The organism is Pontibacter toksunensis (genome assembly GCF_042686245.1).
Lineage (GTDB): Bacteria > Bacteroidota > Bacteroidia > Cytophagales > Hymenobacteraceae > Pontibacter > Pontibacter toksunensis.
This window is the reverse complement of record NZ_JBHUOX010000015.1, coordinates 1-57,671: the sequence shown is the minus strand read 5'-3', so window position 1 is coordinate 57,671 and position 57,671 is coordinate 1. Positions and strand designations below refer to the sequence as shown.

The 57,671-nt window shown below is 48.1% G+C and carries 43 protein-coding genes and 1 tRNA gene (1 of these 44 running past the window's edge); 31 read left to right on the top strand and 13 right to left on the bottom strand.

Features of this window, described 5'->3' with window-relative positions; genetic code table 11:
* The 3 genes from ACFS7Z_RS18260 to ACFS7Z_RS18250 form a co-directional block, all read left to right on the top strand.
* Nucleotides 1–2,929: the 3' end of a PKD-like domain-containing protein gene (locus tag ACFS7Z_RS18260; protein WP_377487624.1), read on the top strand. 4,553 nt of this gene lie to the left of the window's left edge; the window shows 2,929 of its 7,482 coding nt (coding positions 4,554–7,482); its start codon lies off the left edge, out of view; the stop codon is at nt 2,927–2,929.
* 345 nt (nt 2,930–3,274) lie between these two features.
* Complete coding sequence (locus ACFS7Z_RS18255; protein ID WP_377487622.1) at nt 3,275–4,222, top strand: NAD(P)-dependent alcohol dehydrogenase; 948 nt, start codon at nt 3,275–3,277, stop codon at nt 4,220–4,222.
* Nucleotides 4,223–4,283: 61 nt separating this feature from the next.
* Nucleotides 4,284–5,093 carry a tellurite resistance TerB family protein gene (locus ACFS7Z_RS18250; protein WP_377487620.1) on the top strand — a complete coding sequence of 270 codons (810 nt, stop codon included), beginning with the start codon at nt 4,284–4,286 and terminating at the stop codon, nt 5,091–5,093.
* A gap of 222 nt (nt 5,094–5,315) precedes the next feature.
* On the opposite strand, the gene ACFS7Z_RS18245 is transcribed toward ACFS7Z_RS18250, so the two are convergent.
* A complete protein-coding gene (locus ACFS7Z_RS18245) occupies nt 5,316–5,912 on the bottom strand; it encodes a DsbA family oxidoreductase (RefSeq protein WP_377487618.1) in 597 nt (198 codons plus the stop codon).
* 243 nt (nt 5,913–6,155) lie between these two features.
* Here ACFS7Z_RS18245 and ACFS7Z_RS18240 point away from each other — a divergent pair, with 243 nt between their 5' ends.
* Nucleotides 6,156–7,346: a serine hydrolase domain-containing protein gene (locus tag ACFS7Z_RS18240; protein ID WP_377487616.1), complete on the top strand. Its 1,191-nt coding sequence runs from the start codon at nt 6,156–6,158 to the stop codon at nt 7,344–7,346.
* 153 nt (nt 7,347–7,499) lie between these two features.
* Nucleotides 7,500–8,660, top strand: coding sequence for an MFS transporter (locus tag ACFS7Z_RS18235; protein WP_377487614.1), 1,161 nt, complete (start codon nt 7,500–7,502; stop codon nt 8,658–8,660).
* A 232-nt stretch (nt 8,661–8,892) separates the two neighbouring features.
* Here ACFS7Z_RS18235 and ACFS7Z_RS18230 read toward each other — a convergent pair whose 3' ends face one another.
* The 7 genes from ACFS7Z_RS18230 to rpsF form a co-directional block, all read right to left on the bottom strand.
* A complete protein-coding gene (locus ACFS7Z_RS18230) occupies nt 8,893–12,189 on the bottom strand; it encodes an amidohydrolase family protein (RefSeq protein WP_377487612.1) in 3,297 nt (1,098 codons plus the stop codon).
* Nucleotides 12,190–12,442: 253 nt separating this feature from the next.
* Entirely contained in the window at nt 12,443–14,506 is a 2,064-nt protein-coding gene (locus ACFS7Z_RS18225) for a thioredoxin domain-containing protein (protein WP_377487610.1), read from the bottom strand.
* 102 nt (nt 14,507–14,608) lie between these two features.
* Nucleotides 14,609–14,959, bottom strand: coding sequence for a hypothetical protein (locus tag ACFS7Z_RS18220; RefSeq protein WP_377487608.1), 351 nt, complete (start codon nt 14,957–14,959; stop codon nt 14,609–14,611).
* A 72-nt stretch (nt 14,960–15,031) separates the two neighbouring features.
* Nucleotides 15,032–16,012, bottom strand: coding sequence for a GSCFA domain-containing protein (locus ACFS7Z_RS18215; protein WP_377487606.1), 981 nt, complete (start codon nt 16,010–16,012; stop codon nt 15,032–15,034).
* 200 nt (nt 16,013–16,212) lie between these two features.
* The gene (rplI, locus tag ACFS7Z_RS18210) at nt 16,213–16,656 is read right to left on the bottom strand and encodes a 50S ribosomal protein L9 (protein ID WP_377487604.1); all 444 of its coding nucleotides are present in this window, start codon (nt 16,654–16,656) and stop codon (nt 16,213–16,215) included.
* Between the two features lie 12 nt (nt 16,657–16,668).
* Nucleotides 16,669–16,920 (bottom strand): 30S ribosomal protein S18, encoded by a 252-nt coding sequence (rpsR, locus tag ACFS7Z_RS18205; RefSeq protein ID WP_377487602.1) that lies wholly within the window; start codon nt 16,918–16,920, stop codon nt 16,669–16,671.
* Nucleotides 16,920–17,288 carry a 30S ribosomal protein S6 gene (gene rpsF / locus ACFS7Z_RS18200; protein WP_377487600.1) on the bottom strand — a complete coding sequence of 123 codons (369 nt, stop codon included), beginning with the start codon at nt 17,286–17,288 and terminating at the stop codon, nt 16,920–16,922. Before rpsF ends, rpsR begins: the two co-directional genes overlap by 1 nt.
* Before the next feature lie 573 nt (nt 17,289–17,861).
* Between rpsF and ACFS7Z_RS18195 the strand changes: the two genes are divergently transcribed.
* From ACFS7Z_RS18195 to ACFS7Z_RS18110, 18 genes are all read left to right on the top strand, one after another.
* Entirely contained in the window at nt 17,862–19,199 is a 1,338-nt protein-coding gene (locus tag ACFS7Z_RS18195; RefSeq protein WP_377487598.1) for a c-type cytochrome, read from the top strand.
* Between the two features lie 42 nt (nt 19,200–19,241).
* Nucleotides 19,242–22,241, top strand: coding sequence for a TAT-variant-translocated molybdopterin oxidoreductase (locus ACFS7Z_RS18190; RefSeq protein ID WP_377487596.1), 3,000 nt, complete (start codon nt 19,242–19,244; stop codon nt 22,239–22,241).
* A gap of 17 nt (nt 22,242–22,258) precedes the next feature.
* Nucleotides 22,259–23,686 (top strand): NrfD/PsrC family molybdoenzyme membrane anchor subunit, encoded by a 1,428-nt coding sequence (nrfD, locus tag ACFS7Z_RS18185; protein ID WP_377487594.1) that lies wholly within the window; start codon nt 22,259–22,261, stop codon nt 23,684–23,686.
* On the top strand, nt 23,679–24,203 hold the full coding sequence (locus ACFS7Z_RS18180; RefSeq protein WP_377487592.1) for a DUF3341 domain-containing protein: 525 nt from the start codon (nt 23,679–23,681) through the stop codon (nt 24,201–24,203). The genes nrfD and ACFS7Z_RS18180 overlap by 8 nt, the downstream gene beginning before the upstream one ends.
* Complete coding sequence (locus tag ACFS7Z_RS18175) at nt 24,203–24,895, top strand: c-type cytochrome (RefSeq protein ID WP_377487590.1); 693 nt, start codon at nt 24,203–24,205, stop codon at nt 24,893–24,895. Before ACFS7Z_RS18180 ends, ACFS7Z_RS18175 begins: the two co-directional genes overlap by 1 nt.
* 25 nt (nt 24,896–24,920) lie before the next feature.
* Nucleotides 24,921–26,189, top strand: coding sequence for a quinol:cytochrome C oxidoreductase (locus ACFS7Z_RS18170; RefSeq protein WP_377487588.1), 1,269 nt, complete (start codon nt 24,921–24,923; stop codon nt 26,187–26,189).
* 24 nt (nt 26,190–26,213) lie between these two features.
* A complete protein-coding gene (locus ACFS7Z_RS18165; RefSeq protein WP_377487586.1) occupies nt 26,214–27,284 on the top strand; it encodes a cytochrome c oxidase subunit II in 1,071 nt (356 codons plus the stop codon).
* 17 nt (nt 27,285–27,301) lie between these two features.
* Nucleotides 27,302–29,128, top strand: a complete 1,827-nt coding sequence (locus ACFS7Z_RS18160; protein ID WP_377487584.1) for a cytochrome c oxidase subunit I — start codon at nt 27,302–27,304, stop codon at nt 29,126–29,128.
* A gap of 8 nt (nt 29,129–29,136) precedes the next feature.
* A complete protein-coding gene (locus tag ACFS7Z_RS18155) occupies nt 29,137–30,213 on the top strand; it encodes a COX15/CtaA family protein (RefSeq protein WP_377487582.1) in 1,077 nt (358 codons plus the stop codon).
* Between the two features lie 41 nt (nt 30,214–30,254).
* Complete coding sequence (gene cyoE / locus ACFS7Z_RS18150) at nt 30,255–31,109, top strand: heme o synthase (RefSeq protein ID WP_377487580.1); 855 nt, start codon at nt 30,255–30,257, stop codon at nt 31,107–31,109.
* 9 nt (nt 31,110–31,118) lie between these two features.
* Entirely contained in the window at nt 31,119–31,703 is a 585-nt protein-coding gene (locus ACFS7Z_RS18145; RefSeq protein ID WP_377487578.1) for a cytochrome c oxidase subunit 3, read from the top strand.
* A 23-nt stretch (nt 31,704–31,726) separates the two neighbouring features.
* Nucleotides 31,727–32,476, top strand: a complete 750-nt coding sequence (locus ACFS7Z_RS18140; RefSeq protein ID WP_377487576.1) for a cytochrome c oxidase subunit 3 — start codon at nt 31,727–31,729, stop codon at nt 32,474–32,476.
* 84 nt (nt 32,477–32,560) lie between these two features.
* Entirely contained in the window at nt 32,561–32,902 is a 342-nt protein-coding gene (locus tag ACFS7Z_RS18135; RefSeq protein ID WP_377487574.1) for a cytochrome C oxidase subunit IV family protein, read from the top strand.
* Between the two features lie 15 nt (nt 32,903–32,917).
* Complete coding sequence (locus ACFS7Z_RS18130) at nt 32,918–33,583, top strand: SCO family protein (protein ID WP_377487572.1); 666 nt, start codon at nt 32,918–32,920, stop codon at nt 33,581–33,583.
* On the top strand, nt 33,561–34,121 hold the full coding sequence (locus ACFS7Z_RS18125; protein ID WP_377487570.1) for a DUF420 domain-containing protein: 561 nt from the start codon (nt 33,561–33,563) through the stop codon (nt 34,119–34,121). The genes ACFS7Z_RS18130 and ACFS7Z_RS18125 overlap by 23 nt, the downstream gene beginning before the upstream one ends.
* 32 nt (nt 34,122–34,153) lie before the next feature.
* On the top strand, nt 34,154–34,420 hold the full coding sequence (locus ACFS7Z_RS18120) for a hypothetical protein (RefSeq protein ID WP_377487568.1): 267 nt from the start codon (nt 34,154–34,156) through the stop codon (nt 34,418–34,420).
* A gap of 446 nt (nt 34,421–34,866) precedes the next feature.
* Nucleotides 34,867–38,565, top strand: a complete 3,699-nt coding sequence (locus tag ACFS7Z_RS18115) for a sensor histidine kinase (RefSeq protein ID WP_377487566.1) — start codon at nt 34,867–34,869, stop codon at nt 38,563–38,565.
* A gap of 1 nt (nt 38,566) precedes the next feature.
* Nucleotides 38,567–42,055 (top strand): hypothetical protein, encoded by a 3,489-nt coding sequence (locus ACFS7Z_RS18110; protein ID WP_377487564.1) that lies wholly within the window; start codon nt 38,567–38,569, stop codon nt 42,053–42,055.
* 503 nt (nt 42,056–42,558) lie between these two features.
* Here the strand turns inward: ACFS7Z_RS18110 and rfaD are convergent.
* On the bottom strand, nt 42,559–43,524 hold the full coding sequence (rfaD, locus tag ACFS7Z_RS18105) for an ADP-glyceromanno-heptose 6-epimerase (protein ID WP_377487562.1): 966 nt from the start codon (nt 43,522–43,524) through the stop codon (nt 42,559–42,561).
* 96 nt (nt 43,525–43,620) lie between these two features.
* On the opposite strand from rfaD, the gene ACFS7Z_RS18100 reads away from it, so the two are divergent.
* From ACFS7Z_RS18100 to lpxB, 4 genes are all read left to right on the top strand, one after another.
* A complete protein-coding gene (locus ACFS7Z_RS18100) occupies nt 43,621–44,526 on the top strand; it encodes an ABC transporter substrate-binding protein (protein WP_377487560.1) in 906 nt (301 codons plus the stop codon).
* Complete coding sequence (locus ACFS7Z_RS18095) at nt 44,523–45,530, top strand: FecCD family ABC transporter permease (protein WP_377487558.1); 1,008 nt, start codon at nt 44,523–44,525, stop codon at nt 45,528–45,530. Before ACFS7Z_RS18100 ends, ACFS7Z_RS18095 begins: the two co-directional genes overlap by 4 nt.
* Complete coding sequence (locus ACFS7Z_RS18090) at nt 45,531–45,953, top strand: 6-pyruvoyl trahydropterin synthase family protein (protein WP_377487556.1); 423 nt, start codon at nt 45,531–45,533, stop codon at nt 45,951–45,953. It begins immediately after the preceding gene.
* A gap of 83 nt (nt 45,954–46,036) precedes the next feature.
* Nucleotides 46,037–47,167: a lipid-A-disaccharide synthase gene (lpxB, locus tag ACFS7Z_RS18085; RefSeq protein ID WP_377487554.1), complete on the top strand. Its 1,131-nt coding sequence runs from the start codon at nt 46,037–46,039 to the stop codon at nt 47,165–47,167.
* 807 nt (nt 47,168–47,974) lie between these two features.
* Here lpxB and clpX read toward each other — a convergent pair.
* The 4 genes from clpX to ACFS7Z_RS18065 all read right to left on the bottom strand — a co-directional run bounded on the left by clpX (nt 47,975) and on the right by ACFS7Z_RS18065 (nt 51,819).
* On the bottom strand, nt 47,975–49,198 hold the full coding sequence (clpX, locus tag ACFS7Z_RS18080) for an ATP-dependent Clp protease ATP-binding subunit ClpX (RefSeq protein ID WP_377487552.1): 1,224 nt from the start codon (nt 49,196–49,198) through the stop codon (nt 47,975–47,977).
* Nucleotides 49,199–49,550: 352 nt separating this feature from the next.
* The gene (locus ACFS7Z_RS18075; protein ID WP_377487550.1) at nt 49,551–50,249 is read right to left on the bottom strand and encodes a ClpP family protease; all 699 of its coding nucleotides are present in this window, start codon (nt 50,247–50,249) and stop codon (nt 49,551–49,553) included.
* A gap of 86 nt (nt 50,250–50,335) precedes the next feature.
* Nucleotides 50,336–51,661 carry a trigger factor gene (gene tig, locus ACFS7Z_RS18070; RefSeq protein ID WP_377487548.1) on the bottom strand — a complete coding sequence of 442 codons (1,326 nt, stop codon included), beginning with the start codon at nt 51,659–51,661 and terminating at the stop codon, nt 50,336–50,338.
* Between the two features lie 76 nt (nt 51,662–51,737).
* Nucleotides 51,738–51,819: transfer RNA gene (locus ACFS7Z_RS18065), tRNA-Leu, on the bottom strand.
* A 257-nt stretch (nt 51,820–52,076) separates the two neighbouring features.
* Here ACFS7Z_RS18065 and ACFS7Z_RS18060 point away from each other — a divergent pair.
* From ACFS7Z_RS18060 to ACFS7Z_RS18045, 4 genes are all read left to right on the top strand, one after another.
* Nucleotides 52,077–54,278: a RelA/SpoT family protein gene (locus ACFS7Z_RS18060; protein ID WP_377487729.1), complete on the top strand. Its 2,202-nt coding sequence runs from the start codon at nt 52,077–52,079 to the stop codon at nt 54,276–54,278.
* 23 nt (nt 54,279–54,301) lie between these two features.
* Nucleotides 54,302–54,796, top strand: a complete 495-nt coding sequence (locus ACFS7Z_RS18055; RefSeq protein WP_377487546.1) for a Fur family transcriptional regulator — start codon at nt 54,302–54,304, stop codon at nt 54,794–54,796.
* Nucleotides 54,774–55,124, top strand: coding sequence for an STAS domain-containing protein (locus ACFS7Z_RS18050; RefSeq protein ID WP_377487544.1), 351 nt, complete (start codon nt 54,774–54,776; stop codon nt 55,122–55,124). Before ACFS7Z_RS18055 ends, ACFS7Z_RS18050 begins: the two co-directional genes overlap by 23 nt.
* A 687-nt stretch (nt 55,125–55,811) precedes the next feature.
* The gene (locus tag ACFS7Z_RS18045) at nt 55,812–57,095 is read left to right on the top strand and encodes an adenylosuccinate synthase (RefSeq protein WP_377487542.1); all 1,284 of its coding nucleotides are present in this window, start codon (nt 55,812–55,814) and stop codon (nt 57,093–57,095) included.
* The last annotated feature ends 576 nt before the right edge of the window (nt 57,096–57,671 follow it).

The window sequence follows — 57,671 nt, the reverse complement described above, 5'->3', positions numbered from 1 at the left end:
CTGGTCACGCGCCGCAGTAACAGGCATCAGCAATGCAGCCGTGTCAAATGTAGCGGGTAGCCTGATAAATGAGACGCTGGTAAACACTACAGCGAACGCAATCAATGTAGTGTATGCTATTACCATGACAGCCAATGGTTGCCCTAGTAATACACAAAATGTAACAGTAAGTGTTAGTCCTAATTTGCCTGTTGCCTTTACTGGTACAATAGCTAATACTAACACCTTCTATACAGGGCAGAGTGCTGTTGCCCTTTCAGCCGAACCAACAGGAGGTGTTTTCTCATCTCCAACTGCAGGTGCTGTTACTTTAAGTAATGGTGTGTATTATTTCAATCCATGTGCCGCAAAAGCAGGTACTCATACTATCACCTACACCCGTAAAACTGGAAGCTGTACCAGTACTGTTTCAAAAACAGTTACTGTTATTCAGTCAACTTACAGGGTTATTATCACCGCAAAGCCACATCCATTCTGCCAGGGTGAAAATGTTGACTATGAGGCATTCGTATACAGAGATGCCAGCATAGTTTACCCCTATCGTGTAAATGATAAAGGAGAACCAGTGGATGCGAGTGGTGCTCTGATACCGAAGGGCTCTGGTAATTTACCTGTGTGGAATCCTGACTATCCATATCCTGCTGAGGCATCACAACTCGTAAAGGAACAAGGATACAGGTATTTCAAGCCTATTATTACTGGTGGAGAAAGAATAGACACAAGCAAGTTTACATATCAATGGCAAAAGAATGAAACACAAAACAGAAAGAATGATAAGTATACTACAAGTGATGCCGGCCTTTCATCTCAGGATTATTATAATGTTAAGGTAACATCTAAAAGTGACGCACTTTGCGATGCAGTACTGACTGACCAGGTTTCTTACAGAATGTACAGTGCTGATTTGCCTGATTATGAGGTGAGTCTTGCAGTGTCTCCAAACCCGATGTGTACAAGTGGACCAGTAACACTAACCGCTACGCTTGATGGAGATTTCAAATTTTGGGCTGGAATCGGATTAAAGTTGGAATTCATTCTGACAAGAGGAAGTACCACCTACTCACTTGGCACGCTTCCTTATAATGCATCATCTGAAAATCCAAACATCATAAAGCTTAATTATGATCCAGCAGGTAAAGCTATCGGAAGCTTTTTAGATGGAGATAAGATTCATGTAAACTTTACATCTGATGTTGACAAATATGTAGGAGGCAAGTGTGCTGGTAAAACGGTTTCTAATACTGTTGAGATTAAAGTACATCAGCCTGCAGTCATCACTTCCACTCTTCCAACACCGGTGGAAAAATGTGAAGCAGGTAGCGCAACCTTTACTATAACTGCAACGGGTACAGATTTACGCTATGCCTGGTACAAAGTTGGTAGCACAGCACAGTTAGTGGATGGAGGTAAGATAAGCGGTGCTACGACGAGGTCCATTACTATCTCTAACTTAGCCTTAACTGATAGAGGTAATTACTATGTGGTTGTTAGCAATGGTACAAATTCTGTCTGCACTGCGTCAGTCACATCAACCTCAGCGGATCTTATAGTTAATCCATTAACAAGGATAACAGCCCAGCCACAACCTCAGACTGTTTGTGTAGGTCAGCCTGCATCCTTCAGCGTTACAGCCACAGGAACAAATATAGGCTACCAGTGGTTGAAAAATGGAGCTGAAATACCTGGTGCAATATCAAGTACCTACTCCATACCAGCAGTGACGACAGCGGATGCTGGAAACTACAGTGTTAGAGTTGCCGGTACATGTGGTACTTTAACTTCTAGTGCAGTAGCACTTACAGTAGACACGCCACCTACTATTTCTGCACAGCCACAGCCTCAGACTGTTTGCGTCGGCACAGGAGCGACGTTCAATGTAACAGCATCTGGTACAAATATAGGCTACCAGTGGTTGAAAAATGGTGCTGAAATACCTGGTGCAATTGCTAGCAGCTACTCCATACCTTCTACAACGGAGGCTGATGCAGGAAACTACAGTGTGAGAGTAACCGGCACCTGCGGTACGCTAACCTCAAATACAGTAGCACTTACCGTGAACTCAATGCAAACAATTATACCTACACTGGAATCCAATCCAGATCCTTTGATGATAGACGAACCAGCTGTTTTTACAGTTAGAACCAATATACCATCGGGAGTTGAAGTAGAATATACTTGGTATGTTGGGAATGACGAAACAGGTGTATGGAGACAAACAACGTCTCACTTGACTAATTTACCAACTGATACATTTAAAATCAACTCGGTACAACCAGGAACATTTGATGTAAGAGTAGACATTAAACCAACAAATGATGGTGCCAACTGTTACAATCCAACAAGTTATATAACTGAGAAACCAATCAGTCCTCTCCCAGTAGAGATCCTCTACCTGAGAGCCAACAAGAGAGCCAACGACGTGCTGCTGGAGTGGGCGACGGCCTCTGAGCAGGATAACAAGGGCTTTGAAGTGCAGGTGTCGGAAGATGGGCTGAGCTACAGAAAGCTGGACTTCGTTGAGAGCAGAAACGGCAACTCCAATACCAAGCAGGTGTATGCCTACTCAGACAAGGAGAAAGGCAAGAGCGGCACCCGCTACTACCGCCTGAAGCAGATAGACCACGCCGGAACCTTCGAGTTCTTCGGACCGAAAGTGGTGACGTTTGACAAGGTGGCCAGCAAGGTGATAGCCTTCCCGAACCCGTTCCATGATGAGGTGACGCTCGACATTGCCTCTGAGACAGACGGTGAGATGCTGATAGTAGTGACAGACGCGGTAGGCAAGCAACTGCTGCAGCGTAAGGTGCAGGTAGAGAGCGGCTTCACAACAGAGAAGCTGAAGCTGGATGCCGGCTTGCCGAGAGGCCTCTACATTATCAAGACGCAAATTGGTGGCTACACCCAGTTCATCAAAATGATTAAAGAATAACGCGTAAAAGAAACTAATAGGGTTTAAAGCTGAAAGAGCCGGGTATTTTACCCGGCTCTTTTGCGTTTATAAAAGCTGCTGACTTTATCCTCTTCTGTCATCCTGAAAGGATTTTGTTGATTACCTGCAAGTAACTCACAAGTTCCTTTCAGGATGACAAGGAATCGAGGCTGTTCTTTTTATGGAAAAGGAGTTTGTTCTTCTGTGAGTTAAGCCAGGTACCTTCAGCTATTCTAGTTAATGGTTTTTCTCTATTTTGTACTTCCACCTTGACTATGGTAAAACATCCAGAACACACAAGTCTGCTGACCGTAAAGCAGAGTTTGAACAGACACCCGAGAACGTATGAAAGCAGTTTATTATGAAAAGTATGGCGACGCTGAGGTTTTGCAGTATGGAGAACAGCCGAAACCGGAGGTAAAGGATGACCACCTGCTGGTGCGGGTACATGCCTCCAGTGTAAATCCTGTAGACTGGAAAGTCCGCTCTGGGCATCTGCTGCCGGTGTCCGGTTTAACTTTTCCGAAGATACCAGGGCACGACATAGCTGGCGAGGTAGTAGCGGTAGGGCAAAACATAACCAACTTCAAGCCCGGAGACCGCGTGTTTGGAATGCTGGATACGGGGCTGGGAGGTGCAGCTGCAGAATATGCCGTTATTTCAAGCAAAGCGGCCGTGCTGATGCCGGAGAACCTGAATTACGTACAGGCGGCTGCGGTGCCGCTTACTGCCCTCACCGCTCTGCAGGCGCTGCGCGACAAAGGGGAATTGGCACCGGGAGAGAAGGTGCTGATAAACGGCGCCTCCAGTGGTGTCGGGTCTTTTGCAGTGCAGATTGCTAAAGCGTTGGGAGCAGGCGAGGTAACAGGTGTTTGCAGCACCGATCACATCGAACTGGTGAAGAGCCTTGGCGCAGATCGGGTGGTAGATTATACAGAGATGGACTTTACGGAAGTTAAAAACTGCTACAACATCATCTTCGATGCCGTGGCCAAGAGCACGTACATGAGCAGCAAAGACAGCCTCTGCAGTGGTGGCCGCTATGTTACCACGGTGCCCAACCCGACAGATTTAGCCATTGGATTTGCTTTGTCAGTTTTCTCTGATAAGAAGCTAAGAACATTAGTTGCGGATGAGAAAGGAGAGGACCTGGAGCTGATCCGAGCCTGGATTGAGGCCGGAAAAGTGAAACCAGTGATCGATATGGAGTTTCCGTTGCGTGAGGCAGCAGAGGCGCACCGCTATAGCGAAGAAGGACATGCCGCCGGTAAAATTGTGCTGGTGGTGGAGTAGGAGCAATCCTGGGAAAAATAATTAGAAGAACGCATACACTATATAAAACCTAAAACTACAGATGGAACAGACTAAATTGTTAAAAGATTATACGATGGAGGAAAAAGGCGCTTACTTCGGTGCTTTGGCCACCATGGCGTCGGCAGACGGGAATACAACAGACGAGGAACTGGAGTTTTTAAGCCTGATGAGCGAGGCAGCCGAGCTTCCGGAGAATGTACAGCAGGAGGTAGTACAAATAGCTCAAAACCCGTCGCAGATTAATGTGCAGCGGTGCCTAGATGTGCTGAAGGGCAGTCAGTTGCGCTTTTCCTTCATCACCGATATCATCAGCTTTGCCAAGGCCGACGGACATTATTCCCCGGAAGAGCAAAAGGAGATACAGCGGATGGCCGATTACCTTGATGTGAACCAGAAGCAGTACAGCATTCTGGAACAATATGTAAACAAGGCCGACGAGGCACAGAAGCACGGAGAAGACCCTACGTCACAGTCGTTCCTGAACAAAAACGGCTTTGGCGATATGTTCAAGAATGCAGGTATCTCACCGCAAATGGTGCAGGGCATTATAGGTATAGCCGCGCCGTTGGTTATAGCAAAACTCCTGAGCGGAGGCCGCCGCAGCCGTTATGGCGGGGGTATGATGGGCGGAATGGGCGGTGGCCTGCTCGGCGGGCTCTTAGGTGGCGGTATGATGGGCGGTGGAATGGGAGGGGGCATGTACCGCAGCGGAGGCGGACTTGGCTCTATCATCTCCATTCTGGGAGGGCTGAATGGCCGGAGAGGCTACGGCAACATGAGAAGGTCCAGTGGTTTAGGAGGCCTGCTTGGAGGTATACTCGGTGGCAGACGCGGTGGCTCAGGCTGGTAAGCATCAGTATAGGATATGATGTCTTTGGAAAGAGTATTATTGCTGAAGGAATAAATAGCTTTACAGTCAGTGCTATTTTGCTATTACCAAAGTGTCATTCCGAAGGCAGTGAAAAATCTGTAGTATTTAATAACCCCGCAATGTATCAGATTTCTCACTGCCTTCGAAATGACAAAAAATGCTTCATTAGGACGCATTGCCTCTTGTAAAAGGAGTTGCAGTTTATTCCAACTCCTGTTGTATTAACCGGCGAAGATCTTTTTCGCGCAGCAGCCCGCGTACTTTTTTGTTTCCGATAATAAAAGTAGGGACCGCTGATACGCCCACCTCTTCGTAGGCATGGCGCAGCGCCATCAGGTGCGCCTCCTTATACTTACCTGATTCTACTGCTGATTTAAACTCACTGGCATCCAGGCCTACTTCTTCCGCCAGGTTTGCCAGTACATCTAAGTCACCTAAATCCTGCTCTTCCTGAAAAAATGCAGTGAACATACGGTGGCTGTAAGCATTGCCGAGGCCTTTCTCCCTGGCGTACTGGTAACCTTCAAAAGCATGGTGTGTGTAAGGCTGGGGCGACACCTTGGGCAGCACCATGGGAATATCCAGTTGCTCGGCCATAGGATAAACGGAATTTTTCCAGGTTGTTTGCAGGTAGTTTTCTTCCGGTTTAAGTGTGGGTGTAGGGTATGGCCGAAGTTCAAATGGCATCCATTCTATCTCCACTTTGTTCTCTATCCCCTGGAGCGCCCGTTCCAGCACCACTTCTCCGAAGAAGCAGTAGGGGCAAACGTAGTCGGAGTATACTTTTATCTGAAGCATGTTACAAGTCTTATAGGTTGTTATTCATACAGGATATAGTGAGGTGAACAGAATGGTTCTGATGACAATATTCTAAGTAGCTACGCCTCATTATATAGAACACCAATGCCATGTGTCTTGTGTTGCGATTCGTATGTCGCTCCATTTTGTACTGCTCAGTTAAGAAATTGTTTTCCTATGTTTGTACAAAGAAAACGTACACTACTTTTTAAACAGAACAAGAATATTAAATTTCACCTAACTATGTTTCGGAATTCTATCCTGTCGCTGTTTTTGGCAGCAAGCGTTTTATCGTGCCAGCAGCCACAACAGGCAAATAGTACGAATACCACGGCACAACCAACTCCAAAAGCTACAGCAGACTTCTATTACCCCGGAGACGGCGACGATTGGGAGCACCGTGACCCGGAAGAGGTAGGCTTGGATGCGGCGAAGCTGCAGGCTGCTGTGGAGTGGGCTAAGACGCAGGAAACAGAGCAGATGCCAAAGGACTTTTCCACTCAGGAGGAAATATTTGGAAAGATGCTTGGGCCACTGCCAGCTGACAGAGCTGAAACAAATGGTATCGTCCTGAAGGATGGTTACATTGTGGCAGAATGGGGCGATACCAAACAACCCGACCCGACCTATAGCGTAGCAAAAAGCTTTCTCTCTACTATACTCGGCATTACCATAGATAAAGGTATGATAGAAAGTATATACGACCCTGTAGCGAAGTATGTGAAGGACGGTGGCTATGAGTCGGAGCAGAACCGGAGAGTAACCTGGGAGCAGCATGCCCGCCAGACCACCGAGTGGGAAGGAGAACTCTGGGGTAAGAACAGCGACTTTGTAGGAACTGCAGAGTATGGCAGGGGAGAGCGCAAGCCGCGTGAGTTGCAGGAGCCGGGCACCTTCTACGAATACAACGATGTGCGCATCAACCGTTTTGCGCTATCACTCCTGCGCGTGTGGGAGAAGCCCCTGCCTGAGGTATTGGAGGACGAGATTATGGACCCCATTGATGCCTCTGATACCTGGCGCTGGGTACCTTACCATAATTCTAAGGTGATGATAAATGGCAAGGAGATGCCTTCAGTAAGCGGGGGTACCCGTTGGGGTGGCGGCCTCTGGATTAACACCCGCGATGAAGCACGCTTTGGATACCTGTTTCTGCGCAACGGCCGCTGGGAAGATAAACAACTGGTGTCGGAGGCGTGGGTAAAGGAAGCGACAACCAGCCGAGGCACTGTTGGGCCGGATTATGGCTACCTGTGGTGGCTGAACACCGAGGGAAAAGCCTGGCCAAGTGCTCCCACTACCAGCTACGCAGCCCTGGGCGCAGGCCAGAATACCATCTGGGTGGACCCGGAACATGATATTGTGATTGTGTGGCGCTGGCACAATGGCAACCAGGACGAGCTGTTTAAGCGTGTGCTGGAGGCGGTGAAATAAGTTATCCATTGTTCGTTCATCGTAAAAGTTATTTTGTGATAGTTTAAACCTCACTAGTTCAGTGTTGTCCCCCTTAGAAGGGGACATTCTCATGCAACGCTCACTGCCTTGTCGTGACAGCTGATAAAAATAAATTCGATTAAAGATTATATTATGCTTACTTCTTCACCTGCTCAACGCCACTCAAAACTTGTGTACCGTGTTGCGGTGGGATGCTTTTATTTTCTGCAGGGAATTTCCTTTGCCAGTTGGGGCTCCCGCATCCCTACCATTCAACAGCAGATGGGCTTATCAGAAGCAGAGTTGGGTGGTGTGCTGCTGGCGCTGCCGGTGGGGCTGCTGCTTTCGCTGCCAGTGGCAGGCTGGGCAATTGCGAAAGTCGGGAGCCGCAGTATCCTCATCTTTTCGGGTATATTGTATAGCACGACCCTCGTAGCCATTGGCTATTCAGAGAGCACAGTACAATTGGTAATGGCCTTGTTTGTGTTCGGCTTTGCCGGAAACCTGATGAATATTTCTGTTAACACACAGGGAGTGGGCGTGGAGGATTTGTATCAAAAATCCATCATGGCTTCTTTTCATGGAATGTGGAGCCTAGCTGGGTTTACAGGTGCAGCCATTGGTACGTTGATGATTGGACAAGGAGTGGCCCCATTTCACCACTTCCTACTGATCATGTTTCTTTCTTATGTGGCCATTGCAGTAGCCTCGCGGTTTGTGCTGCGCGGGGATGTGAACAGTGATACTGATAAGCCTGTCTTTGTCATGCCAGACAAGTCCCTGATTGACCTGGGTGTCATCTGCTTTTTTGCCATGATTTGCGAGGGTGCCATGTTCGACTGGAGCGGTGTGTACTTTAAGAAGGTGATAGGGGCAGAAGGAGCGTGGATTGGCGCAGGCTATACTGCCTTTATGTGCACCATGGCTGGCACCCGCTTTGTGGCAGACTGGTTTACGCGCCGCTTCGGGATGCAGCGCATCTTACAGGCAAGTGGTTTACTAACCGCTTCCGGACTGCTGATTGCTGTGCTGCTACCTCACTTATATACCGCCATCCTTGGATTCCTTTTTGTTGGTGCGGGTGTTTCGGCTGTAGTGCCCTTGGTTTATAGTGCCGCTGGAAAATCAAAAGTCATGTCTCCGGGAGTGGCTTTGGCTGCTGTGTCTACCATCGGCTTCTTCGGTTTCCTGTTAGGGCCACCGCTCATCGGTTTTATAGCTGGCTCTACCAGCCTGCGGATTTCTTTTACTGTTATCGCCGCCATGGGACTGGCTGTGGCTGCAGTTGCTACAAAATCGAAAACAATAGAGTAGGAGCCGGAATTAGCGAAGACCTCACAGCGTCTTCCAGACCTGTGAGTGTCTTGCCAACTACATAGTATTCAAACGCTCGCAAACTGTGCACGCTGCGAGGTTTGAAGTCCAAAAAAGCTGTTGGTGAAAACACACAACAGCGGCGAAAATCAAACATAGAGAACATCTCTTAAAACAAAAACAGCCACCCCAAATGAGGTGGCTGTTTTTGTTTTATCAAACTTTATACTTCTTAATGACGGCAGGTGCAATGCTCTCCGGCGATGCCTTCGAAGCGGGTAGAGGTGCCTTCGTGCCAGTAGAAAGCGGTGGCGTAACGGTCATTTTCCCACCAGAATTTACCCGGTTTTTTGTCGTAGTTGCCGGTTTCAGCCATGGTAGCGGCATCATACAGGCGGCCATTCACCATTGTGTACTTCACGTGCTCTGAGTTCTGGATATTTTCCAGTGGGTTAGCATCCAGTACAATCAGGTCAGCTAGTTTGCCTGCCTCCAGCGAGCCGATTTCCTTGCTCATGCCAATGTATTCAGCACCATTCATAGTAGCTGCACGAAGTGCCTCATGGTTCGTCATGCCGCCCTGCTGCAGCATCCACAGTTCCCAGTGTGCGCCTAAGCCCTGCAGCTGTCCGTGTGCGCCCAGGTTCACTTTCACGCCGTTATCTGTTAATACTTTACAGGCTTCTGAAGTTTTGAAGTAGCCGTTCTTGTACTCCTCATCCGGCACCTGCGTCACGAAACGGGCGCGGCCATCGATAACGGAGCGTGGCGTAAACTTCAACAGACGGTCTTTTTCCCACACGTTGGTATTCTGGTACCAGTAGTATTCACCATTCACCGCACCATAATTCACAATCAAAGTAGGGGTGTAACCAGACTGAGAAGCTTTCCAAACCTCAATCACATCTTTATAAAGCGGCGCTACCGGAATGTTGTGCTCCACACCAGAGTGGCCGTCCAGAATCATCGTCATGTTATGGAAGAAGGTAGAACCACCCTCCGGGTACACGCTCATATCCAGTTCGCGGGCAGCCTGGATTACCTGCTGGCGCTGCTCACGGCGTGGCTGGTTGTAGCTCTTTACAGAAAAACCTCCCACGGCCTTCAGGCGGCGCAGGTGTGAGCGGGCATCGTCTATGCTGTTGATGACAGCCTTAAAGTTACCGTCGGCACCATACAGAATCGTACCGGTAGAGTAGATGCGCGGGCCAATCATGGCACCAGCCTTCACAGCTTCAGACTGGCTGAACACCATCTCCGTAGTAGAAGAAGGGTCATGGGTTGTGGTCACACCGTAGGCCAAGTTAGCATAGTAAGACCACTGCTTCTGCGGACTCATACCTAAACGGAAAGTACCCAGGTGCGCGTGCACGTCCACGATGCCCGGCATAATTGTTTTGCCGTTGGCATCAATCACTTTGGCGTCCTTTGGCACGCTTACGTTCTTACCAACCGCCACAATGCGGTTGCCGTCTACTACTATGGTGCCACCTTCAATCACTTCATCGCCTTTCATGGTAATGATGCGGGCATTGGTGAAGGCAACTTTGCCTTCCGGAATATCTGTGTTCAGCACCAGGCCAATTTTGGTGCCAGTTGTGTCGATGGCAGGCAGTTTATCCGGAGCACCAGGTACAAAGGTGAAGCGGTCTTTCAGGTCGTTGGAGAAATATTCATCGCCCAGCACCCAATTGATTTTCTTGCTATCGGCAGACCAGTGGATGCTGGTACCGGCGTCGCGGGTAAAGCGGGCAACAGGTACAGCCTTCGTATCAGCAGTAAGGTCAAGGCCGTTGCCATTTGTGGAGAAAGGAGCTACGTAACCGTTGAACAATTCCACGAAGCCTATCCACTTGTTGTCCGGGCTTGGGTAGAATTGGTCGGTATACTTGGAGGTATAATGCGTCTGCTCCTCTTTGCCGTTCAGGTCCACGCTCTTGAAAGCATACTTGTCGCCTTCACGCGCTGTAAAGAAAATACGGTCCGAAGTGGCGTTAAACTGTGCGGAGGCACCCTTCTCCTGCACTAATACCGCTTTTCCTCCGTCGGCAGGTATATAGTAAATGCCTTTCTCTTTGCTGTGCACATAGCCCTGGTGGTTGTTGCCGCCTTCACGGGTGTACACAATGAACTTACCGCTGGGAGAGAATTTAGGCTCCGTATAAAAACCTTTCTCTGTTGTCAGCTTTGTTGGCTTCGCGTTTTTCTTGCGGATATCCAGTTTGTACAAGCCGCTGAAGTTGTCGTCGTTCCAGGTAGCGTACACAATAGACTTACCATCAGGAGAGAAGGAAGGATAAAACTCGAAATCCTGTCCTTTGGTGATGCGCTCCGGCTTTCCGTTTGGCAGTTCTTTTTTGTAGATATACCCAGCTGCGTTGAAAACCAATGTCTTTCCATCAGGGGAGGTCTCGGCGTGACGAATTGCCTTTGCTTCAAACTGCTTTGGCGATACACCAGTCTTGCTGTGGTCGTATCGCACGGCATCCGTAATTTGGTGCGTAGCGGTGGCCTCAAAAGGTATGTTGCTTACCTGCTTGGTGGCTACATCTACTTTATTGATTTTACCATCAGCCCAGAACACGATGTGCTTGTTGTCTGGTGTCCAGGAGAAGTAAGGGTAAGCACCGAAGATCGCCCAGGCTTCCTGCTGGTCATGGCTTAGCTTGTCATAAACCGGCCATTCCTCACCTGTTTTCAGGTCATGTACAAAGAGGACTGACTTGGTACGTACGCGACGCACAAAAGCAATCTGCTTTCCATCGCGGGAAATAACAGGGCGCACTGAGCCACCGTTACCAGTCACCACATTCTCAATCTCTCCTGTGTTACGGTCTACGCGACGAATGACATAAATCTGACCGTTCGGGTCTTTGTTGTACTCAAAGTTAGAGCCACCACTCATATCTTCGGAGAAGTACACGTACTTCCCGTCAGGTGACACGAAGGGCTCCCCGGCGTCCTGCTGGTCGTTTTTGCGCTTTGTCAGCTGCACACCGGCACCGCCGCTTCTATGGTACATCCACATTTCGCCGGCACCCAGTGAGCGGGTGTTGGTGAAGTGCTTACGTGCCACGATATACTCTCCGTCCGGTGTCCAGACAGCGTTGTTAAGCAAGCGAAAACTTTCGTTGGTTATTTGCTTGGCTTCAGAGCCATCGCGCTTCATAATCCAGATGTTGTCACCACCGCCTGCATCCGAGGTGAAGGAGATATACTGGCCATTCGGGCTGAAGCGAGGCTGCACTTCATAGGCACGGCCGCTTCTTATGAGTTTCGCCTTGCCACCATTGATAGGCATGCTGTAGATATCACCGAGCATGTCGAAGATAATCTCTTTGCCGTCTGGGCTCACGTCCACGCTCATCCAGGTGCCTTCGTTGGTGGTGACGGTGACTTCTTTCTGCGGACCGTGGTTTTCTTCCACTTTCCATTTCTCTTCTTCTTTTTTGTCCTGGGCATGTGCCGCGCCGATAGGGAGGGCCAGCGCTGCTGCCAGAAACATACTCAGATAAGTACGTTTATTCATGTGTAGGTTGAATGTGTTAGGTTAGATTATCAAATTTAGCGGTTTGGCCGCAGAAAAAATAGTGCTCTACCTGTGCCGGATGGGTATAGGACACGTGAAAAGCGGTACAAGTTCAGGATATAGCAAAAAAGCCTCACTGCTGGTGGGGCAGGTGAGGCTTTTCTATTCAAGAAGTGTACCCAGCCGCCGTTGTTGTGTGTTTTCACCAACAACGGCGGCTGGTCAAAAGACGCAGCAAAGGCGGAGGCTGAACTTATAGCGGCGGAAACTTCGTATTCTGCTGCATGCCCTGCAACTGTTCTAGTGCGGAGGCGGCATCGTGCACCGGCAACTGGCAGGTTTTGTTGTAGCAGACGTAGATGGTGGTTTTGTTGTTTATGGCTACTTTATCTTCTAACAAATTCAGGCTGCTTTGCCCGTTGTTGCTGCCCAGCAGAATCATGTTGGGGAGGTAAAATGCGCTGAGTTCGCTCCGCATTTTAGCTGTGTCTTCTCCTGCTATGGCCACCTCTGCCGTTGGCGTAAGCTTGTGGTAGTAGAGTGATGCCCAGTTGCTCAGGTGCGAGGGCTCTTTTATCAGCAAATCTTTTACCCTGGCCAGCATGTCATTTGAAAGGCTGGAGTAGCGCTCTTCATCAAAGTATAGCCCCAGGAAGTGCAGGTTGGTGGCCATTACTGAGTTGGAGGCGGGCGTTACGTTGTCGATGATCTCTTTTTTTCTTGCAATGAGTTTCTCTGAGCTTTGGTCGGTGAAGAAGAACATGCCCTCTTTTTCATCAAAGAAATGCTCCAGCGTATAGTCTGTTAATCGCTTCGCTTCCTGCAACCACTGTTCCTCAAACGTGACCTCATATAACCTGGTGAAGGCGCGGATAAGGTAAGCGTAATCCTCCAGGAAACCATCTATGGTAGCTTTGCCTTCTTTGTAGTTGTGGAACAGCCTGTCGCCTTTCTTCAGGTTCTGGAGCAGGAAACTAGCATTGCGCAGCGCTAGGTTCAGGAAGTGCTCATTGCCAAACACATAATAAGCATCAGCCAGCCCTTTCAGCATCAGCGCATTCCAGGAAGTCAGGATTTTATCATCCAGCCCCGGGCGAACACGTGTGGCCCTTACTTCCATTATCCTGCGCTTCCAATTCTGCACCATGTCCTGCAGCACCTCCAGCTCCAGCTCCTGTTTTTGGGCAAACTCCTCATCGCTCTTGCGGCGGTGCAGAATGTTGAGCCCGTGCTCAAAGTTTCCTGCAGCCGTGGCCTTATAGTATTTTGAGAAGAGTGGCTCTTCATCACCTAATATCTCCTGTAACTCATTTTTAGTGAAGGTATAGAACTTGCCTTCCTCGCCTTCACTGTCGGCATCCAGCGAGGAGTAGAAGCCGCCTTCCGGGCTCATCATCTCCCGCTCCACAAAAGCAATGGTTTCATACACCACCTCATGGTACAGTGTTTCACGAGTGGCCTGGTAAGCTTCAGAGTAAAGCGTTACCAGTTGCCCGTTGTCGTACAGCATCTTCTCGAAGTGCGGCACCAGCCACTCGGCATCCACGGAATAGCGGGCAAAGCCGCCGCCCACCTGATCGTATATGCCGCCGTAGGCCATCTCGCGCAGCGTCAGGTGTAGTTGGTTTAGAATAGACTGGTCAGAAGTATGGTGGTAGTAGCGCAGCAGAAATAGGTAGTTAGTAGGCATCGGGAATTTAGGCGCCTGGCCCAAACCGCCCAGCTTTCTATCAAAGCGGGTGCTGAAGTTGTAGCCCATCAGCTTAAAATCCTCTTCGCGCACATGAAAATTGCTCTCCCGCAGGCCATACTTATCCAGCTCGCTCCGGTTGAGATGCTCCACGAACTGGTCAGCAGATTTATCCAGCTCCTGCCGGCTCTTCTGGTATGCCTCTGCCACGTTCTGCAGCAGGCCTACCCACTGCTGTGGTGGAAAGTAAGTGCCGCCGTAAAATGGCTTGGCGTCCGAATTCAGGAAGACGTTGAGTGGCCAGCCGCCCTGCAGGCCCATGGCATGTAAGGCGTCCATGTATACCGCATCCACGTCGGGGCGTTCTTCCCTGTCTACCTTAATGCACACGAAGTGCTCGTTCATCACTTTTGCAATATCCTCCTGCTCAAACGACTGATGCTCCATGACGTGGCACCAGTGGCAGGCGGCGTAGCCAATGCTTACGATAATCGGTTTATCCTCCTGCTTTGCTTTCTGCAGCGCCTCTTCACCCCAGGGGTACCAGTCAACAGGGTTATAAGCGTGCTGTAGCAGGTAAGGGCTGCTTTCGTTCAGGAGTCGGTTTGCTTTCTTGTCTTCTGCCATAGTTGTAGGAGTAGTTTCTGCAGTACTGCTCAGGGATGTGATAGCGGGTTGTGTATGGGTTTGATTTCTAAAGGAACATCATCTTTAAAGCAGGTGCTCCTATTATTTGTTTGAGGCGGTATCCTTTTCTTTTATTGGTTCCAAAACTATTTTACCGGTGCCTATATGAAAGGAGTATCTCGTAACCGGGTCTACAATTTTATCAAATTTCGAATAGTAGCGCAGCCCGGTTACAGGATCTACCATATAGCCGGATACATCAGGAGAGGGCATGTTGGCGGGAGGGCCATCAGGCTTTGCTATAGGCATGCTCGGCTTGTCATATATGTTATGTGTCGCTACGTACTTTTGCAACTTTCCCAGAAAGATGCCCAGGTCTTTGGTTGATGTTTGTGCATTGGCATTAAACAGCGTTGCCAAAAGAAGCAAGAAGGTAATGTATAGCGTTCTCATAGGCTAAAGGTGTAGGTAGTTTCCTATATACTGCCTGCCACTAGCGTTGGTTTTGCACATGTGACGCCAAATTTACTGCAGCAACTGTTCACGTAGTACCTGCTCTTCCGAGGATGTCTCAATGCCATACTTCCCCTCCAGTTCTGACAGCTTTTGCAGTGTGCTACGCAGGAAAGCCTGGTGTGCCTCCGACTCCTGGTGAAAGGGCCTGTGTGCCACCGCCCGCTGTAGTTTCTGCCACGTTTCCAGAAATTGCTGGAAGGTTATGTCATAATAGGCTGCTACAAACTTCTGCCAGATGTAATCCTCGGCTACCTCTGTGGGGTGCAGCATGTCCTGCTTGTAGAAGCGGTAGTCGCGCAGGTCGTCCATCATGATCTCGTAGGCGGGAAAGTACCCCACGTTATGATGCGCTTCCTCTAGCTGATGGCACAGTACCCGCAGCGTAGCTTTGCTCACGCTGTTCATGGAGAGCGTCTCTTTAACATGCCTGACCGGGCTCACCGTTAGCAGAACCTTTAACTTAGGATTTGTTTGCCTGAGCAGCGGAATGATTTGCTCAAAGACCTGCTTTATCCCTTCCGTATGCAGCAGCACCCGCTCAAAGTTTTTTGCCGGCAGCTTATGGCAGTTTGCAACTACTTTGCCTCTTCCGTGCAGCCTGTAAGCCACGGCGGTACCCAATGTTATTATAAGGAGTGACGCCTGCTGCAGGTGTTTTCCTGTTTGCTGCACGCGCTCCTCAATCTGTTGCAGCAGCTTTTGCTTGTCAGGAGAGGAGAGAGAGGAGTGGAGATCGTAGGCGTACCAGATGCCGTTCTGCTCCACCAGGTGCTCTTCAAAGTTATAAGGACTTCCGGCAGCGGCCTGTAACAAAAGGCAAACTGACAGCGGATTGAAAATGGTTCCGAACGGGTTCACCAGCACATCCACCTTGTTCTGCTTTAGCCTGGTGCCAATGACCTCTGCAAAGCAGGAGCCAATGGTCAGCACCTTGTCCTGAAGCGAAAGGAGTATATCAGTCTGAGGTACCTGTATTTCTGTCCGGAACATCGTTTTATTAGCCTTGTAGGTGAAGTAGAGTCTGTTCTTTATACGAAAGTACAATGCATTTTCTGCATATCCGGGTCCAACCACCCCTGCCCCTCCTTGTCCAAGGAGGGGCAGGGGTGGTTGGACCCGGGAAAACAGCCATAAAAAAAGCGTCCTGCCTTTGTGGGGCAGGACGCTTTTTTAGCTTATTTTCGTTGTGCTTATTCAGCAACCACGTTGAATTTAACCTGGTGCTTCACTTCTTTGTGCAGGTTGATTGTAGCAGTATATTCGCCGGCTGACTTCACATCCTGGTCGAAAGAGATACGCTTACGATCTACCTCGATACCTTTTGCTTTTAAAGCATCAGATATCTGAAGCGTAGTAACTGAACCGAAAATTCTGCCAGTCTCACCTACTTTAGCTGGAATCTCAAGAGTAGTGTCACCGATGCTGTTCGCAACTTCCTGTGCATCATTCTTAATTTTATCAGCTTTGTGAGCAGCCTGACGGATGTTCTCCGCTACAACTTTCTTGTTTGATTTATCAGCGATAACTGCCAGCCCCTGTGGGATAAGGTAGTTACGGCCATAACCTGGCTTTACAGTAACGGTGTCGTTCTTGTAGCCCAGGTTTTTTACGTCGTCTTTAAGTATTACTTCCATCTTGTTCCCCCCTTATTTTAAAGAATCTCCAACATAAGGCAAAATCGCAAGGTGTCTTGCTCTGGCAACTGCCTGCGATACTTTGCGCTGGAACTTCAGGCTTGTACCTGTCAGTCTTCTCGGAAGAATCTTGCCCTGCTCGTTCACAAATTTCAGAAGGAAGTTACCATCCTTATAGTCGATATACTTGATACCGCTTTTCTTGAATCGGCAGTATTTCTCCCGGTTCTCTTGCTTGTGTACTCTTTCGTTAACTAAGCTCATTATGCTTTAACCTCCTCTTTTTTTCCTTGAGATTTGAATTCACCGTTTCTTCTGCGCTCGTTGTAAGTCACAGCATGCTTATCAAGGGCAGTAGTTAAGAAACGAACAACTTTTTCATCACGGCGGTAAGTCAGCTCAAGTGCATCCACCACAGTGCCTGGTGCCTTGAATTCAACGAGGTGGTAGAAACCTGTAGATTTCTTCTGGATTGGGTAAGCAAGCTTACGAAGACCCCAGTTCTCTTCGTGAATAATGTCGGCGCCATTTTCCTTAAGCACCTGTCTGAACTTCTCGACCGTTTCTTGCATCTGCGCATCGTTCAACAGAGGCGTCAGGATGAAGACCGTTTCGTAATTTTTCAATTCCATCGGTTCGATATGATTTTAATTTTAGCCTGCAAAGGTAAGGGTTAAATATCTTTGAAGCAAGCCCTTGGGATAATAATTATACTGATGTGACAGAGATTAGTACTGATATATTAGAAAGTGTAACGCCTTGTCTACGAAGGCATCGTATAGTACGAAAGCCCTTATAGATTCAACTCAGATAAGTTCAACCTCTTGCAAGCAACAGAAGTTTGGGAGAGTTACAGGTATATGTTTGTACATATACAAATAAATAATGTTGAATTGTATTGTTCTGCCTCTAGATCAAAACATGTGCAGGTGTAATTTGTTTAAAAGAAGAGAAGAATAAATATAAGAATTCCGATAGGGGGCAAAAGGAGTATTGTAATGTTCTATTTATAATAATTCTAAATAAAAAGCCTTTCATAACATCAGAGAGGGCATAATATTGAACAGTAGATGTAATGTCAACAAGGGGTTCTTCTAAGGCCAAATAATAAACTTATTCTGTTTGATTAATGGAATTCGCATAGTAGATTTGTGGCCGTAAAGCAATTTTACCACAACTAAACACTCACTCAAGAGATCTTGGCTATGATTAGCTGTATAGTTAAAACAAAAATCAAAGTTTTCCTTGTCTTTCTGATGGCTTTGATGGTGTCCTATGGTGCGTACGCACAGGGATCCAGCGAGCAAGCAGAAGTTTCACAAAAAGGGGTAGTGCCTGGTGCCGCAGATGGGGCTACAGCTGCTGCTGCCACAGGTGGTTTGCCTGTCGATGATGACGCCATAGTTAGTGCAGGAGATGCCCTCTTCAAAAACAATTGTGCCGTTTGTCACTCTGCCGGTTCCGATGTAATTGTTGGTCCTGGCCTTGCCGGTATAAACGAGAGAAGAAGCCATGACTGGTTGATTCGCTGGATTAAAAACTCGCAGGCATTGATTCAGGCAGGCGATCCGGAGGCAGTAGCAGTCTACAACGAGTACAACAAGCAGGCGATGCCTTCGTTCAATTTTACCGACGAAGAAATCACCGCTATTCTTACTTACATCGCTTCTGCCGAGGCAGAGGTTGCTGCTGTGCCTACAACGGTTGGCTCAGATGTGAGCCAAGCCCCGGGGCAGGGAGTTGGTACGGATGCAATTGGCGCAATAGGCGGTTACCTGGATATTATCCTGGTGGTGCTGATAGTAGTGCTGATTGTGCTGGTGGTAACCTTGTTGCTGATTACTTCGCTCCTCAAGAACTACCTGAACTCTAACCGCAAACTGAATGAGTACGATCAGGAGATCGTGAACCAGCGGTTTGACTTCTCTAAGATATACAAGTCGAAAGCTGTTCGCACGCTGGTGGTGCTCATTTTCGTGGTTGTGCTTATAGACCTTTCTATTGACAGCGTGATGGGTATCGGTATACAGCAGGGGTATCAGCCACGTCAGCCAATCGCTTTCTCGCATAAGCTGCACGCCGGCGAACACCAGATAAACTGTAATTACTGCCACACCACTGTTTATAAGAGCAAGAGTGCCAGTATTCCTTCAGCTAACATCTGTATGAACTGCCATAGCCAGATAGCGACCCAGTCTCCTGAAATACAGAAAATCTACACGGCTCTGGAGAAGAACAGGCCGATAGAGTGGATTCGTATCCACAACCTGCCTGACCTGGCATACTTTAACCACGCACAGCATACGCAGGTGGGTGGCATTGAGTGCCAGACATGCCACGGCCCTATCCAGGAAATGGAAGTGGTTTACCAGTATTCTCCACTAACCATGGGCTGGTGTATCGATTGCCACCGTGAAACTCCTCTTAACACAGATGGCAACGGCTATTACGACAGACTTGTAGAACTGCACGAGGCATCGTCTAAAGGTGCTTTTACAGTATCATCAGCCGGTGGTACAGAGTGCTCCAAGTGTCACTATTAATATTTTCTATTTCAATACAGATTCGAGTTTTCTAAATATAATATGCAAGACAGAAAAAAATACTGGAGAGGAATTGAGGAGTTAGAGAACACTCCTGAATTTGCTAAGCATGCTCATAATGAGTTTCCAGAATTCCTGCCTGTTACGGAAAGCAAAGGAGAGGGAGCCTCTTCCGGAAAAACACAGCGGAGAGATTTCCTGAAGCTATTGGGCTTTAGCGTAGCTGCAGTGTCTCTGGCTTCCTGCGAAGCGCCAGTAAGAAAAGCTATCCCTTACCTGAACAAACCGGTTGATGTAGAGCCAGGTGTGGCAAACTGGTATGCGTCTACTTATTTCCAGAGTGGTAACTATAACAGCATTCTAGTTAAAACGCGTGAAGGAAGGCCAATTAAAATTGAGCCGAACCCTATGTCAGGGCTTACTCCTTACGGTACAAGCCCAAGTGCGCAGGCATCTGTACTTGGTGTATATGACCACAATAGATTAAGATACCCGCTCATCAACGGTAAAGAAGCGAATTGGGAGCAGGTAGATAGAGAAATAGTGTCACGCCTTGGTAATGTTACCGGCAAAGTGGCATTTGTTTCCGGTACTATCATCAGCCCGTCCACCAAGCGTCTTATCAACGAGTTCGGAGCGCGTTTCGCTAATTTCGAACACGTAACATACGATGCGCATTCCGTTTACGGCTTGCTTAGCGCAAATGGTGGCGTTGTGCCTGGCTATGACTTCAGCAAGGCACAGGTGATAGTAAGCATCAATGCGGACTTCCTGGGAACATGGGTTGCCCCGGTTCCTTTTGCCAAGCAGTACATCCAGAACAGAAAAGTTTCTTCGGAAAACCCGACGATGTCGAAGCACTACCAGTTCGAGACGCATTACTCGCTGACTGGTGCGAACGCCGATGTGCGTGTGCCAATCAGGCCTTCTGAGGAGGCGGCACTGGTAACTGCCCTGTACAATGCTGTAACAGGCGCTGGCGGCAGAGCAGAAGTGCCTGCTGCAGCTGCAAAAGCGGTGACAGCTGTTGTAGCTGCGCTGAAAGCCAACCAGGGAAGAGCACTGGTAGTAGCCGGCTCTAACGACCCGGGAACACAGGCCATGGTGGCGGCCATCAACGACGCAATCGGTGCAGTTGGAACTACCATCAATCCTGCCACTCCCTTCTATACAAAGCAAGGGAACGATGCGGCCATGATTCGTCTCATCAATGAGATGAATGCAGGAACTGTAGGAGCAGTATTCTTCTACAACGCCAACCCTGTTTATGACCACCCATTAGCTCCGAAAGTGTTGAGCGGTCTGAAAAAAGTGCCTCTGAAGGTATCTTTCTCTGAAAGAGTAGAGGAGACTTCTGAGTTTGTAGACTTCGTGGCACCGGATCATCATTACCTGGAGTCATGGAACGACAACGAACCAAGAAGAGGATACCTAAGCATCACACAGCCGGCTATCAGCCCTATCTTCCTGACACGCCAGATGCAGGACAGCCTGCTGACCTGGGGTGGAAGCAACATCAACTACTACGAGTATATCCGCAACAACTGGCGCAGCGTTGCCACTGCCGGACGAAACTTCGATGAGTTTTGGGAGCAGACTGTGCATGATGGCGTACTGGAGAACGGTACAACCATGCTGACGGTGAACAACACCTTTACGGCTGCCAGCCCGGTTGCGAAGCCAATCAGCCCTGCTGCCATTGAGGCGGTGGTGTACGAGAGCATCGGCATCGGTACAGGTGAGCAGGCGAACAATCCATGGCTGCAGGAATTATCTGACCCGATCTCAAAAGCTTGCTGGGACAACTATGTTGCTATGCCTATCAGTATGGCAAAGGAAATGGAAATCGTACAGGGCGATGTGCTGAAAGTGACAACACCAACGGGTGTGTCAATTGAGCTGCCAGCGCTGATGCAACCAGGGCAGGCAAAAGGCACTGTAGCTATCGCGATGGGTTACGGCCGTAAGTCAGAGATGATGCCGGTGGCAAAAGGACTGGGCGCCAACGCGTATCCTGTTGCCACAGTAGTAGATAACACGGTAATGTACGTAGGGCCGGTAACAATAGAAAAAACAGGCGCTACCAACCCTATTGCACAAATGCAGACGCACCATACTATTATGGACCGCCTGATTGTGCAGGAGAATACGCTGGAGAAGTACAGAGAGAATCCGAATGAAGTAACAACGTATATCCGTATTGCTACACCTGAAGGACCTGCAAAACCGGCTACTATCTCTCTCTGGGATGACTACGAGTACAAGAACCACCACTGGGGTATGGTTATCGACCTCAACTCCTGTATTGGTTGCGGTGCCTGTACCGTAAGTTGTGGTGTAGAGAACAATATACCAGTAGTGGGTAAGGCAGAAGTGCTGAACCGCCGCGATATGCACTGGATGCGTATTGACAGATACTACAGCGCAGAGGAGAATCCGGAAGGTGGTTTAGCAGAGTTTGAGCGTCCGGAAGAGAATCCTTCTGTGATCTTCCAGCCGATGCTTTGCCAGCACTGTAACCACGCCCCGTGTGAAACAGTTTGCCCCGTGGCAGCTACCATGCACAGCTCGGAAGGTATTAACCAGATGGTATACAACCGCTGCGTAGGAACCCGTTACTGTGCAAACAACTGCCCGTATAAAGTGCGTCGTTTCAACTGGTTTGCTTACTTCAACAATGAGAAGTTTGAAACAGAGAACTTCATGATGAACACGGACCTCGGTAAAATGGTATTAAACCCGGATGTAACGGTGAGATCCAGAGGTGTGATGGAGAAATGCTCTTTCTGTGTGCAGCGTATTCAGTTAGCGAAACTGGAAGCGAAGCGCGAGAACAGAAGACCTAAGGATGGAGAAACTGTAACAGCTTGTGCACAGTCCTGCCCAACAGAGGCCATCATTTTCGGAGACATGAAGGATCCGAACAGCCGAATTTCGAAAATACTTTACAGTGAGCAGGGGCAGCGCGCGTTCCATGTGTTGGAAGAGCTTAACACGCAGCCGAACGTGACGTACCTGACTAAAATTAGAAACTTAGCTTAAATAAATTCGAGAGCGTTATGCAGCATGTATCTCCGATAAGAGAGCCTCTAGTAACGGGGGGCAAAACATACCACGACATCACAGAAGATGTCTGCAGGCAGGTGGAGGCAGGACCCAATCCTCGTTGGGCCGCCGGCCTTGCTCTATCACTGGTAGGTTTGGCCATTTTTATATATTCAGTTTACCGGACACTCTGGTTCGGAATTGGCGAGTGGGGGCTAAACAGAACAGTAGGCTGGGCTTGGGATATCACCAACTTCGTGTGGTGGGTAGGTATTGGTCATGCCGGTACCCTTATTTCAGCAATTCTACTGCTATTCCGTCAGAAGTGGAGAACTTCCATTAACCGCGCAGCAGAGGCGATGACAATCTTCGCCGTAATCTGTGCCGCGATGTTCCCGGTGCTTCACATGGGCCGTCCGTGGCTGGCATATTGGGTGCTTCCACTGCCGAACACATTCGGTTCGCTTTGGGTTAACTTCAACTCTCCGCTTCTCTGGGACGTATTCGCTATCTCTACTTACTTCTCTGTATCGCTGGTATTCTGGTACATCGGTCTGATTCCGGACTTTGCTACCATCCGTGACCGTGCTACAGGGCCTATTGCAAGAAGAGCGTACGCTGCCCTTTCTATGGGCTGGACTGGCTCAGCAAAAGCCTGGTCACGCTATGAGACAGTTTCTCTTATCCTGGCAGGTCTGGCAACTCCACTGGTACTTTCGGTACACACCATTGTATCCATGGACTTTGCAACATCTGTAATCCCGGGCTGGCACACAACAATCTTTCCTCCATACTTTGTGGCAGGTGCTATCTTCTCTGGTTTCGCGATGGTACTAACGCTGATGATTATTACTAGGAAGCTGTTCCACTTAGAGCACTATATTACGCTGGAGCACGTGGAGTCAATGAACAAGGTAATCATCCTGACAGGTTCTATTGTAGGTATCGCCTATACAACTGAGTTCTTTATTGCCTGGTACTCAGGAGTTGAATACGAGCAGTACGCCTTCATTAACCGCGCTACCGGTCCTTACTGGTGGGCTTACTGGTCGATGATGACGTGTAACGTAATCACACCGCAGCTTTTCTGGTTCCGTAGCATCAGAAGAAGCCTCACTGCTACCTTCATCATCTCTATCTTCGTGAACATCGGTATGTGGTTTGAGCGTTTCGTTATCATCGTTACCTCCCTGCACAGAGACTACCTGCCTTCTTCCTGGGCTATGTTCTCTCCGACAATCATCGACGTTGGCGTTTATGTCGGAACAATCGGTTTGTTCTTCACGCTGTTCCTGTTGTTCTGCAAGTTCTTCCCGGTGGTGAACATGGCAGAGGTGAAAGCCATTCTGAAGTCTTCTTCAGGAGTGACACATACACATGCGGATACCATGCACAGCACTGATAAGGGTTTAAATACAAATACACACAACAGACATGAATAAGAAATTTGTTCTCGGTATTTATGACGATGAAGATGTGCTGTTACACGCCATCGAAAATATCCGCGCTACCGGCACCAAGATATATGATGTGTTTTCTCCTTATCCAATACACGGCATTGATGATGTACTGGGCATCAAGCGCTCAAGATTACCGATTGTCGCTTTCTTTGGCGGCTTAACCGGTATGTCGTTTGCGCTCTGGATGCAGATATGGATGCTGGGCTTTGATTGGCCAATGATTATTGGTGGTAAGCCACACATTGCCCTTCCGGCGTTCATTCCGGTAACTTTTGAGTTAACGGTGCTCTTCGCAGCTTTCAGTATGGTGATTACCTTCTTTATAGTGAGCAGGTTAAAGCCGTCGCTGCGGGTGAATGTGTTTGACAAGCGCTCCACAGACGATAAATTTGTGATGGCTATTGAAGTGAAGGACGGCGTAACTGATCTTTCAGCTCTGAATAAGCTGCTCCATACAAATGGTGCTGTGGAAGTAAATGAGAAGGAGGTTGTAAAATAATGAAAAGATATACAAAAATAGGTTTCAATATCTCTGCTGTACTTTTCGCGTCTGCAGTGCTGGTAGCCTGTAACGACAATCAGAGTCCGGGACTGGAGTATGCGCCAGACATGTATCATTCTGTAGCGCTGGACCCTTACTCTCAGATCAAAGAAAACGTGTACAATCCGGGTGGTATGAACATGCGGGAGCCAGCAAAAGGCACCGTTGTGCGTGGCCAGCAGGGATACAACCTGTACCTTTCTGTGGATACTGCAGAGGTGGCAGGAGTAGAGTTAAAGAACCCGCTTCCTTACAATGAGGAAAACCTGGCACAGGGTAAGGTGCTATACAGCCGTTTCTGCTCACCATGCCATGGCGAGCAGGGAGATGGGCAAGGCCTGGTTGGAGTGAAGTACAAAGGTGTGCCTTCTTACTCAGCAGGACGGGTAGCTGAGTTGCCGGCAGGGCATATATTCCACGTAATTACGTATGGCAGGGGCCGAATGATGCCGCATGGCTCTCTGGTTAATCCTACGGAGCGATGGAAGATAACCATGTATGTGCAGCAGCTTCAGAAAGGAGAGGGTGCCGGAGCAACGGTACCAACAAGCGAGGAAGCTGAAAATGAAGCCGGTGGGGAGCCGATTACAGATAATCCTGTAACAGGAACACCAGAGGATACTCCAGCTAGAGAAACTCCTAAAAACTAAGTCTAAGGCATAATATTCAAGGATAATGACAGAAGAAAGACTCATCATTTCCAGAAAAACGAATAACAAGTTTTTCTTAATGATAGCTGTAGGTGTAGTTTTACTTATAGCAGGAATCATCATGGCGGCTGCAGGCGGGGGAGGAGAACACCATGCTGAAGGCGCGGAAGCCGCAGCCGGTGGTCATGAAGCAGTATCATGGTCAAAGCGTTTATTTGTTAACCTGTGGATGAACAATGTTTACTTCACAGGTATCGCGTTGATAGGAACATTTTTCGTAGCTGTACAATACGTCGCTTACGCGGGATGGTCTGTGCTCATCAAGCGGATTCCGGAGGCCCTGAGTTACTACTTGCCAATAGGTGGTGTCGTGATGCTGCTGGTGTTCCTGTTTGGTTCACACGATATCTTCCACTGGACGCACGAATACCTCTACGACATTAACGACCCGCGTTATGACCCAATCATTGCAGGTAAATCAGGTTACCTGAATACCGTATTCTTCTTGGTTCGCATGGCCGTATACTTCGGCTTATGGATTTTGTTTTTCATGTGGTTGAGAAGAGAATCCATCAACGAAGACCTGTACGGTGGCACCAGCTACTACCATAAGAGTATCCGTATCTCTGCCATGTTCCTGGTAGTGTTCGGTATCACCTCTTCTACTTCTGCCTGGGACTGGGTACTGTCTATTGACACGCACTGGTTCTCCACCATGTTTGGCTGGTACGTGTTTGCCAGCTGGTGGGTATCAGGGTTGGCTGCAATAACGCTTACAGTTATCTTACTGAAGCAGAACGGCTACCTGAAAATGGTAAACGCTAACCATATTCACGATTTAGGAAAGTTTGTTTTTGCCTTCTCTATTTTCTGGACTTACATCTGGTTCTCGCAGTTTATGCTTATCTGGTATGCTAACATTCCGGAAGAATCCATCTACTATTTAGAGCGATTAGGCGGCAACGAAGGCCACTACAAATGGATCTTTTTTACCAACTTAATTATAAACTTTGTGTTCCCGTTCCTTGTTCTAATGACAAGAGATGCAAAGCGCCAGATGATTATGCTGAAGTTAGTTACCATCGCCATTCTTATTGGTCACTGGCTTGATTTTTACCTTATGATGATGCCTGGAACATTGCAGGGAAGTGCAAGCTTAGGTCTTATGGAAATAGGCACAGCGCTACTCTTCCTGGGTGTGTTCCTGTTAACATTCACAAAAGGATTGGCAAAGGCTTCTCTGGTTCCACTGAACCATCCGTTCGTTGAGGAGAGTGTTCATCATCATGTTTAGAGATTATACTAAAAGCGTTAAATAATGATTTCAATCGCCATAGGTTTATCCGTAATCCTTTTATTAGTTATCCTGTTCCTCCTTTTCAGGATAGGTACGCTGACTTCTATCTTCAGAGGTTCATCGGAGCGAGCGGCAGGTACAACTAAAACAAGTAATAAAGTAAACGGTGCTTTACTTCTGCTCTTCCTTTTTGGAGGTGGGGCAGCCTTCGTCTGGTCTTTTGTGAAGTACTGGGAAGAAATGAACCAGCCACTTGCCTCTGTGCACGGTGACTGGACTGACAGCCTGTTCTGGACGACCATGATCATCATCGGTATTGTGTTTGTCATCACGCAAATCTTGTTGTTCCTTTACGCTTACAAGTACCAGCACCAGGATAACAAGCGGGCTTATTACTACCCGCACAACAACAAGATAGAGATTGTCTGGACCATGATTCCGGCCGTTGTGATGGCTTTGCTCGTTTTCGGCGGCTGGCAAACTTGGACAAAAATCACAAGTGCTTCCCCGGAAGAGTCAGTAGTAGTAGAAGTAATGGGTAAGCAGTTCAGCTGGATGGTGCGCTATCCGGGAGCTGATAACGAATTAGGGGTGGCGAAAACAACCTTGATTGATGCTACAAACGAATTTGGTATTGATTTCAGCGATAGGGCAGCACTGGATGACTTTATGCCACGCGAGATCCACGTTCCTAAAGGCAAGCCGGTTCTGTTGAAGATTCGCTCCAGAGACGTAATTCACAGTGTGTTCCTGCCCCACTTCCGCGTGAAGATGGATGCTGTGCCGGGTATGCCAACCAAGTTCTGGTTTGTGCCTACCAAGAGCACCCAAGATATGCGTAACGAGACAGGCAACCCGGATTTCAACTATGAAGTTGCCTGTACCGAAGTATGTGGCCGTGGTCATTTTGCCATGCGCTTCCTGCTGGTAGTAGACGAGCCGGAAGAATATGAAGAGTGGCTGGCGTCCCAAACTCCTTTTATAGAGGAAAACCCGGACCTTCTGGCGAAGTTCCAGACGGAGTCAGAAAAGCAACTTGTGCTAAAGAATACATCTGAAAAGAAAGCAGAAGAAGTAAAAACAGAGTTGTAGCATTTTAATACTTTTATATGTCGAGTACAGATATTACCATAAATCACGATATCGACCATGCGCATGAGGAGCATGATCACCATCATGATCAAAACTTCTTCGAGAAGTATATCTTCAGCCAGGACCATAAAGTAATTGCTAAGCAGTTCCTGATCACTGGTATAGCATGGGCCTTTATAGGAGGTTTCCTTTCTATCCTGTTCCGTTTGCAGCTCGGGTGGCCGGAGGCTACATTTACATTCCTGGAGCCTATCCTGGGCGGCTGGGTTGAAAACGGAAAGCTGAACCCGGAGTTCTACCTGGCGCTGGTAACCATGCATGGTACCATCATGGTGTTCTTTGTATTAACAGCAGGATTGAGCGGTACCTTCAGTAATTTCCTGATTCCGCTGCAAATCGGTGCCCGCGATATGGCATCCGGTTTTATGAACATGCTGTCTTACTGGATATTCTTTATTTCCAGTGTTATCCTTTTCTTCTCCCTTTTCCTGGAAACAGGTCCTGCATCCGGTGGATGGACAGTTTATCCTCCTCTGAGTGCTTTACCTGAGGCTATGTTGGGTTCAAGAGGCGGTATGACATTGTGGCTGATTTCTATGGCTCTCTTCATTGTGTCTCAGTTGCTAGGCGGTGTTAATTACATCACAACCGTCATCAACCTAAGAACAAGTGGTATGTCTATGACGAAGTTGCCACTTACTATCTGGGCATTCTTCCTGACAGCTATCCTGGGTCTGCTTGCATTCCCGGTTCTTTTCTCAGCTGCGCTTCTTCTGATTTTTGACCGTAGCTTTGGAACAAGCTTCTTCCTTTCTGATATTTTCATCGCTGGAGAAGCCTTGTCAAACACAGGTGGTAGCCCAATCCTGTTCCAGCACTTGTTCTGGTTCCTAGGTCACCCTGAGGTGTACATCGTTATCATGCCATCTTTTGGTATCGTATCAGAAGTAATCGCGACAAACTCTCGTAAGCCGATCTTTGGTTACAGAGCGATGATTGGTTCCCTGATAGGTATATCATTGTTGTCTTTCGTTGTGTGGGCGCACCACATGTTCGTGTCGGGTATGAACCCGTTCCTCGGTTCTGTGTTCATGTTCCTGACGCTGATTATTGCAGTACCATCTGCAGTAAAGGTGTTTAACTGGATTGCAACACTGTGGAGAGGTAACATCCGGTTTACAACAGCTATGATGTTCGCAGTTGGCTTTGTGTCGCTGTTCATCTCCGGTGGTCTGACAGGTATCATTTTAGGTAACTCTGCGCTGGACATCCAGTTGCACGATACTTACTTTGTAGTTGCTCACTTCCACCTTGTAATGGGTGCTGCCGCATTCTTTGGTATGTTTGCCGGTGTTTACCACTGGTTCCCGAAGATGTTCGGTCGCCTGATGGATGAGAAGCTGGGCTACGTACACTTCTGGTTGACATTCGTATCTGTTTACTTGGTGTTTATGCCAATGCACTACATCGGTATAGCAGGTTTCCCAAGAAGATACTATGCCTGGACAGGTTTTGAAGCATTCAGTGGCTTCGCTGATATGAACACGTTCATCAGTATTTCTGCCATACTCGGATTTACTGCACAGTTCATCTTCCTGTTCAACTTTGTGTACAGCATCTTCCGCGGACGTAAGTCAACGTCTAACCCTTGGCACTCAAACACGCTGGAGTGGACAACACCAGTATTGCCAGGACACGGAAACTGGCCAGGTCCGATTCCAACTGTTTACAGATGGCCATACGATTATAGCAAGCCAGGTTCTGTTGAAGATTATATTCCACAAAACATACCTTTCTCTCAGACGCAGTCTTCCAACCTGCCACAGGAGAGAGACTTTGAATAAATTTATTAATGGCTTACAAGTCATTTAGTAGTAGAAAGTTCAGAACTATTGGCTTAGTAACAGTTCTTGCTGTTTACTTCCTGATATTAGTCGGAGGAATCGTCCGAAGCACAGGTTCCGGAATGGGATGCCCGGACTGGCCTAAGTGCTTTGGCAGTTGGGTTCCTCCGACTGATGTCAGCCAGTTACCAGAAGATTACCTAGAAGTATACAAACAGAAGCGGATTGAGAAAAACGAAAAGTTAGCTGCTGGTTTAGACAAGCTTGGTTTTGAAGAACTGGCTGCAACTATCTTCTCTCACCCAAGTCAGTACATCGAAACAGAGTTTAACGTCACCAAAACCTGGATCGAGTACCTGAACCGCTTAGTAGGTGTACTGATAGGTTTTTTTATTTTCCTGACAGTTTTATATGCTGTGCCATTTCTAAAACGTGACAAAGCAGTTTTCTTTTTAGCGCTTGGTGCCTTCGTGCTGGTGGGGGTACAGGGGTGGTTAGGTTCCATTGTTGTCTCAACCAACCTTTTGCCGATTACGGTTACAGTGCACATGGCCCTGGCACTGGTGCTTGTGGCGATGCTGCAGTATGCTGTTGCCCGCGCACAGAAAGATGAGTTTGAATGTCACTTTGCCTACTCTCCCAACATCAACGGAGGCTTATGGCTGCTTGGCCTGGTTACCTTTGGGCAGATTTTACTGGGTACACAGGTACGGGAAGAGGTAGACATTGTATCTTCTGTGTTAGGAGGTGCAAACAGAGAACAATGGGTAGAGAAACTGGGGATTAATTTTTACATACACCGTTCCTTCTCTATTATAGTGCTCGCCCTGCACCTGTATGTAGCTTACAAGCTTTATAAACTTAATGACAGCATCATTACCAGTATGACGCATCTGATGCTGGCAATGGTGGTGCTGGAAATAGTATTGGGAATAGGTCTGGCTTATTTTGCTATACCTCCCTTCCTGCAGCCGTTGCACTTAACCTTTGCCGCTTTGCTGTTCGGGGTGCAATTTCAATTATTAATTGTTTATCATTATGCCTCTCGCGAGGCTACTAAAAAGTCAGTAGTAGTTCTTCGATAATGTTAGTACAACAAACTGCGTCGTTCCTGCCTGCTTCATCTATGGCACAGAAAGCTAAAGCATATTTTAAACTCCTGAAGTTCAGATTAAGCTTTACAGTGGCTTTTTCCAGTGCTATTGGTTATATACTGGGTTTTCCCGATGCCACATACATCGGCATTGCACTGATCATGATTGGCGGACTTTTAGTAACAGGTTCAGCTAACATCATCAACCAGATAATTGAGCGGGACCTGGATAAGCACATGAAGCGCACGGCGAAACGGCCATTGCCTATAGGGGAGATATCGGTAACAGAGGCCACCATATTCTGTGCCTTATTAGGTGTAGCAGGCTTAGCTTTACTCGGCCTTTATTTCAACTGGCTGACTGCTGCATTATCACTTCTGTCATTAGTTCTTTACGGGTTTGTATATACTCCCCTAAAGCGCGTCAGCCCGATTTGTGTGTTTGTGGGTGCCATACCTGGTGGTATGCCTCCGCTCATAGGATGGGTTGCTGCAACAGGCGTGCTGGGTGCTGAGGCCTGGATTCTGTTCGGGATTCAGTTTATATGGCAGTTCCCGCACTTCTGGGCTATCGCCTGGGTGCTGGACGATGATTACAAGAAGGCTGGGTTTAAAATGCTTCCGATGGAAGGGGGCAAGAACCTCAAAACAGCCATTCAAATTATGATCTATACGCTGTTGTTAATTCCGTTGAGCATGCTGCCGCTGCAGTTTGGTATGACGGGCGTAACATCAGCTATGATAGCAGTGGTTTGCGGTGTGCTGTTCCTGGCTCAGACATTTTACCTGATGCGGACTTGCTCTAAGAAGGCGGCCATGAGTATCATGTTTGGGTCTTTTCTGTATCTGCCTATTGTGCAGATAGCATTTGTTTTAGATAAGATTTAAGGTGTAGCCATGGCTAACGAACAAATAAAAGAACACAACAGCAGGATAGGAGTACATCCACTTAAGTTCTCCCTGTGGTTGATTATTATTAGTATTATTATGATGTTTGCAGCCTTTACGAGCGCCTACATCGTAAGACGGGAAGAAGGAAACTGGCTGGAGTATGACCTGCCTGCTATTCTGCTGATTAACACGGTTGTTATCATTTTGAGCAGTGTTACGATGCAGATGGCGCATAATGCTGCCAAGAACAACAACCTGAAGCTGCTCAAAATGATGTTGCTCGCAACATTGGGTTTGGGTATCGCTTTCCTGATTGGGCAGTGGAATGCATGGGCTGACCTGGTACAGAACAATGTGTACTTCGGAGGTTCAGGCAGTAACCCCGCTGGTTCATTTTTGTATGTGCTGACAGGGGTGCATGGTTTTCACCTGATTACGGGGTTGATTTTTGTAGCCATCACGTATTTCAGCAGCTTAAAGTATAAAGTGCACTCTAAAAATATGCTACGGATACATTTGTGTACGACGTACTGGCACTTTTTAGGAGGACTTTGGCTATATTTGTATATATTCTTAAGACTAAATCACTAAACACGTTTTTCAATACATAAAGTATGTCTTCTACTTCAACTACTCTGGAAAAACCAAATTCAGGTACATGGGACGGTGGTAACGAGCCATTGAAAGCGAGCTATGGCAAACTCATGATGTGGTTTTTCCTGCTCTCTGATGCGTTCACATTTGGTGCCCTCTTGATTGTTTATGGTTTATCACGCCACAAGCACTTACCATACACCGGCGATCCGGATGCCTTTGCCTTTTCGACGCAATGGTGGCCGATACCAGAGAAAGTGTACAATGCATTTCCGGGCTTTCATGGAGTAGATCTTCCGCTTGCGTTCGTGGCCTTGATGACCATGATCCTGATCCTAAGTTCCGTAACCATGGTACTGGCAGTAGAGGCAGGGCACAGAATGGATAAGAATGACGTGCAGAAGTGGTTGCTGTGGACTATCCTGTTTGGAGCTACTTTCTTAGGATGCCAGGCATGGGAGTGGGCTCACTTTATTACTGGTGACGAAGAAGGCATGCTCTTATCAGACGGTACACGCATTATAGGTGCCAACCTGACGGTGAACCAATATGGCCCTCCCTTGTTTGCTGACCTGTTCTTCTTCATTACAGGTTTCCATGGTACACATGTATTTTCAGGAGTAGTGCTGCTGGTGATGATTTTTATCAATACCGTGAACGGTGTGTACCACAAGCGTGGGCACTATGAGATGGTGGAAAAAGTAGGTCTTTACTGGCACTTTGTAGACCTTGTTTGGGTATTCGTATTTACATTCTTCTATCTGATCTAATCACAAAGGAAATAACTTACAGCTGTTTGCATTAGTATAACTATATAAGAGCAACTAACTGTAGAACTTAAGATACTGATATATATGGCATCGCATCATCACGACAACAACATGCACCACTCTGGTGACATTCCTGAACCACAGACCAAAGGCATCTGGAAAACGTTTTTCATCCTGGTAGGTATTACGGCGCTTGAATTCGTATTCGCCTTCTTCATGGAAGCAGGTACCGCCCGAAACGTAATCTTCATTATCCTGACGCTTTTCAAAGCCTTCTATATTGTGGCGGAGTTTATGCACCTGAAGCATGAGACCAAAGCACTTATCTGGACCATCATCATTCCATTGGCACTTATTGTGTGGTTAATGGTGGCCCTGCTGGCAGAAGGTAGTTACTACTTTGAGTCAGTAACCAACTACTTCTAATAAAGAAACATTAGTATGAGTAACCTTAAGGCACTAATATTAGGAATCCTAATATTAGTGCCTATTCTTATTTTAGCCTTTGTAGGTGTTTTCGGAGAGCATCACTTTACCCTCCCAACCTATTACCCGAAGCTGGATGCTTCCGGGAAAGTGCAGTATTCAACCCAGGGCGACACCGTATTCCACCAGGTCCCTGACTTTGACCTTGTCTCCCAGGAAGGTGAAACCTTTACTTCAGCAGATGTGGCCGGTGATATTTATGTGGCGCATTTCTTTTCTACTAACTGCCCCACCAGGTGCCAGCAGATTTCTTCGCAGTTGGTGCGTGTGCAGGAAGCATTTGAATCCAAACCCGAAGTTAAGATTGTGTCTGTCACAGTAGCGCCTGAAATAGATTCGGTAGAAGCACTGCAGCGCTATGCCGCTACGTATGGGGCCAAAGAAGATAAATGGTACTTCCTGACAGGGGAAAAGCAGGAAATTCTGAAGCTAGCAAGAGAGGGTTATTATTTGCCGGAACAAGAAGTGGGGCAGCAGGGTTTTACCTACAGCGATAAACTCGTGCTGGTAGATAAGGAAGGAAGAATTAGAGGGGTTTACGATGGAACCGACCAGGGGGAGGTAGACCGCCTGAAAACAGAAATAAACGTGTTGCTGGATGACTACAGTAAGAGAAAGTAATGGTAAGTTGACGAGCGGAGCAGACAAGAAGTTTCTGACGCTCATTGCAGTGCTATCGGTGCTGATTCCGGTTGTGGTGGCTGCATTGTTCTTTATGCCGAAGGAAGGCAGCAGTTCGGTAGATGTATCCTACCTGCCTGCTTTTCATGCCATCCTAAACTCCCTGACAGCTGTCGCTCTGGTGATAGGATATGTGAATGTAAAGCGGCAGAATGTGAAAGCACACAGAGCAGCTATGCTGGCGGCTTTTTCCTTATCGGCTATCTTTCTGGTGTCGTATGTGACCTATCATTTCCTGGGAGAGCGAACGACATACGGCGGAGAGGGAGCCTTAAAGTATATCTATTACTTTATACTGCTGACGCACATCGTGCTGGCTGTTGTCATTGTGCCGCTGGTGCTGCTGTCAGTATACTTTGGTATCTCAAACCAGCTGGCGCGCCACCGCCGCATTTCCCGCTGGACTTTCCCGATATGGCTGTACGTAGCCATCACAGGTGTTTTGGTCTACCTGCTGATTTCGCCGTACTATAGTTAAACTTCTCCATTACAGAATCTGTTCTTATAGAGATGAAACTGAAGATAAAGAAAGTTGTCGCTGCTGTAGTGCTAAGCCTGATGCTGGTTTTTGCTGGTACAGATGCCTACAGCCAATGTGCTATGTGCCGTGCCACTGTGGAGTCTAACGTAGGCACCGGGAAAGGACATAACCATGAGCCAGAGTCTGATGTCGGTTCAGGGTTAAATACAGGTATACTTTACCTGATGGTGATACCGTACCTGCTGATAGGCACTGTAGGCTTTCTATGGTATAAAAACAGCCGCAAAAAAGCGTGAGCTGCCCCTCCAGGGTAGGAATTCTACTTTTTAGACGGTGACCGCGATGCAGGCGGAGAGAGGTGCATCCGTATTCTTTCCTGAATTTGCTGAAGTTTGACCGGATGCACACCACCTGCCTGAATGCGCCTTTATTATGAGGTAGAAGTAGGCTTGTTCTGGGGGCCATGAACATTAGCTGTGGCATTTCTGTTGCCATTGTACTGGTTTGTGGGTGTCATGTTATATTACCTGGCCAACAGCCCGCCCATGTGGGTGTACCTCACAGCGGTAGGGGCAGTCATCATTTTTTCACCACCATTCTTTTCAGGTACGCCTTTATATTAGTTTGCTCTTTCTTTTCCGGAAGCAGGTATAACTCCGTCTATACCAAACGGTAGCACGATTTTTGAATTTATAGTGGTTATCCTACGTTTTGCTTAAATTCGTAGATAAACTACGCAGATTTGAACCGGAAATTTACGCCCTTAGCCCTTTTCATTGTATCGCTGCTGTGCTTTTTGGCTACAGCCGCACTTCATTACAAAATACCCTTCGCAGCGCCTGCTTCAGATTATAGCACCGAGATAACTGCTATTGCGGAGCGGGTACAGCAGGACATTGAAAAAGCACACCGTAATGCAGAAGTCATTGGGCGCGAACTAAAGCAAAAGGATGTAACTTTCGCTTCGCTGCTGCAGAAGGCTGAGTACCCCACTTTCGTTTACCAGGATAACAGGCTTATTTTCTGGTCTAACCACACCATAGCGCCCGAGCTTGATTTCCATTCCCCTTCGACCCGAATTATGGCTCACCGGAACGAGTACGGCAGCTTTATAGTAGTACCTTTCGAGTCAGGACAAAATCATATCGAAGTATTTGTCCCGCTGCAGCTTAACAAGGGAGCCAGCAGAGACGCCATAAAATCAGAATTGAAGAGTGGCGTATTTGATGAGGTAGCAGGAGAGTTAGTGTGGGACCCTGCAGCGGATCTCCCTAAAGTGTACAGCAAGAGTGGTAACTTCTTATTTGCCGTCAAATTTCAGAGTGTACTGGAAAGTGATCCCTTAGCCGCGCTAGAGTTGATTTTATTGACACTGGGAGCCATTTTTTTTGTCTTGTTTTGTGTAGCACTGGCAAAGCGCTACATCAGGAAGGAGCAGTATAGCAAGGGCGTTTTGCTGTTCCTGGTGCTGCTGGCCCTGTTTCGACTGGCGCTGCTGTTGCTTGACTTACCTTATGCTATAACGGAGACACCACTCTTCGATCCAAAGCTGTATGCAGCCTCCTTCTGGTCGCCCTCTATCGGTGACCTTGCACTTAACATGCTGCTGCTGGTAACCGTTGCTGGTTTGGGCCTGTACCTTTTTGTGCACAATGGGGTGCTGGGACAGCTGAGCGTAATGCCTGTAAAGCAGGCGCGGGTGCTGCAGGTCGCCTGTATGGCTGTATTTTACATCCTGTTGCTGCTGCTTTTCCAGTTCTACTACAACATTTACCATAACACCCCGCTTACCCTGGATATAAGCCGGTCGCTGGAACTTACAAAGTATAAGGTGGTGCTGTATGGCATCATGCTGCTGCAGACTGTTGCCTTGTGTTTGTTTACTTACATGCTGGCCACAGTGGTATCGGTGCTGCTGTATAGAGACACGAAGCTATGGGCGTTTAAAATGCTGCTGGGTGTAGGAACTGTAATGCTGTTGCTTGCTTACGTCGTGCTCCCGGAGCTTTCCATTATTGTGCTGGTAGGCTTCCTGTTCTGGCTCATCATTATTCTGGCAGCACAGCACCGGCAGGCTGTAAGTCTGGCTTACCGGACCTATCTCTTCTTCTTCCTGGTGCTCATCATCAGTGCTTTCACGGGAGCCCTGTCGCTTTATGTGCACTACCACAGTGAGCTGAAGCTGTACAAGCAGGAGTTTACATACAATATTCTACAAGACAACGATGTGCTGGGGGAATACCTGCTGGTAGAGGAGGTCACAAAGAAGGTTGCCGCTGATGAAGTAATCCAGATGCAGATGAGGGGCCCCTACGTAGATGCCTCATTCATCAAGCGCAAAATCACAAAGCAGTACCTGCCGAGTCACTTCAATAAGTATGAAGTAAACGTGATGCTGTTCGATAGCGAGGGAAATGCCCTGGAAAGCGCTGATCCGTCGGCCCCCACACTGCAGGAGTTGCGGCGGCACTTCGATACCCCGCAGTCGCAGACAGAACATGAGGACCTGTTCCTGCTAAAAGACCCGACCCGTTATGATGCCCGCATTTACCTAAAGCTGATAAAAGTTCCGATCAACAATTTCCAGTCGGGTACCATTGCCCTACAGCTAACGCTCAAGAAGCTACTGCCAAACAGCGTGGTGCCAGAGCTGCTGGTTGACCAGAAATACGCGCAGCCCTTCCGGCGCGATATGCTGAGCTATGCCGTCTATAACGGCAATAAGTTGCGTTACAGCGAAGGAGAGTTTGATTATGCCATTAACTTCGACAGAAACCTTTTGCAGCGGCGGGAGCTTTACGCCCAAGGCACGAACGAAGGCGGGTTCCATCATTTTGGAGTGAGTAGCAACGACCAGACACTTGTTATCTCCACAGAGGAGTATGGGGCGCAGGAACTCCTTTCTAACTTCTCTTTCCTGTTCCTGGCCTTTATCATAGGGCTCCTCGTTGTCGGGCTTTTGTACCTTTTGCTGCTGCGCCACCGCCTCCGCGACTTCAGCCCTAACTTCAGCACCAAAATCCAGATCTTCCTGAACTTCGGTATTCTGCTTCCCTTGCTGATGGTGAGCATTGCCACGGCAGGCCTGGTAACGGCTTCCTATAAAAAAGACCTGATGGAAACATATGAGCAGCGTGGAGAGGCTGTTCAGGCAACATTAGCACGGCAACTAAGTGACATGCTACTGCAGGACAGGCGAAGGTTGGAGGGCTTGATAACAGAGGTTGCAGCTATCTCTGAAACAGACATTAACCTTTACAACCGCTACGGAAAGCTGGTAGTTACGAGCCAACCTCTGATTTTTGAGGCAGGGCTGTTGTCGAAGCTGGTAAACCCGAAGGCTTTTGCGGCCATTTCGGAGCGACAGGCCCTGCGGGTGCTGCTGCAGGAGCAAACAGGCGATCTTACCTTCAATGCTGTGTACCTGCCGCTGCGCGACGAGGATAACCCAGGCGAGCTGGTAGGCTTTATTGGAATTCCCTTTTTCGATTCGGAAAAAGAGCTTGACCTGAAACTTATTGAGCTGATTACAACCACAATGAACATTTTTACAGTTATGTTCATTACGTTTATGGTGCTGACATTCTTTGCGTCGAGAACCCTTACAGTGCCCCTGCGCATGCTGGCCGATAAACTGAAGCGAACATCCTTAACCGGTAAAAATGAAATGCTGGCCTACGAAGGCGCGGATGAAATCGGTATGCTGGTGAATGAGTATAACCGTATGCTGCTTACGCTGGAGCAGAACAAGCAGGATCTGGCCGTGCAGGAGAAAGAGGCGGCCTGGCGCGAGATGGCCCGGCAGGTAGCGCACGAAATAAAAAACCCGCTCACACCCATGAAGCTCTCGCTACAGTACCTGCAGAAAGTCATAGCGGAGAAGCGCCCGAACACGGAGGAGATGATCAACAAGATATCGCACACGCTGATTACGCAGATAAATATTCTCAGCGACATTGCCACCTCATTCTCCAGTTTCACCAATATGCCGGAGCCAAAGGCAGAGCCGATGGATGTGGCTGCCGCCCTGCACAAAGCCGCTGACCTGCACAATGATCCGGCCTCCGCGGTGCTTAAGAAATGCATTCCGGATGAGGAGGTAATAGTGAAGGCAGATGAAAGCCTGATGGTGCGTACGTTCAACAATTTGTTGCTAAATGCTATTCAGGCGGTGCCTGCCATCCGGAAACCGCATATTGAGGTGAAACTGGAGCGGCAGGATGAGAAGGAGGTGCTGATTTCTATCCGTGACAATGGCAGTGGCATACCGGAGGATATCCGGAGCAAAGTTTTTATTCCGAACTTCAGCACGAAGTATACAGGGTCGGGTATAGGCCTGGCCGTCGCCAAACGAGGTATTGAAAACGCAGGAGGCCGTATCTGGTTTGAATCCGAAGAGGGGAGAGGCACGACGTTTTATATCTTGTTACCGCTGGCTTAGCATGAGTAGGAGAGGGTTCTATATGGTGTTGCTGTTTTTCGGGCTGAGCCTGCCTCTGTTGGCACAGGCGCCCGTGAACAACCAACGCTGCATCTGGCTACCTCTTCCTGCTATGCCGCAGCAACTCGACTCGCTCACGCTGGACCCCACCTCCGTTACCTTCTTGCATCCTAAAAAAGAGGCATTTGCCTTTGACTATAAATATAGCCTGAACGAGTTTACCCTTACCCGTTTCCCGGCTCCCGACTCTGTGGCGATAGATACGCTGGGCACCATGCAGGCCCTGCGCGATTCGGTGCTTGTCTGTTTTCGGGTGATGCCCCTGAACCTTACGAAGCCTGCTTTTAAACGCGATATCACGAAACTGGAGATGAGTTCTTTCCAGGACCGCTTTTACCAGGAGGACATTGCCACAAAGGAGGAAATTTTCAAGACACCGGGACTGAACAAGTCAGGAAGCATCTCGAGAGGTATTTCCTTCGGAAATACGCAGAACGTGTTTGTGAATTCCGCCCTGAACCTGCAACTGGACGGCAAGCTAACAGAGGATATCAGTATAACAGCCGCCATCACAGACCAGAACATTCCGTTTCAGCCGGAGGGGAATACGCAGCAGTTGCAGGAGTTCGACAGAGTATACATTACGCTGAAGCACCGGCTCTGGCAGCTCACCGCTGGCGATGTGGTGCTGCAGAACAAGCCCTCTTATTTTCTGCAGTTCTACAAGAACGTGCAGGGCGGCGCTTTTGAGACGAAGTTTGGCACTACACCGGGACGGGAAGGCGTAACTACGGTAGCGGCCTCGGTTTCAAAGGGGAAATTTGCTTCCCAAAACATTCAGCCACAGGAAGGGGTGCTGGGACCCTACAGGCTGCGCGGCCCGAACAATGAGCGCTTCATCATTGTGCTGGCCAATTCGGAGCGGGTGTTTCTGGATGGGAGGTTGTTGCAACGAGGATATGATTATGATTATGTGATAGATTATAACCAGGCTGAGATTACCTTCACCACCCGCCATGTCATCACGAAGAATACTCGTGTAAAAGTTGATTTCGAATACTTCGATCAGAACTATAGCCGGGGCATTTACCACCTGAACCATTACCAGAACCTGGGCAAGTTCAAGGTATACGGCAACTACTACAACGAATCTGACAACCCGAACAACCTCATCAACCTGAACCTGCAGAACGAGGAGAAGCGCCTGCTGGCAAGCGTCGGTGATAGCTTGGATTTAGCGGTAAGCACCGGCGCAGACAGTGTTGCTTTCGACCCGACAGCAGTGCTTTATGCGAAGCGCGATACGGTGTACAACGATGGACAGTCTGCCGCATCAATCTTTGTTTACTCCAACAGCCCTGATTCTGCTTTTTACAATGTGAGCTTTACAGAAGTAGGGCTAAACAACGGAGACTACATACTGGCGAACAGTGCCGTAAATGGCCGAATGTACCGTTGGGTAGCACCCGTAGATGGAAGGCCACAGGGAAGTTATGCGCCGCTGCGGGTGCTTCCTACGCCTAAAAAGAAACAGCTGATTACACTGGGCAGTAGCTATGAACTGCAGCAGGGCGTGAGTGTTTTTATGGAAGCTGCGGCCTCTGAAAATGACATCAACCGCTTTTCTGATAAAGACGCAGGAGACGACCAGGGAAAAGCTGTGCGGGTAGGGTATGTGGTGCAGGACAAGGAAGTTCCTTTGCTGGGAAAGTATAAGCTCAACAGCACCTTTAACTATGAATACACGGACCAGAACTTCGTGCCCATAGACCGTTACCGGCCCATCGAGTTTGACCGTGACTGGAGTTTGCTTACAGCTGAAAAGGCAGAAGACCACATCCTGAACTTTTCAGTGGGAGCCACCCAGGATGCGGCCAACCTGTTCAACTACCGCATTAGCAGGCGCTCCAGGGAGGCGCAGTTGGATGGGGTGCAGCATTACGCGGATGTGATGAAGACGCTGGGAAAACTAGTGCTGCGCAACCACCTTTTTATGCTGAACAGCGAGCAGGGGCAACGGCAATCGGAGTGGTACCGGGGCGACCTGGGAGCAGAGTATAAATTTGGTAAAGTAACACCCGGCTATACCTTTCGCTTTGATAAAAACAGGATTACTTCTTTGGAGACGGATTCTGTTGTTGGCTCTGCCATGTACTTTCAGGAGCACTTGGTGTATGTGGAAAGCGGCGATTCTACCCGTACCAAGTTCCGGTTAGACTATAGCCACCGCACCGACAAGCGCCCAACCGGAGCCGGTACCATGGGCCGACCGGAAGTAGGACAGACCTACAATGCGGTGATGCAAACACATTTGGGCGCAGAAAACGACCTGGCCCTGCAGGCTACCTACCGAAGGCTGGAAGTAGTGACCGGCGATGATGAGGAAACGGTGCAGTCGCGGGTAGATTGGAATGCGGGTTTTCTGGATGGAAGCTTTCGGTCTGAGTTAAGCTATGCTACGGGTACAGGCCGTGAGCTGCGGCGCATCTATATTTTCCAGGAGACATTACCCGGCCAGGGAACACATTACCTGCGCGATGGCGCTAGCCCAAATAACCTGAACGATTACCTGGAGGCCCAGACAGTGGATCAGCGGCGCTACATCAAGATATTCCTGCCTACAGACGAGTATATCAACGCCTACACCAACCGCTTCACCTACCGCCTCACCAGCAACACACCCCGCAGCTGGAAAACAGAGAAAGGTCTAAAAGGGCAAATGTCCCGCTTCTCCATGCTCACGTTTGTCAGCATCGATAAGAAAACAACAGACGAAGACCTGAAGCAGCGTTTCAACCCCTTTGCCGACGATATAGAAGACCAGTTCCTGATATCGCTGGTGAAGGCAATGCGGCATACGGTGTACTTTAACCGCAGCAATCCACTGTATGGAGTAGAGTATACGGTGCAGCAAAACCAGCAAAAGTCGTTGCTAACGAACGGCTCTGAAACCCGGAACGTGAGCAGTCAGGTGCTGGCCGGTCGCCTGAACCTGAATGAGGTGCTCAGTTCCCAGCTTAACCTGGGGCTGAACGTAAGAGAGAATCAGTCAAACTTTCTGGTTTCGAAAAATTTCAAGATTGAGAGCCGGGAAGTTTCTCCGGAATTGTCTTACCAGCCGAACACGCGGCTGCGCTTTACAGGTAAATATCAATATGCGCTACGGGAGGATGCTTTGGCGTCAGCAGAGGTAGAGCAGCAGGGGCTGTTTCATGAATTTGGCGTGGAAGCGAAGCTGAGCCAAGTGAGCAAGCGTACCTTTACAGGCAACCTCAAGTACGTAAATATAGATTTTACAGGAGATGAGTTCTCCTATGTCGGCTATGAGATCCTGAATGCTCTGCGCCCCGGCAACAACATGACCTGGTCGCTGAACCTGCAGCAGCGCCTCAGCAACGGCCTCAACATATCGCTCAACTACGACGGCCGCAAAGCGAATGGTATCGGCGCCGTACATACCGGCCGCACACAAGTATCGGTGTTGTTTTAGGGGCTAATCAAGTGCTGTAAAGGTCTTTCCCACCACACTCCCACCATCAATCCATTAGCCACTGCTAACGCTTTTTGTTGTTGGTGAAAACACCAACAGCGGCGGGCAACAGCTTGCACGAAGTGAAGGTGTTCCCAGTCTTTGGGTTGAGCGCCTTGTAAATGTTGCGGTGCTGAACGCAGTGAGGCAGCCTGAGCAGAGCGAAGGCAGCTTCAGTTACACAGCGCGATGCCCAAAGACGAGGCCTCTCGGCCTAGAGAGCTAAGACAGGAGCTTTGAAATAAAATGATGAGCTGTCGCTGGATAAGCCGTCCCCACGTCAGCTTAGACAGAAATGTCTATAACAAACTTATGCTGTGGAAGGAACATTAGGAAATATAGTGCTATATCTAACATTCAATCATCAACAAAAAGCAAAGCCCACTCACGCATTGCAAGTGGGCACTAAGTATAGCTGCTGAAATACAATTCATTCATAATTCAACATTCAGAACTCATAATTTTCAATAATACCTGCCCGGAATCAGGTAGTTCTGCACGTAATCTGTTACGCCTTCCTCTAAGGTATAGAACGGCTTATCATACCCTATAGAACGAAGCTTGCTCATGTTAGCTTCCGTAAAATACTGGTACGTGTCGCGGATCGTTTCCGGAGTATCCATGAAGTTTATATCTGGTGTCACTCCCATAGCATCAAAGGTATTTAGAGCCAGCGCCATAAAAGTGCGGGCTTTCCCGGAGCCGAGGTTATAGATGCCGGAGTTCTTGCGGTGGTGCATCAGGAACAGGCACACATCCACCACATCCTTTACGTACACAAAGTCACGCATCTGCTCCCCATCGGCAAAATCAGAGTTGTGTGAGCGGAACAAGGTCATGCTGCCTTTCTCTTTGATCTGGTTGTAAGTATGAAATATAACCGAAGCCATTTTTTCTTTGTGATATTCGTTCGGGCCGTACACATTGAAGAACTTTAGACCTGCCCAGAAGAAGGGCTTTGCTGTTTGCTCCAGCGCCCATATATCGAAATCATTCTTGGACTCCCCGTATGGGTTCAGCGGCTTCAGTAAAGGAATAATGGCTTCATCATCGTCATAACCAAGAGCGCCGGCACCGTAGGTGGCTGCAGAGGAGGCATACACCAGTGGAATCTGGTATTCACAGCAGGCATTCCATACTTTTTTAGAGTAGTTCAGGTTCAGGAGGTCAAACACATCTTTATTGAACTCTGTGGTATCAGTGCGGGCACCTAAGTGGAAGATAAACTCCACCTCTTCATAATTCTCGTCAAGCCACTCAAAGAAGCCGTCGCGGTCTACGAATTCCTTTATCTTTTTACCCTGTAGGTTTCTTTCTTTTTTGGCGACAGAAAAATTGTCTACCACCACGATGTTATTAAAATTAGCCTGGTTCAGCCTGCTGACAAGGCAGCTGGAGATAAAGCCTGCGGCGCCGGTTACTACGATCATATTTCAGTTTTTAAACCTCTAACGAAATTTAGGTTAAATTTACGAAAATAAATGGAGCCTGCTCTTTGTAAGCAAGGGCATAAACAAATCTGAAGTTTGAAACAGAATCAAAACGTAGGCTTGTACATTAAATTTAACTGGCTGCTGTGCCTTTGCCTGCTACTGGCACTGTCATCCTGTAATCCGGCAGACCAGCAAGAGCGGGAGCAAATTGTACTGGAAGATGACCTGGGGCGGGAGATAAAATTAAATGGACAGCCGAAACGTGTGATGGCGCTGGCCACATCGATGACGGAGATGCTGTTTGCTGTGCTTGACACCAGCACCATTGTAGGCCGCACCCAAAACGACGATTACCCTGCCGCCGCTCTCACCAAGCCGGTGGTGAATAATTACCCGGTAGATTACGAGGAGGTACTCCGGCTGAAACCAGATCTTATTTTTACCGTGGAGGGCATCACACCCCTGGATGTGGCTGCACGGCTGGAGGAACTGGGCATACCCGTGTTTTACCAGCGCTACGAAACAGTAGAGGATATTTTTACTGCCCTCGAGGACATTGGCCAGATAATGGGGCGGGAGCAGCAGGCAGAACACTTGGCAGATTCACTGCGGCAAGAGGTCGCGCAGATCAGGGCCCGGCATCAGCAGCAGGCACAGCCCTTGCGTGTGCTGGGTCTGCCAGGCTACGACCCGATTTATGTGTACGGCCACAACACAGCTATTACAGATAAGCTACGCATCCTGGGTGCAGAGAATGCTGTGGAAGAAACCTATGAGCCGCTGACAAGAGAACAAATTTTAAAGAGTAACCCTGATGTTATACTGGGAGGAACGCCGCAGGAACTGGAGGAGAGTTTCTTCAGCATATACCCGGAACTCCGCAAGACCAACGCTTACCAGAACCAGCGCCTCTACAAACCGACTACTGATTTAATGGCGCGGCCTTCGCCTCGTGTGGTGGAATCTATTCGGGAGTTGGAGCGGTTCCTTTATCCATGAGTAGGGCACTGTATTTTACGGTTGCTTTCTTGCTCATTCTGGTCGTACTGGTACTGGGCTTGCAGGTGGGCTCCTTTGAGTCTGATTTAGGTATCTTAGCCGATGCTTTCCTGCATTACAACCCCAATGACACCACACATTACGTGCTGATGCACCTGCGTCTGCCCCGCCTGCTGCTGGCGTTGGTGGTGGGAGCCTCACTTGCTCTTGCGGGCTACCTGATGCAGGCGATGGTCAATAACGGCCTTGCCGATCCTTACCTTTTGGGTACTGCCTCGGGTGCGTCTCTGGGAGCTATTATCGTGTTTTTTGGCTTTGTGCCCATAACCTTGGCTGGTATCTATATGCCGCCCGTTTTTGCGCTGGCGGGTGCTTTTGTGGTCACGCTGGTGGTAGTGATACTGGGCTACCGCAAACGGCAGCTAATTCCGTCGCAGTTACTGCTCGCCGGTATTGCTATTTCTTCGCTGGGCACTGCCATCGTAGGCCTGCTTACCTTTCTGTCTGATTCCGAAAGCAAGCTAAGAACCGTGATCTTCTGGTCGATGGGGAGCTTTGAGCGCGCCAGCTGGACCATGCTGCCTTATCCTGCTGCGGCTTTGCTGGCGGCTCTGCTCCTGTTTGTTTATTATCAGAAGCAGCTGAACATTCTGTTACTGGGAGAGGAGCGGGCGCAGGCACTGGGCGTACAGGTAGCACGCACACGCTGGGTAATTTTAATTACCGTGTCTGTCGTAACAGGCTTTGCTGTAGCTACCTCCGGGCCAATTGGCTTTGTGGGATTGATTATTCCGCACGTTACGCGTGGGCTCATGGGAACCACCGGCCGATCTAACCTGCTTTTCTGCGCATTTGTGGGCGGCTTTTTCATGCTGCTCTGCGATTTGCTGTCGCGGTTAATTTACCCACCTGCAGGTTTGCCAATTGGAATCATTACTTCGTTCTTTGGTGTTCCTTTCTTCGTATATTTGCTACTCAGAAAGAATTACAATTTTAGAGGTTAGATGATTTACGTAAGCAGGTTAGAGCACTTTAATGCAGCACATAAGCTGCACAACCCGAGCTGGTCGTTGGCGAAGAATAAGGAGGTTTTCGGGCCATGTGCTAACACCAACTGGCATGGGCATAACTATGAGCTAATCGTGACTGTGAAAGGTAAACCAGATCCGGATACGGGTTTTGTGATTGACCTCAAAAAGCTCAGCACCCTTATCCGTACGCACATCATCGAAAAGGTAGACCACAAGAACCTGAACCTTGATGTGGTTTTTATGGAAGATAAACTGGCCAGCACAGAGAACCTGATCGTGGAGTTCTGGAAGATTCTGGAGTCACGCATTCTCGACATCTCAAATAAAAATGCACAACTACACAGCCTGAAGCTTTACGAAACACCACGTAATTACGTAGAGTATTTCGGCGAATAAAGAATAGTGAAGCGGTTCGTATTATATGAGCTGCCTGCCGCCCTCCTGTACCTGTACGGTAGCATTAACAGAAACAAACTGCTATGAAGTATTACATCATAGCCGGAGAGCGCTCCGGTGACTTACACGCCTCTAACCTCATCAAGCAGCTTCGGAAGAAAGACCCGGAGGCGCAGATAAGGGGTTGGGGCGGCGATATGATGCAACAGGCTGGTATGGAATTGGTGCGTCATTACCAGGAGATGGCCTATATGGGATTCGCAGAGGTGCTGAAGAGTTTAGGTAAAATTTTTGGCTTTCTGAGAGAGTGCAGGGCCGACATAAAAGTATACCAGCCCGATGTGGTGATACTTGTGGACTATGCTGGCTTTAACATGCGCATCGCTAAGTTTGCTAAGGCGCGCGGACTGAAAGTTTACTATTACATTTCGCCTAAAATCTGGGCATGGAACCAGAGCCGTGTGTATAAAATTAAAAAGGTGGTAGACCGCATGTTTGTTATCATGCCTTTTGAGGAGGATTTCTATGCCCGTTTCGATTATAAGGTAGATTATGTAGGCAACCCGGTGAACGACTCTGTAACAGACCATGTGCGCACACCGGATTTCAGAATCCGAAACAAGCTTTACAACAACAAACCTATCATTGCCATACTGCCAGGTAGCCGCAAGCAGGAGATAGAAGGGATGCTGGACGTGATGCTGAGCGTGCTGCCGTCTTTCCGGGACTACCAGTTTGTAGTGGCAGGAGTTTCTAACCTTTCTAAAGCCTACTACGAGCAGTACAACAAAGACCCGAACATCAAGATTGTCTACGACCAGACATATGATTTACTTGCCCATGCCCGTGCAGCACTGGTAACATCGGGAACGGCTACATTGGAGACGGCACTTTTTGGCGTGCCGCAGGTGGTGTGCTACCGCACTAGTGCCATTTCCTACTCCATTGCTAAAATGGTCATTAAGGTTCCCTACATCTCGCTGGTAAACCTGATTGCTGACAAGCCAGTGGTAACAGAACTGATACAGGACGATTTCACCCCGAAGAAAATCATCGCGGAGCTCAAGAACGTGCTCTTCGACAAACACTTCCTGAAAAAGCAGGAAGAGGGCTATGCACTGGTGCGCCAGAAGATTGGCGACTTCAGAACAGCAGAGCGTGCCGCGCAGTTGATGGTGCAGTACCTCCAGGCTGATATACGCCAGCCTATCTAACTGAAGCTGAATAGGTACCAAGGTCAGTAACTTACCGTTTCTCGCTTCCCGCTTCTTCAAGAAGCTACATCCTATTTATCTGGGGCATTATGCTGTGTCCTCATAACCTTGGTATAGGTCCTCCTCCTTAGCTGTATACTATAATCAATGATATTAAAAGGTACATGGCTTTGAAGAGTCCCCCTTTGAAGGGGGTAGGGGGATGATTACAACTGCGAATAATCTTGTACAACTATAGTCTGAAGCTGCTCACCCTTTATGCGCTAGCGTCCTCGCCCGTATCCACTACTTTTGGGCCTCTGGCCCAGTCGAGTTACAAACTCGGAATTATTGTTAGACACAAGTTTAAAAACTTGCGCCAGTGTAAGGGAGAAGGAATCAGTCTTACCTTCAAAGGAGGATAAAGAGCAGCCTGCTTAACAGCAAAGGTGTTGTGGAGTTGCATAGCACAGGGCACTACTCATCAAGAGCCCATACAACTCGAAGCTAACAGGCTACCGTATAGAGTATAGGTAGCTTTTGAAGCTGCTTATGTGCCACTAGCTAAACAAACGAATTATGAAATCTATACTAATTGCTTTAGGGATTACTGGATTAACAATTGCTGTCCTGCTGATTACCGCTGCGTCCTCCGCTGATGATAATCATCTGGATGGCACGTCTGGCCGACGCATGGTCTGAGAAAATATTTGATGATGCAATTAAGCCTTTCCTTGTACTGATAAAAGCAAAACCGACAAGGGTATAAACAGGAAGAGGTAGCTTACTGTAGACTACCTCTTCCTGTTTATGATAATATCTTCAATCTTAAGCTACTTTCAACTGCTTCAGGCTTGATTTCTCAAACTTCTCGCGGGCGTACTTCCCGGTAATCAGCAATTCTTTTGTGCCTTCTTCCGACGGGAGTTCAAACATGGCATCAGTCATGATGCCTTCGCAGATAGAGCGCAGGCCACGGGCACCCAGTTTATATTCTGCCGCTTTCTCCACAATATACTCCAGTGCACTGTCATCAAAAGTAAGGTTGATGTCTTCCATCTCGAACAGGCGCTTGTACTGCTTCACGATAGAGTTCTTTGGCTGAATGAGGATCAGGCGCAGCGTTTCTTTATCTAATGGGTCAAGGTGCGTCAGCACGGGCAGGCGGCCAATTAGTTCTGGTATCAGGCCAAAGCTTTTCAGATCCTGTGCTGTCAGGTACTTCAGGAAGTTCTCGCTTTCCTCTTCATCATCCTGTTTCGACTTAGAGAAGCCAATAGGGCGGGTGTTCAGGCGGGTTTTAATCAACCTGTCGATACCAACGAAAGCACCACCGCAGATAAACAGGATGTTCTCTGTGTTAACGGTAATCATTTTCTGCTCCGGGTGTTTACGTCCTCCCTGCGGCGGCACGTTTACAGAAGTTCCCTCCAACAACTTCAGCAGGGCCTGCTGCACACCCTCGCCGCTTACATCGCGGGTTATAGAAGGGTTGTCGCTCTTACGGGCAATCTTATCAATTTCATCTATGTATACAATGCCGCGCTCCGCAGACTCCACATTATAGTCAGCAGCCTGCAGCAGGCGCGTCAGGATGCTTTCCACGTCTTCGCCCACGTAACCAGCCTCTGTTAGCACAGTAGCATCGGCAATACAGAAAGGCACCTGCAGTATTCCTGCCATCATACGCGCCAGGTATGTTTTACCTGTACCTGTTTCGCCCACCATAATGATGTTCGACTTCTCAATAACTACATCCTGGTTCTCGGTTGGCTGCATCAGGCGCTTGTAGTGATTGTAAACTGCCACCGACATAACCTTCTTCGCCTCATCCTGCCCCACAACAAACTGGTCGAGGTATCCCTTCATCTCCTTCGGCTTCATCAGGTTGAACTTTGGAGTACGGCTATTGGCGCGTATTTTATTTTCCTCGTTCAGAATCTGCTGTGCCTGTCCGATACAACGGTCGCAAATATGCGCGTTGATACCAGATATCATCACCGATACATCTTTCTTATTTTTGCCGCAAAATGAGCAAGTAATTTCTGCCATAAGAACCCGTTGATTCACCTATATCCTGCCTCAAATGTCAGGACTTAAAACAAAGGTACAAAATTGAAAATTTATCTAAGCACAAATTTTTTTACCTAAATGTTACGAAAGCATTAAAATGCCGTGATAAATTTCAAGATGTATATTTTTATATTGTTGATTATTTACATGATTATCAATTAGTTATAACGTATATATTTCCACATTAGCCTGTTGATAAATATTTTAATATTATGAGATTTTAATAAGAAAAGAAGCGGGAATATCACAATGAGCAAGTGGAGCACAGGCAAACAAAAACCCACTCCAAAAACTGGAGTGGGTTCAGTGCAATTTTTAATTGGGATAATGCCTATCCTTTCTTGCGTACTAACACTTCGTCGATCAAACCGTACTCTTTGGCTTCCTCTGCTTTCATCCAGTAATCGCGGTCAGAGTTGTCATACACTTCCTGGTAAGATTTGCCGGAGTGCTCTGCCAGAATCTCATAAAGCTCTTTCTTCAGTTTCAGGATCTCGCGGGCTGTGATCTCGATATCAGAAGCCTGCCCCTGAGCACCACCCATTGGCTGGTGAATCATAACGCGGGCATGCGGCAGGGCAGAGCGCTTATTCGCGGCACCACCAGCAAGCAGTACGGCACCCATGGAGGCTGCTAGGCCAGTGCAGATAGTTGCTACATCCGGGTTCACATACTGCATGGTGTCATAAATACCCAAGCCGGCATAAACAGAGCCACCCGGGCTATTGATGTACAGCAGGATGTCTTTCTTCGCGTCTGCTGACTCCAGAAAAAGCAACTGCGCCGTAATAATGTTGGCGATAAAGTCATCTACCTGGGTGCCAAGGAAAATAATGCGGTCCATGATCAGGCGGGAGAATACATCAATCTCCCGGAAGTTAGTGGGGCGTTCCTCAATTACGGAGCGGGTCATGCTCTCAATAGTGTGCATGGCTCTGCCTTCTACATGATTTATATATTGGTCTACGCCCAGGCCGCTCATGCCCTGGCCTTTTACGGCAAATTTCCGGAACTCGTCTTTGTTAAACATATCTTGTTTAGGTTTACGGTTTTGTTTACAAATAAAAAAGGTCCTTTAAGAAAGGACCTTTTCGCTAATATAGTTTTTTCGTTCGGTTATTCAAACGATTTGTTTTTGAAGTCCTCTGCAGTGATCGTCTTCTCTACAACAGTCATCTGCTCTTTTAGTTTAGCGAGCACCTTCTCGGCCAGCAGTTGCTCGTACTCCTGTATGTAGTTACGGCCATTGTCCTGCTGCAGGTATTGGTTAGCATAGTTGTTCATGCTCTCCACCAATTCTTCAGGAATTTCCGGCATGTTGAACTGAGCAAGCATTTTCTCTTTCGTAGCACTCACTACTTCTTCGTTGCTTACTTTCAACTCATTCTCCTCAACTACCTTGTTTTTGATCATCGACCACTTCAGCTCACGCTCGTACTTGTCGAAGTTCTCTTCAACCTGCTCCTGCGTCAGTTTGCCTTCGTTTGTAACCAGCAGCCAGCGCTTGAAGAACTCTGTTGGGAGTTCCACCTCCACGTTATCTACTAGGGTGTCGATGATGTTGCGGTACAACAGGTTGTCAGCCTCACGCTCATAGTTTTCCTTGATGGTCTCGCGGATCTTGTTGTGATACTCCTCCTCTGTTGTTACTTCGTCTTTACCGAAAAGCTTGTCAAAAAGTTCTTGGTTCAGCTCAGCCTCCTCCGTACGGTTGATTTTCTCAACTGTAAACTCGAACTCGCCGTTCAGGTTAGCCACGTCATCTTTGCTCAGGCCGGTAACATGTGCCAGTGCCGCGTTGTCGTCGCCAAAAGTCTTGCGGATGTCAAAGCGGATAACGTCACCTTCCTTAACACCTACAAACTGCTCCTGTCCTTCCACCACACGGTTTGTAGGTATAAGGGTTTTAGACTGGAACTCGCCTTCTACCGCTTTTAACTCGCCGGAGATGAAATCACCCTGCTCAGATGTCTCAGGATTAACTGTTTTGCCGAACTGGCGCTTCAGGTTAGTATATGCTTCGTCAAGTGTCTTTTCGTCCACTTCAATGCTGTAGCCCTCTACGCTTTTATCCAGCGGAAGGTTAAAGTCAGGAAGCAGGCCTACGGCATAGTTGAACTCGAACTCTTTCTGCGTATCCCAGTCAATCTGTTCCTGGCTTGGCTCCGGAAGCGGCTCACCTAAAAGCTTTACATCGTTCTCACGGATGTATTTGGAGATCTCCTCCTGCAGCGTTTTGTTGATTTGCTCTACCAGGATGCTCTTGCCATACATTTTCTTTACAAGCCCTGCAGGCACTTTACCAGGTCTGAAGCCCTTGATCTGAGCTTTTTTGCTGTATTCTTTTACCTGCTGGTCTACTTTCGGAGCGTAGTCGGCCTCTTCCAGTATCACCTTCAGTTGTGCATTGGTGCTGTCGGTTTGATTTAATGTAATATTCAAGGCTTATAAGTTTTAATTTTTTGAAATATCTACTAAAAACAAACCCCCAACATGGCTGTTGAGGGTTTGAGTTTTGTGCGGATGGAGGGACTCGAACCCCCATGCCTCGCAGCGCTAGATCCTAAGTCTAGTGCGTCTACCAATTTCGCCACATCCGCTTGATTGTGCTTTTTTGTAATATTGGTGCAAAGTTACTATCTGAAATTTTAAAAGCAATACCCGGCGTAAAATTTTATCAAATATTTTTTAACTTACATACCTCCGGGTTGGCCCTGGGGCTTTAGCTGCAGCTGGTTATTGGTTGCATTTTATATTCAGCTATATTTGAACGAATAAAGCAGCTACATAATTGTATATATAAGGCAGGAGGTAAGTGTGCCCTGTTTAGAGCATTAACTTATTTGTTCCCATACATATTACTATGATCGATCCAGAAGCAGAACGCAAAGAGATCTTAAGACATTATAGAAGATTACTTCGGTACGCCAAGCCTTTCCTGAAGGATAACGATGCCAAAATCATAAAGAAAGCTTTTAACACCTCGCTGGAAGCGCATGGCGGAATGCGCCGCAAATCGGGTGAGCCTTATATTCTGCACCCGCTCGCGGTGGCACAGATTGCGGTAGAGGAAATAGGGCTTGGTACCACCGCTATTGTGGCAGCGCTGCTGCACGATGTAGTGGAAGACACCGAGCTGGAAATCTCCGATATTGAGCGCGAGTTTGGCCCGAGTGTTGCCAAAATCATTGAAGGGCTTACTAAGATATCAGGTGTGTTCGACTACGGCACCTCGCAGCAGGCCGAGAACTTCCGTAAGATGCTGCTCACGCTGAGCGACGATGTGCGGGTTATCCTTATTAAGCTGGCGGACCGCCTGCACAACATGCGTACCCTCGACAGCATGCCGCGCCACAAGCAGCTGAAGATTGCCTCTGAAACCATGTACCTGTACGCCCCGCTGGCGCACCGCCTGGGTTTGTATACCTTTAAAATGGAGCTGGAGGATTTGTACCTGAAGTATACTGACACGGATACCTACAAGGACATCTCTAACAAGATCCGGCAGACGCGCAGTGCCCGCAACAAGTTTATCAAAGACTTTTTGCACCCGATAGAGGAGGAGCTGCGCAAGTATGGGTTTAAGTTTATGATTAAAGGCAGGCCCAAGTCCATCTACTCTATCCTGAAGAAGATAAAGAAGCAGAACATCACCTTCGATGAGATTTACGACCTCTTCGCTATCCGCATTATCCTGGATGTGCCTCTGGAGAACGAGAAGGCGGCCTGCTGGCAGGTATACTCTATTATAACTGACTTTTACCAGCCCAACCCTGATCGCCTGCGCGATTGGGTGAACACGCCGAAGGCAAATGGCTATGAGTCGTTGCATACTACGGTGATGAGCAGGTCGGGACAGTGGGTAGAGGTGCAGATCCGGACAAAGCGGATGGACGAGATTGCCGAGAGAGGCTATGCCGCTCATTGGAAATATAAAACAGAAGGTGTCGCCTCCGGGGAGTCAGGGCTTGAGATGTGGATAAACAAGGTGCGCGATATGCTGGAGGCTAACAACTCCGACGCATTAGAGTTTATGGATGAGTTCCGCAAAAACCTTTTTGTGGAGGAGGTGTTTGTATTTACGCCGAAGGGGGAGCTCATCATTCTTCCGGATAAGGCAACCGCGCTCGACTTTGCTTTCGAAATCCATACCGACATTGGCTTGCAGTGCCTGGGCGCGAAGGTAAACCAGAAACTGGTGCCGTTGAGCTACAAACTGAAGAACGGGGACCAGGTGGAGATCCTGACGTCGCAGAAACAGAAGCCCAACGAGGAGTGGCTGCAGTATGCCGTTACCTCTAAAGCACGTACCCGCATTAAGGATGCCCTGCGCGAGGAACGCAAGAGCAAATCGGAACTGGGCAGGGCTATGCTGGAGAACCGCCTGAAGCAACTGGAGGTAGCCGATACGCAAAATAACATCAACAAGCTGCAGGCTTATTTTAATGTACCCTCAGCACAGGATTTATACTATAGAATAGCCACAGGGTATATTGATATTAAGAGTGTTAAGGAGGTTATCTTCACAGCTACTGCCGAGAAGGGAATTTCTATGCTGGAGCCGAAGTCCTTTGATAAGGAAGTACAGAAGATAAGGGGGATTAATTCCGATATGCTGGTAATAGGTGGAGACACGGCTAACATGGAGAATTACACGGTGGCCCCTTGCTGTAACCCTATACCGGGCGATGACGTTTTCGGCTTCCAGACCGAAAGCGGGGGAATCGAGATTCACCGAACAAACTGCAAGCGCGGCATTGAGCTGATGTCCAACTATGGGAACCGCATCATTAAAGCCAAGTGGACAGATCAGAAGGAGCTTGCCTTCCTGGCGGGTATCCGTATCAAAGGCACCGACCGGGTGGGACTGGTCAATGACCTGACAAAAGTTATCTCCACCAGCCTGAAAGTAAACATGCGCTCCATCACCATGGATTCCAACGATGGAATCTTTGAGGGCAACATCATGGTTTTTGTAAACGACACCGGTCACCTCGACATGCTGATGCAGCGCATGGGCAAGGTGAACGGAATACTTACCGTAGAGCGCTTCGATTAAGAGGGGCTATCATTAAGACAGATATGGCATTAAATACAGTAAAGTTCGAAGAAGTAAAGAAAATCTTCACAGCATACTTAGAGAGCAAGGGCTTGCGTAAAACACCGGAGCGCTATGCTATTCTGGAAGAGATATACTCCCGCGACGGGCACTTCGATGTGGAATCGCTCTACATCAGCATGAAAAACAAGAATTACCGCGTAAGCCGCGCCACCGTGTACAACACCCTGGATCTGCTGGTAGAAAACGATCTGGTGAGCAAGCACCAGTTTGGCCGTAACCTGGCGCAATATGAAAAATCGTATGGCTACCGGCAGCACGACCACGTAATATGTACGGAGTGCCACAAGGTAGTAGAGTTCTGCGACCCGCGCATTCATAATATACAGACCATGGTAGGGGACCTGCTGAATTTTCATATCTTACATCATTCCCTTAACTTATACGGCATTTGCGGCGATTGCCGTGCCAAAAAAGCGACAGAGGAAAAGCAACATGAAGTATCAGACAGAGCTTAAGGACGACATCTTATTTGTAAGGTTAGAGGGAGACCTGATAGCCGGCACAGACACGCAGCGCATGATCGACGACGTGGATGGCGGAAAGCCGCTGGTGTCGCTGCTGTGCGCCATCGACCTGTCTAACGTGCGCTTCATGGACAGTAGCGGCATGGGCGTGCTGGTGTCGCTGCTCACCAAGTTCAGGAACCGTGGCGGCGAGCTGGTGCTCATCAAACCATCCGATCACATCCGCAAGCTTTTAATCGTTACAAAGCTAAATGCGATTTTCACTATCGCTGAGAATGATGACTTTGCGGCGCAGTTTTTAAAAGAGTCGATTTACTAAAGATCCTAAGCCCCGAAATAAACATGAGAGCCACCCTAACCGGTGGCTCTTTCTGTTTTACATGAACTTTGTCTTGTCAGCAAACAGGAAAAGCTTGAAATTACAATCAAGCGCTGACCCTTGGAGATCAGGTAATATCGTCTTAGGGTTGATGTTCATCAAGTTCAGTTCTTTTAAGACACATCTTCTCTCTGTCTCCGGGATGTTAATTTTGATGAAAACATTTTTGTTTATGTAGCCAAAATGCTCCTGTATCCAATAGTGTACTGCTGCAGGTCTCTCCAGGTCTTGACCTCAACCTCTAAATAACCTCTGTCACCCTCTGGCAATGATAGCATTTCTATGGTGTTGATGTGTTGCAATATAATATTTGTGGTGGTTGTTTGGAACAGAGAGCCGAATGAGGTGGTGTCACCAAAACGCTGAACGGCAAGAAGTGCCAGGCAACCGAGAAGGAAAGAATAAAAAGTATGAACATCTCGCTTCCTCCTCAACTCTCATTTGAGTTTCATTCAATTTAATTTAAAATAATAAATTCATTACATTTGGGAGTAAAAAGAGAGTAGTCAATTTTTTTGGGTAGATCTTTTAGGGGTAAGCGACTGTAAAAGAGGCTTTGAGAACAAGAAAGAGCTTTATAATAAATGCGGCGCAATTCTTAAAAGAATCAATTTATTAAATACATAAATGGCAGTTGATATATTAATAGGTCTGCAGTGGGGCGACGAAGGAAAAGGAAAAATCGTTGACGTACTGGCCCCGACCTATGACATTGTAGCCCGTTTCCAGGGCGGCCCAAATGCAGGTCACACATTGGAGTTTGAAGGCACAAAGCACGTGCTGCACCAGATCCCTTCTGGTATCTTCCATCCACATATTCAGAATATCATTGGTAACGGTGTCGTGCTGGACCCCATCGTGTTCCGCACCGAAATGCAGAAACTGACAGACAGAGGCGTAGACGCGGCGAAAAACCTGTTCATTTCTAAAAAAGCGTCTCTTATACTGCCATCGCACAGAGTGCTGGACCGTGTTTCAGAAGAAGCTTTAGGTAGCGGCAAGATTGGTTCTACATTGAAAGGGATAGGCCCGACTTACCAGGATAAGATTGGCCGTGTGGGGCTGCGTGTAGGAGATATCCTTTCAGATGATTTCCGGGAGTGCTACAATAAATTACTGGACCGCCACCGCAGCATCGTGAAGTTCTACGGGCAAGATCTGGATATTGCGGAGCAGGAGCAGGCTTTCTTTGAGGCTGTAGACTATCTGCGTACGCTGCAACTGGTAGATACGGAGTACATGATCAACAACGCCATCCAAAACGGCAAGCGCATATTAGCGGAAGGAGCACAGGGTGCTTTGCTGGATGTTGATTTTGGCACCTACCCGTTTGTAACTTCCTCGACCACGTTGGTGGCAGGTGCCTGCACTGGTTTAGGTGTGGCGCCACGGCATATCGGCGAAGTATACGGTATCTTTAAAGCCTATTGTACTCGCGTAGGCAGCGGCCCTTTCCCAACAGAGTTACTGGATGAGGTAGGAGAGAATATTCGCCAGGCTGGCCGTGAGTTTGGTTCAACCACTGGCCGTCCGCGCCGTTGTGGTTGGGTAGACCTGCCAAGCCTTAAATACTCAATCATGTTAAACGGCGTAACGCAGCTGAACATGATGAAGGCGGACGTGCTGACAGAGTTTGATACAATTAAAGTGTGCACGCATTATAAGTTGGCATCTGGAGAGTTAACAGATCAGGTGCCGCATAACTTAGAAACAGAAAAGCTGGAGCCGGTTTATGTGGAATTGCCTGGCTGGAAAGTGGATTTGAATAAGATTCATTTAGTTGAGGAATTACCGGAGCCATTTAAGAATTACCTGACGTTTCTGGAAGAACACCTGCAGGTGCCGATAACAATTGTATCAGTTGGCCCGGATAGGAAGAGCACATTGAAGCGTGAAGCCGTGACTGCTTAAGTTGCAGAAAGCAATAGGCAGAAATTCTGGCAAATAATGAGGGCCCTCATTATTTGCCAGATAGGTGTAACCTCGTGGATAAGGATGGCGTAAATATTCTTCCGGCATATGGGGAAACCTACAGAAAAGTAGGGTATGAAGTGCCTCAGGGATATTGTCATCTCATGCCCAAGCCGCAGGTAGGAAAGCTTAAATACTTTTAAAGCTTAAATACTTTTATAGAGCATTTAGTTTATAGAGCATTTAGTAATTTCTTCGAGATACAGGAACTCTGGCAGAGTGCGGTAACCACACGGGATTGGGTTTGCAAAAGTTCTTTTAATTTTTTTTCCCCGCAGCCTTAGGCACTTGCCCGGGAACAGGCAGGAGACAGCAGGTTTTTGTGCCGGCGCCCCTTGCAAAGAGAAAAAAGCTTCTTACCTTTGCATCCCGCTTCACAAGGAAGGGGGGAGGGGCTGGTAACACAGCCTCCACGTCATGAAAAGCGGCAGGGGGAAAGAGAAAAAAACTTTACCTCCAGCCTTGCGGAAAGGGAAAGGTTTCTTACCTTTGCAACCCGCTTCACAGGGAAGCAGA

Bases quoted from the DNA above. Each gene is read 5' to 3' on its own strand.
- ACFS7Z_RS18255 (WP_377487622.1), top strand. From the start codon at position 3,275: ATGAAAGCAGTTTATTATGAAAAGTATGGCGACGCTGAGGTTTTGCAG.
- ACFS7Z_RS18250 (WP_377487620.1), top strand. From the start codon at position 4,284: ATGGAACAGACTAAATTGTTAAAAGATTATACGATGGAGGAAAAAGGC.
- ACFS7Z_RS18245 (WP_377487618.1), bottom strand. From the start codon at position 5,912: ATGCTTCAGATAAAAGTATACTCCGACTACGTTTGCCCCTACTGCTTC.
- ACFS7Z_RS18240 (WP_377487616.1), top strand. From the start codon at position 6,156: ATGTTTCGGAATTCTATCCTGTCGCTGTTTTTGGCAGCAAGCGTTTTA.
- ACFS7Z_RS18235 (WP_377487614.1), top strand. From the start codon at position 7,500: ATGCTTACTTCTTCACCTGCTCAACGCCACTCAAAACTTGTGTACCGT.
- ACFS7Z_RS18230 (WP_377487612.1), bottom strand. From the start codon at position 12,189: ATGAATAAACGTACTTATCTGAGTATGTTTCTGGCAGCAGCGCTGGCC.
- ACFS7Z_RS18225 (WP_377487610.1), bottom strand. From the start codon at position 14,506: ATGGCAGAAGACAAGAAAGCAAACCGACTCCTGAACGAAAGCAGCCCT.
- ACFS7Z_RS18220 (WP_377487608.1), bottom strand. From the start codon at position 14,959: ATGAGAACGCTATACATTACCTTCTTGCTTCTTTTGGCAACGCTGTTT.
- ACFS7Z_RS18215 (WP_377487606.1), bottom strand. From the start codon at position 16,012: ATGTTCCGGACAGAAATACAGGTACCTCAGACTGATATACTCCTTTCG.
- rplI (WP_377487604.1), bottom strand. From the start codon at position 16,656: ATGGAAGTAATACTTAAAGACGACGTAAAAAACCTGGGCTACAAGAAC.
- rpsR (WP_377487602.1), bottom strand. From the start codon at position 16,920: ATGAGCTTAGTTAACGAAAGAGTACACAAGCAAGAGAACCGGGAGAAA.
- rpsF (WP_377487600.1), bottom strand. From the start codon at position 17,288: ATGGAATTGAAAAATTACGAAACGGTCTTCATCCTGACGCCTCTGTTG.
- ACFS7Z_RS18195 (WP_377487598.1), top strand. From the start codon at position 17,862: ATGATTAGCTGTATAGTTAAAACAAAAATCAAAGTTTTCCTTGTCTTT.
- ACFS7Z_RS18190 (WP_377487596.1), top strand. From the start codon at position 19,242: ATGCAAGACAGAAAAAAATACTGGAGAGGAATTGAGGAGTTAGAGAAC.
- nrfD (WP_377487594.1), top strand. From the start codon at position 22,259: ATGCAGCATGTATCTCCGATAAGAGAGCCTCTAGTAACGGGGGGCAAA.
- ACFS7Z_RS18180 (WP_377487592.1), top strand. From the start codon at position 23,679: ATGAATAAGAAATTTGTTCTCGGTATTTATGACGATGAAGATGTGCTG.
- ACFS7Z_RS18175 (WP_377487590.1), top strand. From the start codon at position 24,203: ATGAAAAGATATACAAAAATAGGTTTCAATATCTCTGCTGTACTTTTC.
- ACFS7Z_RS18170 (WP_377487588.1), top strand. From the start codon at position 24,921: ATGACAGAAGAAAGACTCATCATTTCCAGAAAAACGAATAACAAGTTT.
- ACFS7Z_RS18165 (WP_377487586.1), top strand. From the start codon at position 26,214: ATGATTTCAATCGCCATAGGTTTATCCGTAATCCTTTTATTAGTTATC.
- ACFS7Z_RS18160 (WP_377487584.1), top strand. From the start codon at position 27,302: ATGTCGAGTACAGATATTACCATAAATCACGATATCGACCATGCGCAT.
- ACFS7Z_RS18155 (WP_377487582.1), top strand. From the start codon at position 29,137: ATGGCTTACAAGTCATTTAGTAGTAGAAAGTTCAGAACTATTGGCTTA.
- cyoE (WP_377487580.1), top strand. From the start codon at position 30,255: ATGGCACAGAAAGCTAAAGCATATTTTAAACTCCTGAAGTTCAGATTA.
- ACFS7Z_RS18145 (WP_377487578.1), top strand. From the start codon at position 31,119: ATGGCTAACGAACAAATAAAAGAACACAACAGCAGGATAGGAGTACAT.
- ACFS7Z_RS18140 (WP_377487576.1), top strand. From the start codon at position 31,727: ATGTCTTCTACTTCAACTACTCTGGAAAAACCAAATTCAGGTACATGG.
- ACFS7Z_RS18135 (WP_377487574.1), top strand. From the start codon at position 32,561: ATGGCATCGCATCATCACGACAACAACATGCACCACTCTGGTGACATT.
- ACFS7Z_RS18130 (WP_377487572.1), top strand. From the start codon at position 32,918: ATGAGTAACCTTAAGGCACTAATATTAGGAATCCTAATATTAGTGCCT.
- ACFS7Z_RS18125 (WP_377487570.1), top strand. From the start codon at position 33,561: ATGACTACAGTAAGAGAAAGTAATGGTAAGTTGACGAGCGGAGCAGAC.
- ACFS7Z_RS18120 (WP_377487568.1), top strand. From the start codon at position 34,154: ATGAAACTGAAGATAAAGAAAGTTGTCGCTGCTGTAGTGCTAAGCCTG.
- ACFS7Z_RS18110 (WP_377487564.1), top strand. From the start codon at position 38,567: ATGAGTAGGAGAGGGTTCTATATGGTGTTGCTGTTTTTCGGGCTGAGC.
- rfaD (WP_377487562.1), bottom strand. From the start codon at position 43,524: ATGATCGTAGTAACCGGCGCCGCAGGCTTTATCTCCAGCTGCCTTGTC.
- ACFS7Z_RS18095 (WP_377487558.1), top strand. From the start codon at position 44,523: ATGAGTAGGGCACTGTATTTTACGGTTGCTTTCTTGCTCATTCTGGTC.
- ACFS7Z_RS18090 (WP_377487556.1), top strand. From the start codon at position 45,531: ATGATTTACGTAAGCAGGTTAGAGCACTTTAATGCAGCACATAAGCTG.
- lpxB (WP_377487554.1), top strand. From the start codon at position 46,037: ATGAAGTATTACATCATAGCCGGAGAGCGCTCCGGTGACTTACACGCC.
- clpX (WP_377487552.1), bottom strand. From the start codon at position 49,198: ATGGCAGAAATTACTTGCTCATTTTGCGGCAAAAATAAGAAAGATGTA.
- ACFS7Z_RS18075 (WP_377487550.1), bottom strand. From the start codon at position 50,249: ATGTTTAACAAAGACGAGTTCCGGAAATTTGCCGTAAAAGGCCAGGGC.
- ACFS7Z_RS18055 (WP_377487546.1), top strand. From the start codon at position 54,302: ATGGCATTAAATACAGTAAAGTTCGAAGAAGTAAAGAAAATCTTCACA.
- ACFS7Z_RS18050 (WP_377487544.1), top strand. From the start codon at position 54,774: ATGAAGTATCAGACAGAGCTTAAGGACGACATCTTATTTGTAAGGTTA.
- ACFS7Z_RS18045 (WP_377487542.1), top strand. From the start codon at position 55,812: ATGGCAGTTGATATATTAATAGGTCTGCAGTGGGGCGACGAAGGAAAA.